The organism is Phenylobacterium deserti, assembly GCF_003254705.1.
Classification (GTDB): Bacteria; Pseudomonadota; Alphaproteobacteria; order Caulobacterales; family Caulobacteraceae; genus Phenylobacterium; species Phenylobacterium deserti.
The window spans coordinates 1-55,109 of the sequence record NZ_QFYR01000006.1; the positions used below are offsets into that span (position 1 = coordinate 1).

51 protein-coding genes, 1 tRNA gene and 1 rRNA gene (1 of these 53 running past the window's edge) are annotated in these 55,109 nt (G+C 69.2%); 29 read left to right on the forward strand and 24 right to left on the reverse strand.

The window, feature by feature from the left end; genetic code table 11:
• The 3 genes from rrf to DJ018_RS18225 form a co-directional block, all read left to right on the forward strand.
• Positions 1 to 83 (forward strand): 5S ribosomal RNA (rrf, locus tag DJ018_RS18215); the annotation flags it as partial.
• A 56-nt stretch (positions 84 to 139) separates the two neighbouring features.
• Positions 140 to 216, forward strand: a tRNA-Met gene (locus tag DJ018_RS18220).
• A gap of 63 nt (positions 217 to 279) precedes the next feature.
• Positions 280 to 792 (forward strand): hypothetical protein, encoded by a 513-nt coding sequence (locus DJ018_RS18225; RefSeq protein WP_111516418.1) that lies wholly within the window; start codon positions 280 to 282, stop codon positions 790 to 792.
• 62 nt (positions 793 to 854) lie between these two features.
• On the opposite strand, the gene DJ018_RS18230 is transcribed toward DJ018_RS18225, so the two are convergent.
• On the reverse strand, positions 855 to 1,145 hold the full coding sequence (locus tag DJ018_RS18230; protein WP_133254329.1) for a hypothetical protein: 291 nt from the start codon (positions 1,143 to 1,145) through the stop codon (positions 855 to 857).
• Positions 1,146 to 1,443: 298 nt separating this feature from the next.
• On the opposite strand from DJ018_RS18230, the gene DJ018_RS18235 reads away from it, so the two are divergent.
• Positions 1,444 to 3,447, forward strand: a complete 2,004-nt coding sequence (locus tag DJ018_RS18235) for a TonB-dependent receptor (RefSeq protein ID WP_111516420.1) — start codon at positions 1,444 to 1,446, stop codon at positions 3,445 to 3,447.
• Here the strand turns inward: DJ018_RS18235 and DJ018_RS18240 are convergent.
• Positions 3,444 to 4,544, reverse strand: coding sequence for a DNA topoisomerase IB (locus DJ018_RS18240; protein ID WP_111516421.1), 1,101 nt, complete (start codon positions 4,542 to 4,544; stop codon positions 3,444 to 3,446). The two genes, DJ018_RS18235 and DJ018_RS18240, sit on opposite strands and share 4 nt — an antisense overlap.
• A 119-nt stretch (positions 4,545 to 4,663) precedes the next feature.
• On the opposite strand from DJ018_RS18240, the gene rlmJ reads away from it, so the two are divergent.
• From rlmJ to DJ018_RS18290, 10 genes are all read left to right on the forward strand, one after another.
• The gene (gene rlmJ / locus DJ018_RS18245) at positions 4,664 to 5,494 is read left to right on the forward strand and encodes a 23S rRNA (adenine(2030)-N(6))-methyltransferase RlmJ (RefSeq protein WP_111516422.1); all 831 of its coding nucleotides are present in this window, start codon (positions 4,664 to 4,666) and stop codon (positions 5,492 to 5,494) included.
• Between the two features lie 67 nt (positions 5,495 to 5,561).
• Complete coding sequence (locus DJ018_RS18250) at positions 5,562 to 6,035, forward strand: hypothetical protein (protein ID WP_111516423.1); 474 nt, start codon at positions 5,562 to 5,564, stop codon at positions 6,033 to 6,035.
• Between the two features lie 75 nt (positions 6,036 to 6,110).
• Positions 6,111 to 6,659, forward strand: coding sequence for a sugar transferase (locus DJ018_RS18255; RefSeq protein ID WP_240609622.1), 549 nt, complete (start codon positions 6,111 to 6,113; stop codon positions 6,657 to 6,659).
• A 67-nt stretch (positions 6,660 to 6,726) separates the two neighbouring features.
• Complete coding sequence (locus tag DJ018_RS18260; RefSeq protein WP_240609608.1) at positions 6,727 to 8,868, forward strand: AsmA family protein; 2,142 nt, start codon at positions 6,727 to 6,729, stop codon at positions 8,866 to 8,868.
• Between the two features lie 59 nt (positions 8,869 to 8,927).
• The gene (locus DJ018_RS18265) at positions 8,928 to 9,416 is read left to right on the forward strand and encodes a c-type cytochrome (protein ID WP_111516425.1); all 489 of its coding nucleotides are present in this window, start codon (positions 8,928 to 8,930) and stop codon (positions 9,414 to 9,416) included.
• A gap of 2 nt (positions 9,417 to 9,418) precedes the next feature.
• Positions 9,419 to 10,102 (forward strand): cytochrome b/b6 domain-containing protein, encoded by a 684-nt coding sequence (locus DJ018_RS18270; protein WP_111516426.1) that lies wholly within the window; start codon positions 9,419 to 9,421, stop codon positions 10,100 to 10,102.
• Between the two features lie 37 nt (positions 10,103 to 10,139).
• On the forward strand, positions 10,140 to 11,282 hold the full coding sequence (locus DJ018_RS18275) for an L-lactate dehydrogenase (RefSeq protein WP_111516427.1): 1,143 nt from the start codon (positions 10,140 to 10,142) through the stop codon (positions 11,280 to 11,282).
• A 73-nt stretch (positions 11,283 to 11,355) separates the two neighbouring features.
• Entirely contained in the window at positions 11,356 to 12,534 is a 1,179-nt protein-coding gene (locus tag DJ018_RS18280; protein ID WP_111516428.1) for a glycosyltransferase family protein, read from the forward strand.
• 193 nt (positions 12,535 to 12,727) lie between these two features.
• Positions 12,728 to 13,966 carry a glycosyltransferase family 2 protein gene (locus DJ018_RS18285; RefSeq protein WP_111516429.1) on the forward strand — a complete coding sequence of 413 codons (1,239 nt, stop codon included), beginning with the start codon at positions 12,728 to 12,730 and terminating at the stop codon, positions 13,964 to 13,966.
• Positions 13,966 to 14,958 (forward strand): glycosyltransferase family 2 protein, encoded by a 993-nt coding sequence (locus DJ018_RS18290; RefSeq protein WP_111516430.1) that lies wholly within the window; start codon positions 13,966 to 13,968, stop codon positions 14,956 to 14,958. The genes DJ018_RS18285 and DJ018_RS18290 overlap by 1 nt, the downstream gene beginning before the upstream one ends.
• 77 nt (positions 14,959 to 15,035) lie before the next feature.
• Here DJ018_RS18290 and DJ018_RS18295 read toward each other — a convergent pair whose 3' ends face one another.
• The 5 genes from DJ018_RS18295 to DJ018_RS18315 form a co-directional block, all read right to left on the reverse strand.
• Positions 15,036 to 16,595 carry an oligosaccharide flippase family protein gene (locus tag DJ018_RS18295; RefSeq protein WP_111516431.1) on the reverse strand — a complete coding sequence of 520 codons (1,560 nt, stop codon included), beginning with the start codon at positions 16,593 to 16,595 and terminating at the stop codon, positions 15,036 to 15,038.
• Positions 16,592 to 18,130, reverse strand: coding sequence for an O-antigen ligase family protein (locus DJ018_RS18300; protein ID WP_111516432.1), 1,539 nt, complete (start codon positions 18,128 to 18,130; stop codon positions 16,592 to 16,594). The genes DJ018_RS18295 and DJ018_RS18300 overlap by 4 nt, the downstream gene beginning before the upstream one ends.
• Positions 18,127 to 19,080 (reverse strand): glycoside hydrolase family 16 protein, encoded by a 954-nt coding sequence (locus DJ018_RS18305; RefSeq protein WP_111516433.1) that lies wholly within the window; start codon positions 19,078 to 19,080, stop codon positions 18,127 to 18,129. The genes DJ018_RS18300 and DJ018_RS18305 overlap by 4 nt, the downstream gene beginning before the upstream one ends.
• 17 nt (positions 19,081 to 19,097) lie before the next feature.
• Positions 19,098 to 21,305, reverse strand: a complete 2,208-nt coding sequence (locus DJ018_RS18310; protein ID WP_111516434.1) for a GumC family protein — start codon at positions 21,303 to 21,305, stop codon at positions 19,098 to 19,100.
• Between the two features lie 234 nt (positions 21,306 to 21,539).
• A complete protein-coding gene (locus tag DJ018_RS18315) occupies positions 21,540 to 22,220 on the reverse strand; it encodes a polysaccharide biosynthesis/export family protein (RefSeq protein ID WP_111516435.1) in 681 nt (226 codons plus the stop codon).
• 326 nt (positions 22,221 to 22,546) lie between these two features.
• Between DJ018_RS18315 and DJ018_RS18320 the strand changes: the two genes are divergently transcribed.
• From DJ018_RS18320 to DJ018_RS18330, 3 genes are all read left to right on the forward strand, one after another.
• Complete coding sequence (locus DJ018_RS18320) at positions 22,547 to 22,735, forward strand: hypothetical protein (protein ID WP_111516436.1); 189 nt, start codon at positions 22,547 to 22,549, stop codon at positions 22,733 to 22,735.
• A 263-nt stretch (positions 22,736 to 22,998) separates the two neighbouring features.
• Positions 22,999 to 23,676, forward strand: a complete 678-nt coding sequence (locus DJ018_RS18325) for a sugar transferase (RefSeq protein WP_111516437.1) — start codon at positions 22,999 to 23,001, stop codon at positions 23,674 to 23,676.
• A 113-nt stretch (positions 23,677 to 23,789) separates the two neighbouring features.
• On the forward strand, positions 23,790 to 24,380 hold the full coding sequence (locus DJ018_RS18330) for a phosphatase PAP2 family protein (protein ID WP_111516438.1): 591 nt from the start codon (positions 23,790 to 23,792) through the stop codon (positions 24,378 to 24,380).
• Positions 24,381 to 24,387: 7 nt separating this feature from the next.
• Here DJ018_RS18330 and DJ018_RS18335 read toward each other — a convergent pair whose 3' ends face one another.
• Complete coding sequence (locus tag DJ018_RS18335; RefSeq protein WP_111516439.1) at positions 24,388 to 25,032, reverse strand: arylesterase; 645 nt, start codon at positions 25,030 to 25,032, stop codon at positions 24,388 to 24,390.
• A gap of 50 nt (positions 25,033 to 25,082) precedes the next feature.
• Here DJ018_RS18335 and DJ018_RS18340 point away from each other — a divergent pair, with 50 nt between their 5' ends.
• Positions 25,083 to 25,763: an ABC transporter ATP-binding protein gene (locus DJ018_RS18340; RefSeq protein ID WP_111516440.1), complete on the forward strand. Its 681-nt coding sequence runs from the start codon at positions 25,083 to 25,085 to the stop codon at positions 25,761 to 25,763.
• Complete coding sequence (locus tag DJ018_RS18345) at positions 25,760 to 28,276, forward strand: ABC transporter permease (RefSeq protein WP_111516441.1); 2,517 nt, start codon at positions 25,760 to 25,762, stop codon at positions 28,274 to 28,276. The genes DJ018_RS18340 and DJ018_RS18345 overlap by 4 nt, the downstream gene beginning before the upstream one ends.
• Here the strand turns inward: DJ018_RS18345 and DJ018_RS18350 are convergent.
• The gene (locus DJ018_RS18350; RefSeq protein WP_111516442.1) at positions 28,273 to 29,553 is read right to left on the reverse strand and encodes an amidase; all 1,281 of its coding nucleotides are present in this window, start codon (positions 29,551 to 29,553) and stop codon (positions 28,273 to 28,275) included. The genes DJ018_RS18345 and DJ018_RS18350 overlap by 4 nt on opposite strands.
• Positions 29,554 to 29,646: 93 nt before the next feature.
• On the opposite strand from DJ018_RS18350, the gene ppc reads away from it, so the two are divergent.
• Positions 29,647 to 32,340, forward strand: a complete 2,694-nt coding sequence (gene ppc / locus DJ018_RS18355) for a phosphoenolpyruvate carboxylase (protein WP_111516443.1) — start codon at positions 29,647 to 29,649, stop codon at positions 32,338 to 32,340.
• Positions 32,341 to 32,358: 18 nt separating this feature from the next.
• Here the strand turns inward: ppc and DJ018_RS19290 are convergent, their stop codons facing one another.
• Positions 32,359 to 33,057 carry a Crp/Fnr family transcriptional regulator gene (locus DJ018_RS19290; RefSeq protein ID WP_165842973.1) on the reverse strand — a complete coding sequence of 233 codons (699 nt, stop codon included), beginning with the start codon at positions 33,055 to 33,057 and terminating at the stop codon, positions 32,359 to 32,361.
• 514 nt (positions 33,058 to 33,571) lie between these two features.
• Between DJ018_RS19290 and DJ018_RS18365 the strand changes: the two genes are divergently transcribed.
• Positions 33,572 to 33,769 (forward strand): hypothetical protein, encoded by a 198-nt coding sequence (locus tag DJ018_RS18365; protein ID WP_111516445.1) that lies wholly within the window; start codon positions 33,572 to 33,574, stop codon positions 33,767 to 33,769.
• On the opposite strand, the gene DJ018_RS18370 is transcribed toward DJ018_RS18365, so the two are convergent.
• The 7 genes from DJ018_RS18370 to DJ018_RS18400 form a co-directional block, all read right to left on the reverse strand.
• Positions 33,766 to 35,094, reverse strand: a complete 1,329-nt coding sequence (locus tag DJ018_RS18370; RefSeq protein ID WP_111516446.1) for an anthranilate synthase component I family protein — start codon at positions 35,092 to 35,094, stop codon at positions 33,766 to 33,768. The two genes, DJ018_RS18365 and DJ018_RS18370, sit on opposite strands and share 4 nt — an antisense overlap.
• 41 nt (positions 35,095 to 35,135) lie before the next feature.
• Positions 35,136 to 35,939 carry a substrate-binding domain-containing protein gene (locus DJ018_RS18375; RefSeq protein ID WP_111516517.1) on the reverse strand — a complete coding sequence of 268 codons (804 nt, stop codon included), beginning with the start codon at positions 35,937 to 35,939 and terminating at the stop codon, positions 35,136 to 35,138.
• Complete coding sequence (locus DJ018_RS18380; RefSeq protein ID WP_111516447.1) at positions 35,939 to 36,910, reverse strand: PQQ-dependent catabolism-associated beta-propeller protein; 972 nt, start codon at positions 36,908 to 36,910, stop codon at positions 35,939 to 35,941. The genes DJ018_RS18375 and DJ018_RS18380 overlap by 1 nt, the downstream gene beginning before the upstream one ends.
• A gap of 4 nt (positions 36,911 to 36,914) precedes the next feature.
• Positions 36,915 to 38,777: a methanol/ethanol family PQQ-dependent dehydrogenase gene (locus DJ018_RS18385; protein ID WP_111516448.1), complete on the reverse strand. Its 1,863-nt coding sequence runs from the start codon at positions 38,775 to 38,777 to the stop codon at positions 36,915 to 36,917.
• An 87-nt stretch (positions 38,778 to 38,864) separates the two neighbouring features.
• The gene (locus DJ018_RS18390; protein WP_111516449.1) at positions 38,865 to 39,725 is read right to left on the reverse strand and encodes a pirin family protein; all 861 of its coding nucleotides are present in this window, start codon (positions 39,723 to 39,725) and stop codon (positions 38,865 to 38,867) included.
• An 85-nt stretch (positions 39,726 to 39,810) separates the two neighbouring features.
• A complete protein-coding gene (locus DJ018_RS18395) occupies positions 39,811 to 41,067 on the reverse strand; it encodes a cytochrome P450 (protein ID WP_111516450.1) in 1,257 nt (418 codons plus the stop codon).
• Between the two features lie 51 nt (positions 41,068 to 41,118).
• Entirely contained in the window at positions 41,119 to 42,087 is a 969-nt protein-coding gene (locus tag DJ018_RS18400; RefSeq protein ID WP_111516451.1) for a methyltransferase, read from the reverse strand.
• A gap of 104 nt (positions 42,088 to 42,191) precedes the next feature.
• On the opposite strand from DJ018_RS18400, the gene DJ018_RS18405 reads away from it, so the two are divergent.
• From DJ018_RS18405 to DJ018_RS18420, 4 genes are all read left to right on the forward strand, one after another.
• Positions 42,192 to 42,956: a histidine phosphatase family protein gene (locus DJ018_RS18405; RefSeq protein ID WP_111516452.1), complete on the forward strand. Its 765-nt coding sequence runs from the start codon at positions 42,192 to 42,194 to the stop codon at positions 42,954 to 42,956.
• A complete protein-coding gene (locus tag DJ018_RS18410) occupies positions 42,953 to 43,843 on the forward strand; it encodes an NAD(P)H-hydrate dehydratase (protein ID WP_111516453.1) in 891 nt (296 codons plus the stop codon). Before DJ018_RS18405 ends, DJ018_RS18410 begins: the two co-directional genes overlap by 4 nt.
• Before the next feature lie 96 nt (positions 43,844 to 43,939).
• On the forward strand, positions 43,940 to 46,060 hold the full coding sequence (locus tag DJ018_RS18415; protein ID WP_111516454.1) for a M13 family metallopeptidase: 2,121 nt from the start codon (positions 43,940 to 43,942) through the stop codon (positions 46,058 to 46,060).
• Between the two features lie 77 nt (positions 46,061 to 46,137).
• A complete protein-coding gene (locus DJ018_RS18420; RefSeq protein ID WP_240609609.1) occupies positions 46,138 to 46,872 on the forward strand; it encodes a TrmH family RNA methyltransferase in 735 nt (244 codons plus the stop codon).
• On the opposite strand, the gene DJ018_RS18425 is transcribed toward DJ018_RS18420, so the two are convergent.
• Positions 46,860 to 47,663: a DODA-type extradiol aromatic ring-opening family dioxygenase gene (locus tag DJ018_RS18425; RefSeq protein ID WP_240609610.1), complete on the reverse strand. Its 804-nt coding sequence runs from the start codon at positions 47,661 to 47,663 to the stop codon at positions 46,860 to 46,862. The two genes, DJ018_RS18420 and DJ018_RS18425, sit on opposite strands and share 13 nt — an antisense overlap.
• A 20-nt stretch (positions 47,664 to 47,683) precedes the next feature.
• The gene (locus tag DJ018_RS18430) at positions 47,684 to 48,265 is read right to left on the reverse strand and encodes an NADPH-dependent FMN reductase (protein WP_111516455.1); all 582 of its coding nucleotides are present in this window, start codon (positions 48,263 to 48,265) and stop codon (positions 47,684 to 47,686) included.
• A 152-nt stretch (positions 48,266 to 48,417) separates the two neighbouring features.
• Between DJ018_RS18430 and DJ018_RS18435 the strand changes: the two genes are divergently transcribed.
• On the forward strand, positions 48,418 to 49,359 hold the full coding sequence (locus DJ018_RS18435) for a LysR family transcriptional regulator (RefSeq protein WP_111516456.1): 942 nt from the start codon (positions 48,418 to 48,420) through the stop codon (positions 49,357 to 49,359).
• On the opposite strand, the gene DJ018_RS18440 is transcribed toward DJ018_RS18435, so the two are convergent.
• Both DJ018_RS18440 and DJ018_RS18445 read right to left on the reverse strand, forming a co-directional pair.
• Positions 49,356 to 49,880 (reverse strand): CinA family protein, encoded by a 525-nt coding sequence (locus DJ018_RS18440; RefSeq protein ID WP_111516457.1) that lies wholly within the window; start codon positions 49,878 to 49,880, stop codon positions 49,356 to 49,358. The two genes, DJ018_RS18435 and DJ018_RS18440, sit on opposite strands and share 4 nt — an antisense overlap.
• 11 nt (positions 49,881 to 49,891) lie before the next feature.
• Positions 49,892 to 50,458, reverse strand: coding sequence for a hemerythrin domain-containing protein (locus DJ018_RS18445; protein ID WP_111516520.1), 567 nt, complete (start codon positions 50,456 to 50,458; stop codon positions 49,892 to 49,894).
• 104 nt (positions 50,459 to 50,562) lie between these two features.
• On the opposite strand from DJ018_RS18445, the gene DJ018_RS18450 reads away from it, so the two are divergent.
• Positions 50,563 to 51,600, forward strand: coding sequence for an NAD(P)/FAD-dependent oxidoreductase (locus DJ018_RS18450; RefSeq protein WP_111516458.1), 1,038 nt, complete (start codon positions 50,563 to 50,565; stop codon positions 51,598 to 51,600).
• On the opposite strand, the gene DJ018_RS18455 is transcribed toward DJ018_RS18450, so the two are convergent.
• Positions 51,584 to 52,288: a TonB family protein gene (locus DJ018_RS18455; protein WP_111516459.1), complete on the reverse strand. Its 705-nt coding sequence runs from the start codon at positions 52,286 to 52,288 to the stop codon at positions 51,584 to 51,586. The two genes, DJ018_RS18450 and DJ018_RS18455, sit on opposite strands and share 17 nt — an antisense overlap.
• A gap of 139 nt (positions 52,289 to 52,427) precedes the next feature.
• On the opposite strand from DJ018_RS18455, the gene DJ018_RS18460 reads away from it, so the two are divergent.
• Both DJ018_RS18460 and spbR read left to right on the forward strand, forming a co-directional pair.
• Positions 52,428 to 53,261, forward strand: coding sequence for a transglycosylase SLT domain-containing protein (locus DJ018_RS18460; RefSeq protein ID WP_111516460.1), 834 nt, complete (start codon positions 52,428 to 52,430; stop codon positions 53,259 to 53,261).
• 112 nt (positions 53,262 to 53,373) lie between these two features.
• The gene (gene spbR / locus DJ018_RS18465) at positions 53,374 to 54,522 is read left to right on the forward strand and encodes a SpbR family protein (RefSeq protein WP_111516461.1); all 1,149 of its coding nucleotides are present in this window, start codon (positions 53,374 to 53,376) and stop codon (positions 54,520 to 54,522) included.
• 6 nt (positions 54,523 to 54,528) lie between these two features.
• Here spbR and DJ018_RS18470 read toward each other — a convergent pair whose 3' ends face one another.
• Entirely contained in the window at positions 54,529 to 54,993 is a 465-nt protein-coding gene (locus DJ018_RS18470) for an Hpt domain-containing protein (RefSeq protein ID WP_111516462.1), read from the reverse strand.
• Positions 54,994 to 55,106: 113 nt separating this feature from the next.
• A protein-coding gene (locus DJ018_RS18475; RefSeq protein ID WP_111516463.1) for an NAD kinase crosses the window boundary here: on the reverse strand, positions 55,107 to 55,109 show its 3' portion. 780 nt of this gene lie beyond the right edge of the window; 3 of the gene's 783 nt are visible here — the last part of the coding sequence; the start codon falls outside the window, past its right edge; its stop codon occupies positions 55,107 to 55,109.

A 55,109-nucleotide genomic window follows, 5' to 3' on the forward strand; every position in this document is an offset into this window, starting at 1 on the left:
TCCCATCCCGAACTCGGTCGTTAAGCCTCTCCGGGCCAATGGTACTTCGTCTTAAGGCGCGGGAGAGTAGGTCGCCGCCAGGTCTACAAAACGGATCATCTCAACCCTTCCAATCACGACACCAAAACACCGGCATCACCGCGGGGTGGAGCAGCCCGGTAGCTCGTCAGGCTCATAACCTGAAGGTCACAGGTTCAAATCCTGTCCCCGCACCCAAATACACAAACGCCCCCAGCTCAACGCCGGGGGCGTTCTGCTGTTTGGGCGGCCGCTCGCCACATGACCGCCGCATCGTTCGGGCACGTCGCCCTGATGAAGATCGCGCACCTGGCTCTCGCTTCTGTTCTGGCCTTGCCGTTCGCGGCTCGAGCGGAGCCTCCCCAGGAGGCTGGATCGGCCATGGGTGCATGTCTGGCGGCGGTCATCGATAAAGCCCCCGTCAGCGACGTGAAGGGACAGGACGTGGAGATCCGCCGCGAGCCGGAGACCGGCGCCTGCACAGTTCGAGTGAACGGCGGAGAGACCGTCGCGGTTCGCAAGGCGGTGCTGGGGGCGATGTCGGCGCGGCGGGAGCGCTTTACGCCGGCGAAGACGGCATGGGCGCCCGGGGCGTTCGCGTCCCGAGAGACGTTCTGCAACGCGGCCTTGGTGAGGCGTAACCTGAACGTCCTGGTGAGCACCGCCTTGCCGACGGCGCGCGGTCCGAGACTGATCGCCAGCGTCGTCGAGACCAAGGCGCGCGACGGGCGGTGTGACACGGACCAAGGGCTGCAGCGGGACGAAACCCGCTGACGGTACGCTGGGCGGCGGAGGCCCGTCGGGTCCGCCGCCCAGGTCGACCGGGTGTCGGACGGCTAGTTCATGGCCAGACGGGTGGTTGAGATCTCGCTCAGGGCCGGCAGTTTCGCCTGGGCGACGGAGTCGCGCACGGAAGCCTGGACGCAGGCGCGAACGGAGGCGTCTTCGAAGGTGGCGCCGGCGTTCGCGCGGCGGCAGACCTTCTTGGCGGCTTGGACGATGTCGACAGCCAGCTGTTCGGGCGACTTGCCAACTGTGGATACGCGGACAGTGGCCATCGAGCCGGCGCTGGCCGGAAGGGCGGCGAAAGCGGCCAAGGCGGCCGCGACACAAAGAATACGGGTCATTTTTCGGTTCCGGATTGAGGTTGCTTCCAACCCCTTTCGCGGCGTTCCTCGCAGGTCGCTGCGCCGACACGAACGCGGCCCTTAGGCGCCTGCCGGACCGGTATGGCTGGCCGGGCCGGTGTGACGCAAGGCGTTCAGCGGCGGAGCAGACGAGAATTGCTGCAGTGCAAAATTAAGCGGCGCCACGACGCGCAGTTGGGCGCCGCCTACCTCGATCTCAGGTAGCGCACTGCGCGTACGCTGCGTATGGAGGCGCCGCCCGGGCCTGTTGTCTCCCGGCCTGACAACGGAACGTACCATGCCGCCAGTCCTGCCGCCGCCGACCGTGGATGCGATCGTTGTTTATGCGCCGCGCCTTGCGCCCCTGGCCGGCGAAGCGGCCTTCGACTCCGTGCAGATCGGGGAGGATGTGCTGCGCATCACGCCACGGCTGGACGATGCGCTGAAGCGCTCGCCCGGGGTTTCCCTGTTCCGCCGCACGAGCAGCGAGGGGGCCAATCCGACAACTCAGGGCCTTTCTCTCCGCTCGATCGCGCCCTCAGGCGCCGGGCGCGCCTTGGTCACCCTGGACGGCGCGCCCCAGAACGATCCGTTCGGTGGGTGGGTGATCTGGAGCGCTCTGCCGTCGGAAGGTCTGTCGGGCGCCAACATCATCCGGGGCGCGGGCGCAGGGCCGTATGGCGCTGGCGCGCTCACCGGGGTCGTAGCCTTGCAGGAGCGCCCGGCGACCGGCGGGCTGGCGGCGCTCGACATCTCGGCCGCCCAGCGCGAAGGCTACCGCGCAGCGATCGTCGGCGGCGGGCCGGGGGTGCTGATCACAGCCGCGGGCGAAAGCAGCGCGGGCTACACGCCAGTCCGCGGCGCAGCCAGGGGCGCGGCGGATCAGCCGCTCCAACTGCAGACCTACAGCTTCGCCTTCCGCGCTCAGCGGGCGTTTGGCGGTGTGCAGGCGGCGGCCCGGCTCGGCACGTTCGAAGAGCGGCGTGGGGCCGGCTTGGTCGGAGCCCGCTCCATCGCGTCCGGCGCATCGGCCGCCGTCACGCTCGCCAAACCGGCGGCGGAAGGCGCCGGCGGCTGGCGGGCGCAGGCCTGGGTGCGCGGCAGCGACCTCGCCAACAGCTCTGTGGCGGTGGCTGCGGGGCGGGCGACCACGACGCCAGCCAACGACCAGTACGCTACGCCGGCGGTCGGCTATGGCTTCAACGCCGCGCTGCAGGGTGTTCACGGTGTCCTGTCCTGGGAAGCCGGCGCAGATGCGCGGTGGACCGAGGGCGAGGCGCGCGAACGCTTCCGCCTAATGAACGGCGGCTTCACCCGCGGCCGCGAAGCCGGCGGCCGCACCCAGGTGGCCGGCGTCTACTTCGAAGGCTCGGCCGAGCAGGGGCCTTGGCTGCTCACCGGCGGCGCGCGCGTCGACGCCTGGGAGTCCAGTCATGCCGTCAGGCGCGAGTGGGACCTGGCCACCAACCTCTTCATCCTCGACCAGACCTCTCCGGACGCATCCGGCACGACGCCGACCGCCCGCGCGGGTCTGCGCTACGACCTGGGCGGCGACATGTGGCTGCGCACGGCGGCTTACGCGGGGTTCCGGCCGCCGACGCTGAACGAGCTGCACCGGCCGTTCCGGGTCGGCAACGACATCACCGAGGCGAACCCGGGTCTGAAGCCCGAAAAGCTGCAGGGGATCGAGGCCGGCATCGGCGGAGGAACAGGCGGCGCGCTGCGTTGGAGCAGCACGCTGTTCTACAACCGCATCCAAGATCCGATCGCCAATGTAACGGTGGGCGTTGGCCCGGGCACCTTCCCCACGGCCGGCTTCGTCCCAGCAGGCGGCGTACTGCGTCAGCGCCAGAACGCAGGCGAGATCAAAGCCTGGGGCCTGGAAGGCGAAGCCAGCGGTGAACTCGCCGCCACCCTGGCCTGGCAAGCCGCCTTCGCGGCGACGCGGGCGGAAGTGGACGGCGGCGCCTCGGCCCCGCAACTCACCGGCAAGCGGCCGGCCCAGACGCCGGAACTGACCGTCACCGCCGGGCTCGACTGGCGACCGGCCAGCCGCCTCACGCTCGCCGCGGACCTGCGCTTCGAGAGCGAGCGTTATGAGGACGATCTCAACAGCCGCAAGCTCGCGGCCGGCGTCCAACTCGACCTGCGGGCCGGCTGGCGGCTGAATGCGCGCCAGGAGATCTACATCGCGGCCGAGAACCTGACGGACGAGCGGCTGGAAGTCGGTGAAACGGCAGATGGAGTGGAGAGCTACGCGGCGCCACGCACTGTGCGGATCGGTTTCGCGATCCGGGGCTAGGCCGCTTCGTCCGCGATCTGTTCGGCGGCTTTCTCCGCGGCCGCTTCATTGTGGTCGCGGGCCGCTTCCAGGAACCGCAAAACTGCGAGCTCGAAAGCCCGGTCGGTCTTTCCGGGCTTCAGGTTGAGGCCGCCCTCCGAGTAGGACTGCAGCACGACCGGATGGATGTAGGCGCTGCGGCACACGGCGGCGGTGTTGCCCAACAGGCCGGCCACCGCTTTGACGCAGGTGTTCACGTAGCGCTTGGTCTCCGCTGCGCTTGTTCCCGGCGGCTGCAACGCCAGCGCCTGTGCCGCCGCCAGGGTGCCGGCCCAGGTCCGGAAGTCTTTGGCCGAGAAGTCCTCGCCCAGGGTCTCGCGGATGTAGGCGTTCACGTCAGCCGACTCCACGACGTGCCGCTCGCCATCTTCGCCGATGTACTGGAACAGCCGCTGGCCGGGCAGGTCCTGGCAGGCCTTGACGATGCGCGCCAGCCGCCGGTCGTTGAAGCCTGTCTGGTGAACCTTGCCGCTCTTGCCGCGGAACTGGAACATCGCGCCCTTGGCGTCGATCTTGGCATGCCGGTCGCGCAGGGTCGTCAGGCCGAAGCTCTTGTTCTGCTTGACGTATTCTTCGTTGCCGACGCGGATCAGGGTCATTTCCATGACTTTGATCACGGCTGCGAGCACCTTCTCCCGCGGCAGGCCGCGGCGGGACAGGTCCGCATCGATCCGCTTACGCAAACGGGGTAGGGCGCGACCGAAGGCGATCACCCGGTCGTACTTGTGGCTGTCCCGGACCTGCCGCCAGCCGTCGTGATAGCGGTACTGCTTGCGTCCCTTCTGGTCGCGTCCGGTGGCCTGGATGTGGCCGCTCGGCTCAGGACTGATCCACACCTCGGTCCAGGCCGGCGGAATGGCCAGCTTGCGGATGCGGTCCAGGGTCGGCTCGTCGCGGATCGTCTCGCCGTTCGGACCGCGGTAATTGAAGCCGTGCCCCGCCTTGCGGCGGGTGATGCCGGGGTCTTGGTCGCTGACATAGCTCAGGCCGGCGGCCTCGACGTCGGCAAGCACCGGCGCCGAGTCGTTGGCCGCGATTTCGGGGGTGTCCCCAGCCATGTTCGACCGCTCTCCCGTTGCGCGGATGGAGCGGGTCGTGTTCTGACGAACCCCCGCCGGCTCGATGGCAACGTGGTTCGCGCCGGGCCGGTTCCTCCCGCCGCAGCAGGATCAAGTCCTTGAACTATCGTCACGCTTTTCACGCCGGCAACTTCGCGGACCTGGTCAAGCACGCCGCCGTGCTGCAGCTGCTGGCCCGGCGTGATCCGGCCGCGGGACCACTGACGGTGATCGACACCCATGCCGGCCGCGGGCTGTACGATCTCGGCGGCTCCGAAGCCCTGCGCTCCGGCGAAGCGCGCGCGGGCGTCGCTCGGCTGATGGCCGCTGACGGACCGCCGGCGGAGTTCGCCGCGCTGGTGGAGGCGGTCCGGCGCCTGAACGGGGGCGGCGAAGTGCGGCGCTATCCGGGAAGCCCCTGGCTGATCGCCGAGAACCTCCGCCCGAAAGACCACTACATCGCATGCGAGTTGCGGGCGGAGGAGCACCAGGCCCTGAAGACCGCCATGGGCGCCCGCCGCCACGTCGAGACTGTTTGCGCCGATGGCTATGGCGTCGCGGCGGCGCGCACGCCAGCCAAGGGCGATGTTCTGGTGCTTATCGATCCTCCGTTCGAGCGGCCGGACGACTACCGCCGCATCGTTGAGACGGTTTCGGCCGTGCGGGCGCGCAACGCCGGCGCCAAGCTGCTGATCTGGCTGCCCCTGAAGGACCTCGAGACGTTTGACGGCTTTCTGCGCGATCTGGAGGATGAGAGCGGCGCTGCGTGCCTCGTGGCGGAAACCCGCCTGCGCCCGCTGACCGATCCCATGAAGATGAACGGCTGCGCACTGGTGCTCGTGGATGACGCGGTCGAGATGCTTCCGGTCCTTGAGGCCATCTGCGGGTGGACAGCCGCGGCCTTGGGCGAAAATGGCGCGGCTCGCACTTATCGGCTGCCTTCACGGTGATTTTGCAACCGCGAAGCTCCGGCCGATGTTACGCTGCGGCGCAGCAATTGGCGCATGGAGATCGCCCATGTCCGAGTTCGCCTACTTTCCCCGTCCCCAAACGGCGCTGACCGCGCCTCGTCCTGAGGCCTTCCTTGGGGCCGTATCCCCGCTGTGGGGCTACTACATGGCCGCCGCGGCTGGCGGCGTCGCCTACTGGTGGATGACCCGTTGGACGCGTCCAGAGAACCTGGAAGCGTTCTTCCAGCCTGCCGCACGGGCGACTGGCGCAGCGCTCACCGTCGTCGCCGACAACACAGCCAGCCTGGCCGCCGCACGTGCGCCGCTTGAAGCGGGCGAGAGCATGCAGCAGGCGGCGCAAACGGTGTCCGAGACGGCCAGTGCGGCCGAGGCGCTGCTCGAGCCTGTCCTGCCGGAGATTCCGGTAGGCGGCGAAGCTGCGCCAATCTCTCCCTTGCTGGAGGTCGCGCCGACGCCCGCCGCCGGCAAGGAGGGGCGCAGCCGTCTACGCCCACCGGCCAGCGATCCCGACACCGTCTGAGTTGTCGGGCCCGCCGACGGCGCCTAGAACCGCCCTGCAGCGGAACTGGCGACGGACGGGGCCTTGAAGCGAGCGGTGGACATTGCAGGTGCGCTGACAGGACTGGTCCTTCTCGGGCCCGTCTTGCTGGTGATCGGCTTGGCAGTGCGCCTGGAAAGCCCCGGTCCGGCCTTGCATTGGTCGAAACGGGTGGGGCGCGGCAACAGGATCTTCCTGATGCCGAAGTTCCGGACCATGCGGGTCGGAACGCCGGACGTTGCGACCCATCTGCTCACGGACGCCGCTCGCTGGGTGACGCCGCTCGGCGCGGTGCTCCGACGGACCAGTCTCGATGAGCTTCCCCAGCTGTGGAGCGTGCTGATCGGCGACATGAGCCTGGTCGGGCCTCGTCCGGCGCTGTTCAATCAGGACGACCTCGTAGCGCTTCGAACAGAGGCCGGCGTTCATCGCCTGCGCCCGGGCGTGACCGGTTGGGCGCAGATCAACGGGCGTGACGAGCTGCCGATTCCGCAGAAGGTCGCCCTCGACGCCGAATACCTCCAGCGGCGCTCGCTCGCCTTCGACATCCGTATCCTGTTCGCCACGGTGCGGGCGGCGATGACCGCCCGTGGGATAAGCCATTAAACTTTGAGGGGAACTCGATCCGTCAGCTTGTGCGTTGATGCAGCTGGGCGCTGCGGAGCCATAGCTAGTGAGCATCGAGACCTACAAGCCTTCCGGTCCGAACGGCCGGCCTGATCCCGGCAAGCGGCCGCCCGAAGGCGGCGCTCGCCGGCCGCTCCAGCGCGCCCGTGACTGGACGCGACAACATCTGCAAGGCGCCCGCGCGAGCCTCAATCAGCCCGCGACCCGGAAGAAGGCCACGCGGGTCGGCGCGGTGTTCCTGGTCCTTGCGATCGCCATCGCGGTTTTGATCGCCATCTGGGACTGGAACTGGTTCCGTGGCCCTCTGGCGCGGTTTGCGTCCGCCAAGCTGCACCGCGAGGTCACCATCACCGGCGACCTGGATGTCCGCCTCTGGTCCTGGACGCCTGGCGCGACTGTCGAAGGCGTCCGCGTCGCCGATCCGAAGTGGGCCGGCGGCGGGCGTATGGCCGAGTTCGAAAGGATCGCCGTGCAGATCCGCCTGCTGCCGCTGCTGCGCGGCCGCGTGGACCTGCCTCTGCTGCAGCTCGACCGGCCTGTCGTGAAGCTCTACTCGGATGCTCAGGGCCGTAAGACCTGGGACTTCTCGGATGGGCGCAAGGACACCGGCGAGGGAACCCGGATCCCGCCGATCCGCAATTTCATCATCAATGACGGCAAGCTCGATTTCCGTGACGCGAAGAAGGGCCTGACCTTCGGGGGCACCATCAACGCGCGCGAGCGGCTGGGCGGCGGAAGCCGCGGTTTCGAACTCTCGGGCACGGGCGCCCTGAACCGGGCTCCGTTCACCCTGCGCGTCAGCGGCGGGCCGCTGCTGAACATCGAACGCGACAAGCCTTATCCGTTCGACGCGAATATCCGGGCGGGGGACACCGTCGTGACCGCCACGGGCGCGGTCGACAAGCCGTTCGACCTTGGCGAATTCCACATGAACACCACGGCGCGTGGTCCCGACATGGCTGACATCTACAGCCTGACCGGCGTCGCGCTGCCGAACACCCCGCCCTACAGCCTGCGCGGCCGGGTCACCCGCGACGACAAGCTGTGGCGCATCACTGGCATCAACGGCAAGGTCGGCGACAGCGACCTTGCTGGGACCATGTCTGTCGAGCTCGGCCGCGAGCGCCCGCTGATCAAGGCGAACCTCACGACCCGCAGCCTGGATTTCGACGACCTGGGCGCCTTCTTTGGCGGCGCGCCGTCCACCAAGCCGGGTGAAACCGCGTCGGCGACCCAGAAAGCGGTGGCCCAGAACCTCGCGGCTCAGCAACGGATCTTCCCGGACTCGACCCTGGCTGTGGAGCGGATCCGTGCGGTGGACGCCGACGTCACCTACAAGGCCGTGTCCATCCGCGACACCCCCGTGAACCTGACCTCGGGCTCGGCGCGCATCAAGCTGGACAACGGTCTGCTGCGCGCCGATCCGCTGACCTTTACGCTCCCGCAGGGCTCGGTTTCCGGCAACGTCCAACTCAACGCCCGCAACCGCACGCCGGTGACCGATCTCGACCTGCGGCTGGCGAACGCGCGCCTCGAGAGCCTGATGCCGATCAAGCTGATGGGCGGCCAGCCGTTCACCGGCTCTCTGGTCGGCCGGGTCAAGCTGCGCGGCGAGGGGAATTCGGTGCACAAGGCGTTCGCCAGCGCCGACGGCGAGGCCATGCTGGTGATCCCAGGCGGCGAGATCCGCGAGGCTTTCGCCGAGTTGGCCGGCGTCAACGTCACCAAAGGCCTGGGTCTTCTGCTGAAGAAGGACCAGTCGATGACGCCCATCCGCTGCGGCGTCGCCCACTTCAACGCTCGCGACGGGGTGCTCACGGCTGATCGCCTGGTGGTCGATACGGGCCCAGTGATCATCACGGGCAGCGGCACGGTCAACCTCGACACCGAGCGCATGGCGTTCCGTGCCCAAGGCCACGCCAAGGAGTTCCGACTGGTCCGGCTGCTGCTGCCGGTGACAGCGCAAGGTCCGCTGCTGAGCCCGAAGATGGGCGTCGAACCCGGCAAGGCGATCGCGCAAGGCGGGGTGGCCGTCGCCCTGGGCGCACTGGTCAGCCCATTGGCCGCGGTTCTGCCCTTCATCGATCCCGGTCTGGCCAAGGACGCTAACTGCTCGGCCTTGCTGGGCGAAGCCTCCCGCGAGGGCGCTCCCGTCCGCCAAGCTCAGGTCTCGCGCTCCGCCCGTTGACGGCGGGCGCGCCGCCGCTCCACAGTCCAGCCGTCAGGTGGGACTCAAGGAGCGGCGGAATGGGCTGGACTTCCGGCAGGCGGGTTGCGGTCGCAGCAGCGCTTTTCATCGGCGCGGCGGTGGCTGGCGGCGGCGCGCTAGCCCAGGCCGGCGGCGCGGGCGCAAAGGCCGTGGTCGCGCGGCAAAACAACTTCAAGCAGCTCGGTCAGGCCAACAAGGCGCTTAGCGACGAGCTGAAGAAGGGCTCTCCGGACAAGGGGGTCATCACCGCCAACGCGCAAAAGGTGGCGAGCCTCAGCGCGCAGGTTCCGACCTGGTTTCCCAAAGGCAGCGGCCCTGAGGCGGGCGTGAAGACCAACGCCAAGCCTGAGGTCTGGAGCGACGCCGCTGGGTTCTCCGCTGCGGCCAACCGCGCCGGCGCCGAGGCGGCCAAGCTCCGCCAAGTGTCTCTGGGCGGCGACTTCGACGCCATCCGCGCGCAGGCGCGGGCCACTGGCGCAGCCTGCAAGGGGTGTCACGACAAATACCGCGTCCCCGAGAAGCGCTAGGGATGACGCAGCCGCAGGGTACGGCCGCCGCCGTGCGAGCCCGGCTTTGGGATGGCCCCACGCGGATCGTGCACTGGGGGCTGGTCGCCTTGCTGGGCTTTTCCTGGTGGTCCGCCGAGAACGGCCAGCTGACCTGGCATCGCTGGAGCGGCTACGCCGTGCTCGGCCTGCTGCTGTTCCGCATTGTGTGGGGCTTCGTCGGATCCGGCAGCGCACGGTTCGCGAGCTTCGTGCGCGGGCCGCGGGCCATTGCCGCCTACCTCCGAACCCTGCCGAGCCGATCGCCCACCGACGTGCCCGGGCACAATCCGTTGGGCGCGCTCAGCGTTCTGGCGATCCTCGCCTTGCTTGCCGTGCAGGTGGTCACGGGCCTGTTTGCCGTCGACCTGGACGGCTTCGAGGGCGGTCCCCTGTCGGATCGCGTGGACTTCGACACCGGGCGAGTGATCGCCGGTTGGCATGACCTCAGCTTCACGGCCTTGCAGGTCCTTGTCGCCCTGCACATCGCCGCCGTGGTTCTCTATGCGGTCTACAAGCGCAACAACCTGATCTGGCCGATGATCACCGGCCGGCGCGCCTTCGGCGCCGATCCGGGGTTGAGGTTCGCTCCAGTCTGGATCGCGCTTCTGGCGGCCGCAGCGGCGGCCGCGGTCGCCTGGTGGGTTTCCAAGGGCCTGCGCTTCTAACAATAGGTCCGCGGAGCAAGCGCGGCAGGGGGAAACAATGCGGGCGGCGTCCGTCGGGGATTATCGCGAACTTGCGCGGCGGCGCCTGCCGAAAGTGCTGTTCGAATATATCGACGGCGGCTCCTATGCCGAGGTGACGCTTGGGCGGAACGTGGCCGACCTGGAGGCCATTGCCCTGCGCCAGCGAGTCATGAAGGACATGACCGAGCTCGACATGAGCACGGAGGTGTTCGGCCAGCCGTTCTCCATGCCGGTCGGCTTGGCGCCGGTCGGCATGGCCGGCATGTACGCCCGCCGCGGCGAGGTGCAGGCCGCTCGCGCCGCCGCCGCCGCCGGCGTGCCGTTCTGCCTTTCGACGGTCGGCGTCTGCACGGTGGAGGAGGTGACCCGCGCTGCGCCGGCGCCCTGGTTCCAGCTGTATATGCTCAAGGACCGGGGCTACATGAAGAGCCTGCTGGAGCGGGCCAAGGCGGCCGGCAGCCCGGTGCTGGTGTTCACCGTCGACCTTCCCACGCCCGGCGCGCGCTATCGCGACGTCCGTTCCGGCTTCAGCGGCCTTTCGGGCCTGCCGCAGTTCCTCAACCAGACCAAGGACGGGCTCGCCCATCCGGGTTGGCTCTGGGACGTCTATCTGAACGGGCGCCCGCATACCCTGGGCTCGGTGGCCGACGCGGTGCAGGGCAGCAAGCGGGTCACCGATTTCCTGTCCTGGATGGCCAAGAACTTCGACCGCTCCGTCACCTGGGCCGACCTCGATTGGGTGCGCCAGATCTGGGACGGACCCATCGTCGTGAAGGGCGTGCTGGACGTGGAGGACGCGCGCGCCGCACGCGCCGCAGGCGCCGACGGGCTGGTGGTGTCCAACCACGGCGGGCGGCAGCTGGACGGCGTCCGGTCCTCGATCAGCGCGCTGCCGCGCATCGCCGACGCGGTCGGCGGCGAGATGGAGCTGTTCCTTGATGGCGGCATCCGCTCCGGCCTGGACGTCCTGAAGGCGCTTTCGCTTGGCGCGCGCGCCTGCTTCGTCGGGCGCGCCTGGGCGTGGGCGCTGGGCGCCGGGGGAGAGGCGGCCGTGGCCCGCATGCTGCAGACCCTGCGGGCCGAGCTCGCGGTGGCCATGATCCTCACCGGCTGTACGTCCATCCGGCAGGCAGGTCCCGAGCTTCTCGACCGCGACTAGGCTTCCGATGCGTCCAAATGGGCTCACGTGCGTTTCGCTCGCGACCGCACGCTGAAGCTCTGGAGGGGCGTCCATGAAGCTCGCCTATTTCGTCCACGATCTCGCCGACCCCGCGGTGACGCGGCGCGTACGCATGCTGCAGGCGGGCGGCGCCGAACCTATCGTGCTGGGCTTTCGCCGTACGGAAACGGCGCCGGAGCAGGTCGCGGGCGCGCCGGCCGTCGATCTCGGCCGCACCTTCGATGCTCGTCTGGGGCACCGCGCCAAGGCCACTGCTCTGGGGGCCCTGACCTCCGGCCGCTGGCGCAAGCTGCTGGCGGGAACGGAAGCGGTCATGGCGCGGACGCTGGAGATGCTCGCCGTCGCTCAGGCGGCCCGTCGCACCTGCGGCCTCTCCGGCCCCCTGACCTATGAGTGCCTCGACATTCACCGGCTGATGCTGCGAGAGGGCGCCAAGAGCCGCGCCATGCGGACGGTGGAGCGCGCGCTGATGCGCCAGGCCGACCTGCTGATCGTCTCTTCGCCCGCTTTTCTGGATGCCTACTTCCGTCCCCGGCAGGGCGTCGGCGACAGCTTGCAGATCCCGACCCTGCTCATGGAGAACAAGCTCCTGGAGCTGGGCGCCGCGCCTGCAGAGCCGCCCCTTCCGCCCGCGCCCGGCCGCCCCTGGCGGATCAGCTGGATGGGTGCGATCCGCTGCCGCAAGAGCCTGGACATCCTCTCGGCTCTGGCCGCCCGCCGCCCCGACCTGTTGGAGATCGAAATCCACGGCCGCCCGGCCTACACCGAGTTCAAGGACTTCGACGGGCAGGTCGCCGCCACGCCGAACGTGAGCTTCGGCGGCGCCTACCGCGCCGAGGACCTGCCGCGGCTCTATGGCCGGACGCACTTCAGCTGGGCCATCGACTACATGGAAGAGGGCCTGAACTCGTCGTGGCTGCTCCCGAACCGGCTCTACGAGAGCCCCAGGTTCGGGGTGGTGCCGATCGCGATCGCCGATCTCCAGACGGGCCGTTTCCTCGCCGAGCACGGGTTCGGCGTTCGGCTGAGCGATCCGTCCGAGCTGGAAGCATTCCTGGAGGGGCTCAGCCCGCAGGACTACCTTGCCCTGCGGCGGCAGGTCGAAGCCGTGCCGCTGTCGACCTTTGTGGCCGAGGAGGCCGACTGCCGACTCCTCGTTCAAGCGGTGAGCAAGGGACAGGCCCTCTCATCAGACGTCGCGCCGCCGCTCAAAGCAAAGCTCGTCGCCTAGTCTGTTGGCCTACGGCGCAGCTTGCTCCCGCGCCTGCAAACCGAGCGCCCTGAGCTGGCGGAGCAACGTTCGCAATAAGCTTTACAGAAGGTGAAGGCAGGTCGGAACACAATGACGGTCTCACGGTTTTAGGTCCGTCGCGCGGAAAGCTTCGCCACGCGGCGCTGGTCGCTAGAATACGGACTTCCGAAACATGCTTAGCCCGAGACCCGGTGGCGAGCGGGGCCCCCGCAAGCCCGCCCGTGGTGACGCTGAGGCTCTTTCGCCCAAAGGCGAGGAGCGTTCCTTCGCGCCGGCCGATGAGGCCGCCCTCGAAACGCCCGGCCCTGGCGCCGGCGGCTGGGAGCCGCTGTCGATCGAATCCTTCATCCGGCTTCCGGACACTGAACTGAAGGTCGACGCGCCGGCGCGCGAGGCCTCGCTGGAGCCTGCGGCCGCCAAGCGGGCGCTGGTGGTGATCCCCGCGCTGAACGAAGCGCCGATCATCGAGAAGGTGATCGCCCGAATCCTGGACGACGACCACCTCGTGGACCCGCTGGTCCTGGTGGCTGATGGCGGCTCCACCGACGGTACGCGCGAGATCGTCCGCGACATCGCCATCCACGACCGGCGCGTTCGCCTGGTCGATAATCCCGGCCGCCTGCAGAGCGCCGGCATGAACCAGGCCGTGCGCGCCCTCGCTGGCGACCGTCCCTGGGTCGTGCGGGTGGACGCCCACGCCGACTATCCTCGCAACTACGTCTCCACCTTGGTCAGCGAAGCCTTGCGCACGGGCGCGGCCTCGGTCGTGGTCTCGATGGACACGGTGGGCGAGGACTGGTTCCAGCGTGCTGTGGCCGCCGCCCAGAACTCCGTCCTGGGCACCGGCGGCTCCGCGCACCGACTGGCCAGCGAAGGCCAATGGGTGGACCATGGCCACCACGCCCTGTTCCGCCGCGAGTCCTATGAAGCGATCGGCGGCTACGACGAGAGCTTCAGCCATAACGAAGATGCCGAACTCGACCTGCGTCTCGCCAAGCAGGGCGGCCGGATCTGGCTCACCGACAAGCTGCGCATCGGCTACCATCCGCGCAACACCCCCGGCGCCCTGGCGCGCCAGTACTTCAACTACGGCAAGGGCCGCGCCCGCACCGTGCTGAAGCACCACACGGCGCTCAAGATCCGCCAGGCGGTGCCTCTGGCGATCGCGCCGGCTGTGGCCTCGCTCCTGCTCGCGCCCTTCTTCTGGGCGTTCGCCATCCCCGCCTTGCTCTGGGCCTGTGCGGCCATTGGCTTCGGTCTCGTGCTCGGCGTGCGTCAGCGTGACAGCGCCGCCGCCTTTGCAGGCCCCGCCGCCATGATCATGCACTTGGCCTGGTCGGCCGGTTTCTGGGTCCAGCTGGTTCGCGGCGAACCGCTGCCCAAGATCGTTCCGCCAGCGCGAGGAGCGTGATGAACGACAATCAACCTGTCGTCTCGGTCATCACCGCCAACTTCAACGGCGCGGCTCATCTCGCCGCCGCCGTGCGCTCCGTTCTGGATCAGACGCTTGCGTCTCTGGAGCTGATCATCGTTGACGACGGCTCCAGCGACGACAGCCTGGCGGTGATCGGCCAGGCCGCCGCAGGCGATCCGCGCGTGCGCGTGTTCGTCCAGCCGCGCAATGGCGGGCCAGCTGTGGCGCGCAACCGCGCCTTGGACGAAGCGCGTGGCCGCTGGATCGCAGTTTTCGACAGTGACGACCTGATGGAGCCCGACCGGCTGGAGCGCCTCGTTGCACGCGCCGAAGCCGACGGCGCCGACATGGTGGTCGACAACCTGATGGTCTTCCAGGACGGCTCCTTACAGCCGGGCAAGCCGTTTCTGGCCGGCCGCGGTTTCGTCCAGCCGCGGTGGATCGATCTGGCGGAGTACATCGCCGGCGCGCGGCTTTATTCGCGTGGGCCCGTGCTGGGCTACCTGAAGCCGCTGTTCCGCGCCGCCTCTCTGCAAACGCCAAAGCTGCGTTACCGCGAGGATCTGCGCATCGGCGAAGACTACGACCTCGTCCTGCGCCTGCTGCTGCGCGGCCGCAAGCTGCGGTTGGAGCCCGCCGCGCTCTACCGCTACCGCAAGCACGGCGCCTCCATCTCCCATGTCATGCGGCGCGAGCACATCGAGCAGATGATCGCCGCCGACGGCGCGCTGGACGCTGAGTTCATGCGCCAGCCAAAGGACGTGCGGCAGGCCCAGGCGGCTCGCCGCCGCTCGCTGCGCAACGCCCTGGTCTACGATCGGGTGATCGAGCGTCTGAAGGCGCGCGACCTGCCACGCGCCATGGCCGCCAGCCTCACCAGCCCCAGCGTCTGGCCGCTGCTGACCATGCCGATAACCGCCCGGCTCAAGCGGCTCGCTGCTCGGCTGAAGCGCCCCGGCGCTCCGCCCGTACGGCCCGTAACGGCCTAGCAGCTCCCAGCCGGATCAAACGAAAAGGCCGCCGCTTCAGCCCGAAGCGGCGGCCTTTCTGCATTTGAGATCTCAGATCAGACCAGGCCGGGCGAGGTCTCGGCGATCTCGGCGGCACCGGCGGCGGCTTCCTGGGTCGGCTTGTCGGCCTGAGCCCGGGCGAACGCCCGCACGTCCCCGATCAGGCGCCGACCCGCCACCAGCCACAGCGCGCCGGCGTAGGCGAGGGCGCCCAGCACGATCATGGCCAGGAGCTCGAGCAGAGGCGGCGCCTGGGCGAGCTCGCGCCTCGCCAGCAGCACGGCGCCCGCCATGGCGGCGCAGCCGACCGCGGCCGGCACGAAGCCGCTGGCCAGACGGGCGAACGGCATCTTCAGGTCGCGGGCCAGGCAGAAGGCGTAGATCGTCATCACCGAAAGCAGGCCAAGGCTCAGGGTCGCCGAGACGATGCCCAGGCCGAAGCGCGCCGAGCCGGCGACGGTCAGCACGGTAGTCGTGGCCAGCAGCAGGGATAGCCGGAACTGCAGGCCAGCGCGCCCGCGACCCATGAGGTTGGTCGCCATCATCGCGCACATGCCGATGGCGAAACCGGCCCCGCCCAGCAGCTGCAGCGAGGGGATGGCGCCCAGCCACTTGGACCCCAGCACGACGCTCACCGCCAGGTCAGCGACCAGCGCGAGTCCGACGAACAGCGGCATGAGGCCGGCGGCGCTCAGGCGCACGCTCGCCAGGGCCAGCTCGTGGATGGCCTCGGGCCGTCCGCCGCTGCCGGTCCGCGATACGGCGGTGAAGATGTAGAGGTAGAGCGGTCCGACGATCAGCATGTCCGGCACCCGGATGATCTGGTAGGCCATCGAATAGAAGCCGAGGCTCGTCGCGCCCAGCACCCCGCCGATGATCAGCGTGTCGAGGTTGCGCGCCGCGAAGTCGGAAAGCATCGCACCGATGGTGCTGAAGCCGAAGATCAGCAGCGGCTTGGCTTCCGCGAAGTGGAAGTCACGGCGGATGGTGGCGCCGCCCTTCCAGGTGACCCAAACGAACTTGGTGATCCACAGCGCCAGCTGCTGGGCGACCAGGCTCCATGCGCCCGCGCCGTTCATGGCGGCGGTCAGCGCGGTGGCGGCAGCGACCACGGCGGACAGGCAGTCGCCGGCCGCAAAGACCGCAAAGCGGCCCTCCCGGATGATGCGGCCGTTCGAGACGGGCGTGAGGCTGTTCAGCAGCAGCACCGGGCTGAGCGCGATCAGCAGACCGGGCAGCCGGGGCTGGTCGAGCAGGGCGCTCAACGGATAGGCGATCGCGCAGCAGATCAGGGCCAGGGTCAGGCCGATCGCCCCGCCCAGCCAGAAGACGGTCGACTCCAGCGTCGGGCTGGCTTCTCGCCGCCGGCCGAGCGCATAGCTCATGCCCCCGTCCGCCACGACGTTGGCCAGCAGGATGAACGGCATGGCCAGCGCCACCAGACCGTATTCGGTCGGGCCGACCAGGCGGGCCAGCACCGGCAGCATGGCGAACTGAAGCGTCAGTCGCAGGGCGCTGGACGCGCTGAGCGCCAAGGCGCCGAGCGAGGTCCGTTGCGCGCGAGTGCGTGCGGGCTTGGCCGCGGCGCCCGGGGCGCTATGTCCGGCGGCGGTCATCGCGGATCTCCGCTGCCTTGCTGGCGGATCCGCAGCGATCCCCGGACGGCCGACAGTGTGGGGTTAGCCCAGGTCGTCGTGGCGTAGAGGATCGGCCGCACTTCGACGACCTGCGGCTGGTGGCGATAAGCGCCGCGCGGGACCCGCGCCGGCTTCACTCCGTTGAAGCCGGAGCCGAGGGCCGCGAAGATCAAGGCGGTGGAGAAGTAGAACGGCAGGATCGCGATGCTCTCGATGGGCATCCGCGTCATCTCGTACAGCAGCAGGCTGATCCAGAAGACCAGCGGCAGCGTCGGCCGCGTGACAAACTTGCGGATCAGGAAGAAGGCGCCGATCACCAGACAGGCGATGCAGATCACCGCCCCCGCCCAGCCCATGGTCACCAGGATCTCGACCAGAGTGTTGTGGAACGTGAAGCCGCTGCGATTGGTGATGCCGCCGAACTGCCAGAGGCCCTCGGCGTCGACATTGCCCTGCAGCCAGAAGGCGTTGTAGCCCATGCCTAGCGCGGGCTTCTCCTTGATGAGCTCGCTTGCGCGGTACCAGATGTAGGTCCGGCCGGTGAAGGTGGCGTCCTTGCCGAAGGCCGAAGCGCCGACTTCGATCACCGTCTGGATCAGCCACTTGTGGGTGACTGCCGCGGCCAGCAAGACGACGGTGACGGTGGCCGTCAGCCATCCCCGCACCGCCTTGCCCGCCCACACCAGCGGGGCCAGCGTCAGCATCGGCAGGGCGCCCATCATCAGGCCGAGCAGGGCGCCGGCCGAACGCGCCGCGAGCACGACGTAGAAGTCGAGCACGACGGCCAGGCCGGCCACGCCCATCCAGAACCAGCTGCGGCTCCGGAACGCGATGATGCCGACCGCCAGCGAGACAATGAGGCCCGTGGCCGTGATGTCGGCCAGGAGGTTCTTGCTGTAGGTCAGGCCCGAGAAGGCGGTGCCGCCGTTCGCGCCCACGGCCACTCGTCCACCGAGCGCCACCGAGGCGACCACGTAGATCAGGAACGCCAAAGCCAGCGACTTGAGGACCGCTTCCTGGTTCCGCGCTGTGGCGATCAACAGGCCGATGGCGACCGTGATGCCAAACTCGATGGCGTACTTCAGCGTCTCGCCCGGCGCTTCGGACCACACGGTCGTCACCAGGGCGTAGATCGGCACCGACAGCAGGAACAGGCGCGGGATCAGCACCTGGATCAGTTGCCGCCGACGGGCGAAGACATAGAGCGGCGTCAGGCCGGCGAGGGCCGCGGCGCTGAGGCTGCCGGCGTTGGCCGCGAACAGCATCGGTATGATCAGCGCGAAGGTGAACACCGCGTCGATGTCCAGCCGCAGGCGACCAATCCGGATCTCGTTGTAGGACGGCGCGGCCGCTTCGGTCTGCTCGGTCTCGGCGCGCTCCCGCGCCGCCTTCTGTGCTTCGAGGATCATGCGCCGCTGCTGACGCCAGCTCAGGGCGCCGGGGGCGGGGATCTCCCCACCGCGGATCCGCCGCGGACGCGCCGAGCCGCGGAAGCTGTCCCAGGACGCGGTCATCGGGCGAACCTGTAGGCGCGGATGTAGTCGATGGTCATGCCGGCCGGGAAGCGCGTGCTGGCGTCCGGCTGACCGGCCCAGTCGCCGCCGACCGCCACGTTGGCCAGCATGTACATAGGCTTGTGCATGTCGCCCGGGGTGGGGCGGCGATCGACCTGCCGACCATCAATGAAGAACGTCAGGTTCTGACGGTCCCACGCGACGGCATAGGTGTGGAAGTCGTCCGGCGAGACCTTCACTTCCTTGGTCTGGGCCTTGATCACCTTGCTGTGGGCGTTGACGAACACCGTGGACGGATCGCCGATGCTCTCCATCACGTCGATCTCGGGCGGCCAGCTCAGGTCGAGGGGAAGCAGCCAGAACGCCGGCCATATCCCTTTGCCGCGGGGCAGCTTGGCCCGCATCTCGAAGTAGCCGTACTGCTGGTGGAAGGACGGCTGGGTGGTGATCAGGCCAGAGATGTAGCGAAAGCCGCCGAGCTGGCTTTCCAGCGCCGCCGGCGTGCGGTCGACGCTGATGGTCAGCGTACCGCCGCCCACCTTGAACGGATCCAGGCCCAGCGGCCGGTGCATCATGGGCGCCATGGTTTCATGGTCGCCATGCGGTCCAGCGTGACCCGGCATGTCCGGATCCACGTAGAGCTGCAGCTCCTTGTTCCACTTGAGAGTGCGCAGCTCGAAGTCGTCCTTGCCGGACTTGCTGAACACGTCGTTCCCGTCACGGAAGGTCGTGCGCCACACGCCCTGGCCGTTGCGGAACCGGCGGAAGCTGTCGAACTCATCCGCAAAGGTGAGCTGCAGCGGCCGCCCGTCCGGGGCCTTGGTCAGCGGCGGGGTGGCTGCGGCGGCGGGCTCGCCTGCCCGGAGGCATGCGGCCAGAGCGAGGGCGAGAACCGCTGCGCCGGCTCCCGCGGTGCGGGAGCGGCCAGTTACTGTACGCTTGGTCTGCATCGCGCGTCCGCCGAGCCTCACGCTGCGGCGATGTAGTAGTTCTTGAAGTAGCCGTAGTAGTCGCTGCTGTCGCCGTAGCCGTAGCGAGCCTGACCCTTGACGTTGACCTTGGTCAGCAGGGCGCCGGCGACGTTGGCTCCGCACTCCTGCAGGATGTCCACGGCCGACTGGGCGGCGCGCAGCGGGGTCTTGTTCCACTGCACCAGGTAGAGGACCCGGTCGGCCTTGCCCGCCAGGATGCGGGCGTCGGCCACGCCCAGGATCGGCGGCGCGTCCAGGATGACGTAGTCGAACTGGTTGGACAGCTCGCGGAAGACCTCGTCCGTGTCCGGGTTCGAGAACAGGTCGTAGGGAACCGAGTTGCCGGCCGGCAGGATGAAGCAGTTGCTTTTGGCGTCGTGCACCAGGGCTTCGGTGAGCGGGACCTTGTCCTGCACCACTTCCACCAGACCCACTTCCTTCTTGCCGATCAGCTTGGTGACCCCCTGCTGACGCAGGTCGCAGTCCACCAGCACCACGCGCGAGCCGGACAGCGCCAGGGTGCGGGCCAGGCAGAAGGAGGTGAGGCTCTTGCCTTCGCGCGGCACCGCCGAGGTGATGGCGAGCAGCTTGGAGTCGCCCGTCGGATCGCTGACCATCAGGAAGGCGCGCAGGTTGCGGAACGCCTCCGCGAACCCCGAGAACGGATGGCTGACCAGGTACTCGGACGGTTCGGCCTGCGGGCCGCGCAGGCCCTTGGGCTTGATCGAGCGGAAGTCGGGCAGGACGCCGGCGAACGGCACGCCGAGCTCACGCTCAACGTCCACCCGGCTGCGCAGGTGCTTGTCCCAGAACTCGGCGATCAGGACCGACAGGCCGCCCGCCACCAGAGCCGCCAGGAAGGCGAGGGCGCCGGCGATCTTCATGTTCGGCGAGTAGGGCGAGGTCGGGACCGAGGCGCGCGAGTTGATGCTGCCGTCGGCCTGCTGAAGGCTGCCTTCGGCGGCCACCGTCTTGGCGCGGTTCAGATAGGCTTCGTAGATCTGCTTGGCGGCGTCGGCGCGCTGTTGCAGGGCCACCAGGCCGACCTGCGCCTGACCATTCGCAGCCAGACCGCCTTGCGCCTGACCGCGGCTCGACAGCAGGGAGGCCTCGCGGCCGGCGGCGGCCGTGGCTTCCGCCCGCAGGTTGGACATGATGCGGTTGATCTCGGATTGGATCTGGCCGCGGATGTCGCGCAGCTGGGCTTGGGTGCGCTTCACTTCCGGATAGTCGTTGGTGAAGTCCGTCTGCAACTGGGCCAGGCGCACCGAAAGCTCGGCCTCGCGCTTGCGCAGCTCCATGATCGTCTCGGAGCCCAGGGCCGCGCCGACATCGGCGCCGCCGTTGCCGTTGCGCAGCTGCTGCTGGGCGGCCGCCAGGCGGGCGCGCTTCTCGGCGGTCTCGGCCTTGGCGATGGCCAGCTGCTGGTTGATCGTCGAGACTTCCTGCTCGGCCATGGTCGCGCCTTCGGCGCTGAACAGGCCGTTGGCGTTCTTGTATTGCTGCACCCGGGCTTCAGCGACCTCGGCGTCGCGGCGCATGCGCTCCAGGCTTTGGCCCAGTTCGCTGTTGGCCCGCGTCACCGCGTTCAGCTTCTCGTCCAGCTGGAGCTGAAGGTAGCTGTCCATCACCGTGTTGGCTGCCAGAGCGGCCTTTTCCGGCGAGGTGGAGTTGAAGCCGACCTGGACCACGTAGGTCAGGCCCGCGCGGCGGACCCACATCCGCGACAGCACCGCTTCAGTGGTGCGTTCCACCAGTTCCTTGCTGGGGTTGGCGATCGGCGGCTTGGCCGGCGTCAGGCCGAACATGCCGGGCGCCATGGCCGAGTTGAATTCTGGATCGTTCCAGAGCTGCAGCTTGCGCACCACGCGCTCAGCAACGGCTCGAGAGCGCAGGATCTCCACCTGAGTGTCCACCGCGCTGGTGTCGGCGGGCGCGCCGTTCGGCTGCTGCACGCTGGCGAGGTTCTGCTGCTTGGGGTCGATCACCACCGAGCCCCAGGCGCTGTAGACCGGCGTCTTCGTGGCGAAGGCGATCAGCACCAGCACGAACACCAGGCCGGCGACGCCCAGCCCGAGCTTGGCCCGCTGCAGGAGGATGCCGAACAGCTGACGCAGGTGCATGCGTTCCGGTTCGATCGGCCGGAACGCTTGCCCGGGGTGCGCCACGGGCAGCTCGTGCGAGATCGGGATAAGGTTGTTCATCTTGGACCTGCGATCAGACGTGCGGCAGGGTGGAGGTCCGGAGGCCGATATGGCCCCGGTCCGGCGTCGGCGCGCAGGGGCTTGGAAACCCTCTCATTGCGCGCTCTCCAACACGGGCCCCCAGGCCCCACCCACAAACGGAAACTAGCTTCGCCAATAATCCCTTCGCAGGGGCCGGGTTCCGCCATGGAACCGGGCCGCCGACGAAGGGACCGCAAAACGCGACGGGCGCCCTTAGAACGGGCGGATCAGCATCCCCACCAGGCCGGAGACGCCCTGGAAGTTCTGGATGAAGGACTTCCCGCCGGAGGTGTCGACGACGATGATGTCGTTGCCATAGACCTGCGGGTCCTGAGCCTTGCCCGAGCGGATCTGGCTGAGGTCGTAGAAGGCGCTGCGGCGCTCGCCTCCGACCTGCCGGAAGACCGCCACGCGCTTGACGTTGGCGAGCTTGGGATCGGGGCCCTTCGCCAGCGACACCGCCTGGATCAGGGTGGTCGGGCCGGTCAGGGGGTACACGCCCGGTGCGTTGACCGCGCCGTCGATGGTCACCCGCTGGCTTTGGGCCTCCTTGACGGTGACCACCACCTGCGGGTCCTTCATGTACTTGGCCTTGAGCGCCGTTGCGATGTCGTCGGACAGCTCGGCGGGCGTGCGGCCAGCAGCGGGCATCTGGCCCACCATGGGCAGCAGCACGCGGCCGCTGGTGTCGACCTGAACCGTGCGGGTCAGGTCGGGCACCTGCGAGACGTTGATGTCCAGGGTGTCCTGGGGCCCGATCCGGTAGTCGACGGCGGCGAGCGAGGCTCGCGTCACCGTGTCCGGCGGTGGCAAGGGCGGACCGCCGGCGAACGCCGGCGAAGCCGCAGACGCGATAAGCGCCGCGGCGACGAGCGAGGGCAGACGCCTACGCATGTGGTTGACTCCAAAATCGCGACCAGACGATTGCGGCTGGCTTGAAACCTTCTGCCGCGGCCAACCAACTCCCTCATGGTGGAAGCTGTTCCCGCGCTGCAGCGGAATTCAGTCAAGCTGCACGGCAGATCATCGGTTTGTGACTGGCCGACGCCCTGACGGCCGCTGTAGCGATGCAACGGCGCCTGACAATTGACCTACCCGCCTGCGGCTGGCGGGACTGGCGCTCGCCTCGGCATCTCGCACTTGCGAAAAACATTTGGCGCCGCGAAACTCCGACTACGCGTCGCTTGTTGGTGTGCTCGTAAGTACCCGGAGTTGTCGTCATGCAGGAGCCGTTGTTCGCCTATTCGCTCAGCCAGGCTGAGAACGGTTGGCGCTGGAGCGTCTACGATGAGGACGGCGTCACGGTTGGCCGAGGCGCCGACCAGAGCCGTGACCTGGCAAAGGCCGCTATCGATCGGCTGCTGCGCGAGAGCCGTTCCTTCGCCTCTCCCGACGCAAAGATTTTCTAGCTTCTCTGTAGAAGGCAGGCCTTGCGAAATGACGCACTCACGGCGTGCGTCGTTTCATGATTTCCACTGAAAAATCAGCAGAATACCTCCACCCGTGGCTGCAAGCGTAGCCTCGGCGCAGGCGCTTGCGCCCACTTCTGAGGCGCCATCTGCGCCAAGCGAGATTTTGTTGTTTTCGGGGCGGAACCGTAGGCTTGGCCACTGGTTGATGGCCCGTCTCGGCAAGGACAGGCCTTGCCAAGCGTGCTTCCGATTGAGCCCCGATGTCAGAACTCACCTACGCACCGCGGGCAGTCGCGCGTCCTTCAGGGCCGCCGACGAGCCTGTCCCTCGACCAGGCGCTGACCTCGTCGATGAACATACTGGTCGCTCTGGCCGCCCTCATCTTCCTTGCGCCCCTGATGATCGCCGTTGCGATCGCAGTCTATGCGCAGGACGGCGGCCCCGTGCTGTTCGCCCACCGACGCATCGGGCGGAATGGTCGCTACTTCTATTGCTTCAAGTTCCGCAGCATGGCGGCGGACGCCGAAGAGCGGCTCGCCAAGCTGCTTTCCACCGACCCCGTCGCTCGCGCGGAGTGGGAGAAGGACCACAAGCTGCGCAACGATCCTCGCGTGACGCGTCTCGGCGCCTTCCTGCGCAAGTCCAGCCTCGATGAGCTGCCGCAGCTGTTCAACGTGCTGCGCGGTGAAATGAGCCTGGTCGGCCCCCGTCCCATCGTGGAGGCGGAGATCGCCAAGTACGGCCGCCGCTTCCGCCAGTACTGCACCGTCAAGCCGGGCATCACCGGCCTTTGGCAGGTGAGCGGGCGCAACGACACCACCTACACCCAGCGCGTCGCTATGGACTGCGTCTACGCCAAGCGTCGCAACTTCCTGCTCGACGCCTACGTTCTGGCGGCGACTGTTCCTGCGGTTCTCTCCCGTCGAGGTTCCTACTGAAGATCCCAGCGCCCGGCCTCATCGGCCTGCTCCGCCGCATCGAGAGCCGGGCCCTCCTTCTGCTGCTGGTCTTCGCGACGGCGGTTTGGGCCTTCCTGAACGTCGCATCTGAAGTGAGCGAGGGCGATACGGACGCCCTCGATCGGCAGATCCTGCTGTCCTTGCGCAATCCGGCCGATCCCAACGACCCGATCGGCTCGCGCACCTTCGAAGAGTCCATGCGCGACGTGACCGCCATTGGCGGCTTCACCGTTCTGACGCTGGTCACGGTGCTGGCCGTGTTGATCTTCCTGTTTCACCGCAGGCCCCGGCATGCCGCAGTGATGGCCGGCACGGTGCTGCTGGCTCAGTTCTGCAGCGAGGCGTTGAAGCTCGTCTACGCCCGTCCCCGGCCCGACCTTGTGTCCCACGGCAGCTACGTCTACTCGGGCAGCTTTCCCAGCGGCCACTCGATGCTCGCTGCGGCGACCTACCTGACGCTGGCCGTGCTGATCGCCAGCCTCGAAGCGCGGCGCGCCACCAAGATCATGATCTTCATCACCGCGGGTTTGGTGGTGGTCGGCGTGGGCTTCAGCCGCGTCTATCTCGGCGTCCACTGGCCCACGGACGTCCTCGGCGGCTGGTGTGTCGGCGCCGCCTGGGCGATCGCCGCCTGGTTCGTCCTGGCCCGCTCGGGCGCCCGGCTGAGAGGCCCGCCGAGCTGAGCCTGCCCTACGGGCGCGCCGCCAGAGCTTTCGCAACGACGGGCGCAAGCCCGCGCGCGATGATCTTCACCCCCTCGGCGTTGGGATGGATCCCGTCCGGCTGGTTCAGCGCCCGCCTGCGGCCCACGCCCGCCAGAAGATCCGGATAGAGCGCCGCGCCGTACTGCCGAGCCAGGGCGGGGAAGATGGCGTTGAAGTCCCGCGCATAGTTTCGGCCGATCTCCGGCGGCGCCGCGATGCCGGCCAGCACGATGCCCATGCGCCGCGCCCGGAGGCGGGTCAGGATGCGCTCGAGGTTGGCGCGGCTGGTCCGCGGATCGATGCCGCGCAGCAGGTCATTGCCGCCCAGAGCCACCACGCACACGCTGGTGTCCGGCTGGACGCTGAAGTTGACCCGCGAGGCGCCGCCGGCCGTGGTGTCGCCGCTTACGCCCGCGCCCCGCACGACGTTCGCAACGCCCATTCGCTCGAGCGCCAGGTGCAGCTGGTTCGGCAGAGCCGCCGCCGCCGGCAGGCCCAGGCCCGCGGTGATGGAGTCACCCAGCATGGTCACCACCTTGCCGCGGGCGGCGAGGGCGGTCACCGGCCAGACGGCCAGGCCCGCCGCCAGCAAGGTCCGTCGTGTGGTGGAGAAGTCGGATGTTTCAGCCATTCGGCTTCCTATCTAGGGTGACCTGAACTTCCCACAACGCAGAGGTCCGCTTGCCAGACGCGCCCGTCGATCCGCTCGTCCTGGAACAGGTCGGCCTCACCTTGCCTTCGCCAGCAGGCCCGGTGGAAATCCTCCGCGGCCTGGACCTGAACGTGGCGACCGGCGAGCAACTGGCCCTGCTGGGCCCCTCCGGTTCCGGCAAGTCGTCGCTGATCTCCCTGGCTGCCGGCCTGGAGCGGCCGACCCAAGGCCGCGTGCGGCTCTTCGGACAAGATCTCGCCAGCCTCGACGAGGACGGCCGCGCGCGCCTGCGGCGTGGACGCGTGTCCCTTGTCTTCCAGAGCTTCCACCTCCTGCCGAACATGACGGCGGTGGAGAACGTCGCGGCGCCGCTGGAGATCGCCGGCGTGCGGCAGGCGGATCGAACCGCGCGCGACTGGCTGGACCGCGTCGGCCTTTCGGCCCGGATGCACCACTATCCCCACCAGCTCTCCGGCGGCGAGCAGCAGCGCGTGGCCCTGGCGCGGGCGCTGGCCGGTCGACCGGCGCTGCTGTTCGCGGACGAGCCGACAGGCAACCTCGACGCGGCCAACGCCGCGCGGGTGGCGGATCTGATGTTCGAGCTCGTCAGCCAGACGGGCGCCGCCCTTGTGCTGGTCACCCACGACGAAGCCCTGGCCCGCCGGGCTGGACGGACGGTGCGACTGGCCGCGGGAGCCGTGGCTGCATGACCCCTCTTTCGCTGCGGTTCGCCGTGCGCGAGCTGCGGGCCGGCGTTCGCGGGTTCCGGATCTTCCTGGCCTGCCTCGCGCTCGGCGTCGCCGCGATCGCATCCGCCGGCTCGACGGCCGAGGCGTTCCGGCAGGGCCTGGCGGTTCACGCCCGGGAGATCCTCGGCGGCGATCTCGCCGTCAGCCTGCGCGAGCGGGGCTTCACGGCCGCCGAGCGCGCCGGCCTCCAACGCCAGGGCGAGGTCTCCTACGCCGTCGTCACCCGGGCGATGGCCGAAGCGCCGTCCGGAGAGCGACGCCTGGTCGAGCTGCGCGGCGTTGGCTCCAATTACCCCCTGGCCGGCCAGGTTGAGATCTCTGGCGCCGCCTCTCTGGCCGAGGCGCTGGCCTTCCGCGACGGAGCCGCAGGTGTGGCCGTGGAACAGGCTGTCCTGGACCGCCTCGGCCTCAAGCTGGGCGACCGGTTCATAGTGGGCAACCTTCCGGTGAGCGCCCGCGCCATCCTTCTTGAGGAGCCCGACCGCCTGTCCCGCGGGTTCGCGCTGGGCCTGCGGGTCCTCGCCAGCCGGCAGGCGGTGGAGCAGGGCGGCTTCCTTGCGCCGGGCCTCCCGTTCGGGGAGACCGCCCGGATCTCCCTGGCTGCCGGAACGGACGTCCCGCAGGCGCGCAGCGCGATCACTCGGGTCATGAGCGGCTCCTACCGGGTGCGGGATCGCCAGGACGCGACGCCCGGCCTGGGCCGGATGATCGATCGCCTGGAGTACTTCCTGGGTTTCATCGGTCTGGCGTCGCTTGTCGCCGGCGGGCTTGGCGTGTTCGGGGCCGTCAGCGCCTATCTGGAGCAGCGAAAGCCTTCCATCGCCGCCTTGAAGGCGCTGGGCGCCGACGGAGCTCTCGTCCGCAACCTGTACCTGATCCAGATCGGCGTGCTGGCGGGTTTGGGCGTGGCCATCGGCCTGGCGGTCGGCGCCCTGGCGCCCCTGCTTGTGGGGCGGCTTGTCCAGGATCAACTGCCCGTGCCGGCCCTGTTCCGCGTTTATCCCGCACCCTTGCTCAAGGCGGCCGCCTTCGGCCTGCTCGCAGCGTCGGCCTTCTCCCTGGCTCCGCTGGGGAGAGCCCGTGCGACGCCGCCCGCCAGCCTCTTCCGTCGCGAACTCGCCGGCGGCTTGCGTTTTGGGCCGGAGCTGGTGGGCGCGATCCTGGCGGGCGCAGGCTTGGCCGCCCTGGCCGTGATCGGCGCGCCCACGCCCCTCGCGGCGGCCGGGATGATCGGCGGCGTCGCCATCGCCTTCGCCTTGCTGTGGCTCATGGGCTGGGGTGCGGCAGCTGTCGCCGGCCGTGCGCGGGGCTTCGCGCGCGGCGCCCTGCGGATCGGTCTCGCCAACCTGGCGGGCCCCAGGTCCGCCGCCCGAACCGCCGCGCCGGCGATCGGTCTGGGTGTCGCTTTGCTGGCCGCGGTGGTGCTGATCCAGTCCAGCCTCCTGCATCAGGTCGGAGACGTCGCCCCGCGCACCGCGCCCGCGCTGGTCTTCACCGATATCCCTGGCGAGCGGGCCGAGGCCTTCGACGCCGCCGTGCGGCAGGCGGTGGGAGCGCCTCTGCGTGAGGACACGTACCTCCGCGCGCCCATGGTCACCGGCCGGATCGCGGCCATCCGTGGGGCGCCTGTGAATCCAGCGCGCATCGCGCCGGGCGAGCGCTGGGCCTACGACGCGGACGTCACGCTCTCAGCGATCGGTCCCGAACCCGCCGCAGCGGCGGTCACCGAGGGGCGCTGGTGGCCGGCTGACTACCGGGGTCCGCCGCTCGTTGCTCTGGAAGAGGACATGGCCCGCGGCGGCGGCGTGCGGGTCGGCGACACCATCACCTTGTCGGTGCTCGGGCGCGACATCGAAGCTCGGGTTGCGGCTCTGAGGAAGGTGGAGTTCGGATCCTTCGGCCCAAGCTTTCCTGTGATCCTCACCCCGTCCGCGTTCGAGGGGGCGGAGCTTCGGCACGTCGCCATCGCCAAGGCGTCTCGGGCCCAGGAAAGCGCCATCATCCGCGCGCTCGGGCGCGACTTCCCGGAGGTGGACGTCATCTCGGTGCGCGAACAGCTCGAGGCTGCGGTGGAGCTGTTCGACCGGCTGGCGCTCGCGATCCGGTCCGCCGCTGCGGTGGCCGCTCTGGCGGGCCTGTTGGTGCTGGCCGGGGCCATCGCGGCCCGTGCGCGCGAGCGAACGCGAGAGGCGGCCATCCTCAAGGTGCTGGGCGCTTCCCGAGGACAGATCCTCACAGCCTATGTCTTCGAGTACGGCGCGGTGGGGCTACTGGCAGGCGCTGCCGGCGTGGGGCTTGGGTATGCGGCGGCCTGGCCGGTGGTGGTCAAGGTGTTCGAGGCGGAGTGGAGCGTGGACTGGTCGGGTGTCGCCGCGCTTCTGGGCGCGGCGGCGCTGGCGGCGAGCCTCGGGGGGCTGCTGGCCGCATTTCAGGCGCTATCGCGGCGGCCTGCGCCGGCCCTGCGCACCGACTAGGCTTCGAACCCTGACAGATCGGGCGAGCGTCCGTCCCAGCCGGACACGGCTTCGAACGCGGCCGCCAGGGTCACCACGCCGGCCTCGTCTCGCGGCCGCCCCAGGATCTGCAGTCCCACCGGCAGCCCTTGGCTGGTCAGTCCGCAGGGCACGCTGACCCCGGGCAGATCCAGATAGTTGGCGGCGCGGGTCAGGCGGCTCAGCGGCGAGATGGTCTCGTCCACCTCGTCGAGCGGGGGCGCCGGGATCGGGCAGGTGGGGCTGAGCAATCCATCGAACTGCCCCATCCAGGCGTGGAACTCGTCCTGGTCTTCCGCCCGCCGAGCGTGCGCGGCCTCGATCTGCCGGTCGCTGAAGCTGCGTCCCGCGCGGAACCTGCGTACGATCCAGGGGTCCATGACGTCCGAATGGCGCTCGATACGATCACGCCAGATGCGCCAACCCTCGCCGGCCATCAGCATGCCGTTGGGTCCGAAAGACTGCTCCAGCGACCGCGCCGGAGTGACCATGTCGATCTCCACGCCTGTGCTGCGAAAGCGGTCGATGGCCGCTTCGTAGAGACGGGCCACCTCCGGATCGACGTCGCCCAGATCCGCCAGCGGAATGGCGGCCAGTCTGCGGCCGCGCGCGTCCGCCGAAAGGGCGGCTTCCGCGTCGAACGGGCCGCGCTCGGCCGCCGCGTCATCCGGCCCGGAAATGATCGCCAGCATGCGCGCCGCTGTCGCCACCGAACGGGCAAGTGCGCCCACCGTATCCAGCGCGGGGCTCAAGGGGTGGACGCCGCGCAGGCTGACCAGCCCGCGTCCTGGCTTCAGTCCCACCACGCCGCACAAGGCGGCGGGGATGCGCACCGAACCGCCGGTGTCGGACCCGAGCGCGGCATCGCAAAGCCCGGCCGCCACTGCGACGGCCGAACCGGAGGACGATCCCCCGGGCGCCCGGTGCGTCGCCGCGTCCCACGGATTCCACGGCGCGCCGACTGCTCGGTTGGTGCCCCATCCGCCGTAGGCGAGCTCAACGGTGTGGGTCTTGCCGATGGCGCTCCAGCCCGCCTGCAGCAGGCGTGTGACCACCGCCGCATGGCAGGGCGGGTTGGGCTCCACCGGCACCTGGGCGCCGCCTCCGGTGGGGACGCCCTCCACATCCATCAGGTCCTTGACGGCGAAGGTCGGGCCGTCGCCGTCCTCGCCCGCCAGCGGCGGGTCGAAGACTCGCACGAAGGCCTTCAGCCGTCCGTCATAGCGTCGGATCCGGGCCAGGGCCTCGTCGGGCGTCATGCGTGACCTCCAAGCTGCGCCGGCGAACTATCGCCGACCGAGGTTCTCGAAACCAGATGACGCAGCTTTCGCTTCGTGGCTTGTGCGTGCGCCATGACTCAGTCGCTCCCCGATCAGCTCCGCTCCACCGTCCGCTTCCTGGGCCGCGTGCTCGGCGACGTCATTCGCGTGCAGGACGGCGAGGCGGTGTTCAACCAGATCGAGGACATCCGCCAGGCCTCCGTCGCCTTCCACCGCGAGGGTACGGAAGAAGCGGCCCGACTGATGGCGGAACGGCTCGGCTCGCTGAGCCTGGAGGAAACTGTCCGGTTCGCCCACTCCTTCGCCTGCTTCCTGCAGATCACCAATGTCGCCGAGGACCAGATCCAGCGTCGGCGGGGGAGGGCAGGGGACGCAAGGTTCGACACCCTGGCCGGTGCCCTGCGCAGCCTGAAGGCGGACGGGGTCGAGCCCGCTGAGGTTCGGGCGCTCCTGGAAAACGCGTTGATCGCGCCGGTGATCACCGCCCACCCCAGCGAGGTGCGCCGCAAGAGCGTGCTGGACCGTCAAAGCGCCATCGCCCGTCACCTGGACTCGTTCGATCACGCGCGCACCGACTCCGACCGCGCGGCGATCGAGAAGGAGCTGGTGCGTGAGGTGTCGATCTTCTGGCGCACCCGCCTGCTGCGCAGCGTCAAGATCGCCGTGGCTGACGAGATCGAGAACGCCGTCTCTTACTTCGAGCGCAGCTTCCTGGCCGAACTGCCGAAGCTGTACGGCCACTGGGGCGAGGTGCTCGAAGGCACGGACGACCTGCCGAGCTTCCTGCGCATCGGCTCCTGGGTCGGCGGCGACCGCGACGGCAACCCGTTCGTCACCGCCGAGGTGATGCGCCGGGCTCTCTCACGGCAGTCAAGGGCGGCGCTGCGCATGTACCTGAATCAGGTGCATGCCCTCGGCGCAGAACTGTCGATCTCGCAGGGGCTGGCCGAGGTCACGCCGGAGCTGAAGGCGCTGGCCGAGAAGGCCAACGACGACTCGCCTCATCGTACCGACGAGCCCTACCGCCGCGCTCTGACCGGCATCTACGCCCGCCTCGCGGCGACCTATCCGCGCCTGACCGGCGAGGCGCCGCCGCGCCCGACCAGCACCTCCGCGGAGCCCTACGCCGGGCCCGAGGAGCTGAAGGCCGAACTGCAGGTGGTGCTGGACTCGCTCCTGCGGGAGCATGGGCCGGCCTTCGCCCAAGGCCCGCTGCCCGACCTGATCCGCGCCATCGACATCTTCGGCTTCCATCTGGCCACCCTCGACATGCGCCAGAACTCGGCCGTCCACGCCCGCGTCGTCGCCGAGCTGCTGAAGACGGCCGGCGTCGCCGGGGACTACGAGTCCCTGGATGAGGGCCAGCGCTGCGAGCTGCTGACGCGCGAGCTCAGCCACGGCCGCCTGCTGTCGACGCCCTTCGCTGCCTACACGGAAGAGACGGCGCGCGAGCTCGAGACCCTGAAAACGGCAGCCGAGGTCAAGCGTAACTACGGGCCCGACGCCATCCGCGCCTACATCGTCTCCAACACCACTTCGGTGTCGGACCTGCTGGAAGTCTACATCCTGCTCAAGGAAGTGGGCCTGTTCACGCCGGGCGATCCGCCGCGCGCCGAGATCTTCGCCGAGCCGTTGTTCGAGACCATCGGCGACCTGCGCGATGCGCCCAAGACCATGGCGCGCTACCTGTCCATGCCGCTGATCCGCAAGCTGCTCGCCGCCCCTGGGCTGCAGGAAGTGATGATCGGCTACTCCGACTCCAACAAGGACGGCAGCTATCTCACCTCCACGTGGGAACTGCACAAGGCGTCCCGCGCCCTGGCGTCGGTGGTGCGCGGCGAGAACCTGCGCCTGCAGCTGTTCCATGGCCGTGGCGGCGCGGTGGGCCGCGGCGGCGGTTCCAGCTTCGAGGCCTTGCTCGCCCAGCCGCAAGGGACAATCGGCGGCCGCATCCGCGTGACCGAGCAGGGCGAGGTGGTCGCCAACAAGTACGCCGATCCGGAACTGGCGCGCCAAAGTCTCGAGACGCTGACCGCCGGCGTGGTGCTGGCTTCCTTCCGCAAGGACGCTGGCGATCTGGCCGCGCCGCACAGCAAGGCCATGGACGCCCTGGCCCGCGAGGCGATGGGCGCCTATCGCGCGCTGGTCTACGACACCCCGGGCTTCGTGGATTACTTCTTCGCGGCCACTCCGATCAGCGAAATCGCCGACCTGAACATCGGCAGCCGCCCGACCTCCCGCCAGGCGAGCCGCAGCATCCAGGGACTGCGGGCGATCCCGTGGGTTTTCTCCTGGTCCCAGTCGCGCGCCATGCTGCCGGGCTGGTTCGGCTTTGGCTCGGCGGTGAACGCCTCCGGCGCGCCCATGTCTCAGCTGAAGGAGCTCTACGAGAGCTGGCCCTTCTTCCGGACCACCCTGGCCAACATGGAGATGGTTCTCGCCAAGGGCGACCTCGCTATCGCGGGCCGCTACGCGGGGCTGGTGGAGGACCGCGCCCTGGCCGAGCACGTGTTCGGGCAAATCCGCGCGGAATGGGGCCGCACGCTCGACGCCCTGCTGGAAATCACCGGCCAGTCCAGTCTGCTGGAGAAGAACCCCGATCTGGCCGAGATCATCCGCTCGCGGCTGCCCTACATCGATCCGCTGAACCACCTGCAGATCGAGCTGATCCGCCGGCGCCGTCGCGGCGATGACGCCGCTGCGGTGCGCGAAGGCATCCACCTGACCATCAACGGCGTCGCCGCCGGCCTGCGCAACACGGGCTAGGCAGGCGAGGGGCCCCGATCAGGCCGGCCGGCGCAGGGCGTTGGTCGGCGTGGTGGGGCGGAAATCGGAGATGCTGGCCAGCAGATCGGGCTGCAGCAGGATGGCCACGCCCGACCGAAGCTCGATCAGCCGTTCGCGCCGCAGCTGCTGCAGGGTGCGATTGACGTGCACGATGCTGAGGCCCAGCGCGTCGGCCAGGATCTCCTGGGTCAGCGGCAGCGGGAAGCGCTGGCTGTCGCCCAGGCCGGCGATCTCCAGGCGGCGCTGCAGCTCGAGCAGGAAGTGAGCGACCCGCTCGTAAGCCGTCTGCCGGCCCAGGCGGACCATGTGATCGAGCAGAAGGGCCTGTTCGACCTGCCGCGCAACCGCGAGGGCGCGGGCCAGGCTCGGCGCTTCACCGCGATTGGCCGCCTCGAGCAGAGGTTCGGCGTCCACCGTCTCCAGGGCCGTCAGCGCCACCGTGCTGCACAGGGCGGGCGGGGCGGGGCGTTCGCAGACGTTGAAGCAGTCGCCGGGCAAGAGGAAGCCGAAGATCTGGCGGCGGCCGTCGGGCAGGACCCGCTGGTTGCACGCCCATCCGGAAACCACGAAGCGCGCCCGCCGACCGGTCTGGCCTTCGCCGACCAGCTCTTCGCCGGCCATGTGGCGCTCGCGTCGGTCGCTGAGGTTGCGGACGAGGTCCTGTTCCTGTTCCGACAGCAGTGCGAGAGTTCGCATACGGCGCACCACCGCATCCAGCGGCCTTGGCGCGATGCGAGGTTTGAACCGGCCCGTCATCCGGTGTCCCCCCAAACTGGTTGTGCGGTTGTTCCCGGCAACCGCGCCCTTATGGACCCAGCCTAGCCCCGTCAGCGACAGACGCAACTCGGAGTTTAGCAGAATCGCGGCGCCTGGACTGGCGCGCGAATGACAAACACCAATGATCGGCGAAGGTTCCAACATTCGCGAAAGAATTGGGCTTGTCGCTGCGTACGAGGGCAATCTCCGCAACGCCCGGAGAGAATTCGAAATGAACCGATCGGTTAATCCGTAGACTGAAGCGCAGCTCTGGGCAGGTGTTCGCAATGTCGGCCGGGCGACATCGCAAGTGTGAGTTCTTGAAGCGCCGGATGCGCCGCTGTCTCTGCGCCTGGAAGGCGAGTTCCTGGCCAGGATTCCGCCGGGTTCCGCCCGCCGGAACGAATTCACGGCCATGCCGTTGAAGAGGCTCGTGTTTGCCTGGAGTTTGGACATGAGCGCCCAGAACGACGCCGCTTTTGGCTACCGCATCCGGTGGACGGAGGAAGGCTGGAACTGGACGACGTTCGACCTCGCGGGCCAGGTCCAGGACACCGGCCGCGCGCCGACCAAGGCGGTGGCCGCCGCCTACGTGATCCGGGCGCTGGCCCGGGCCGCAGCGCCCGACGTTCCCCTGCGGAGCGCCGCCTAGCCTTTCACGGCCCGGGCAAGGGCCGACACCTTGGCCTCCGTCTCCACGCGCTCCGCTGAGGGCTGACTGTCGGCCACAATGCCGGCGCCGGCGCGCACCTCCACGTGCCAGCCGCCTTGCCTGCGAAGAAGGCCGGCTGTCCGGATCAGGACGCTTGAGTCCAAGGCGCCGTCGACGCCCAGGTGGAACAGCGATCCAAAGAACGGACCGCGCGGGGCTTCCAGATCGCGGATGACCTTCATCGCCTGAACCTTGGGCGCCCCGGTGATGGAGCCTGGCGGAAACGCCGCCTGCAGAAGGTCGATGGCGTCGCGATTGGGCGAAAGGCGGCCTTCCACCCTCGACACCAGATGATGGACGTTGGCGAAGCTGGCGAGCCGGAACAGCTCCGGCGTCGTCACCGTGCCCGGCTCGCAGACCCGCGCCAGATCGTTGCGCATCAGGTCCACGATCATCAGGTTTTCGGCCCGATCCTTGATCGACGCCAACAGCGCATCAGCCAGCTGACGGTCCTGCTCGGCGTCAGCGCCCCGCGGCGCGGTGCCCTTGATCGGCTCGGTGCCCGCGAGCAGCCGTCCCTCCACCGGCCGCACCTGCACGAACCGCTCGGGAGAGTTGGACACCAAAGCCGCCTCGGGCAGGCGAAGGAAAGCGGCGAACGGGGAGGGGCTCGCCGCCGCAAGTCTCATCAGAAGCTCGGCTGGCGCGTCGGCGCTCTCCATGCCGCCCAGCCACCGCCGGGCGATGTTGGCCTGGAAGATCTCCCCCGCCCGGATGCGCTCCACCACCTCGGCCACCGCGCGCTCGTAGGCGGGCCCGTTGTCGGAGCTCAGGTTTGCGCTGAAACTGGCAAGAACCGGCGGCTCCAGATCGAGCCACGCCCGGGCGGCCGCCGCGTTGCTCGACGCCTCGGCCGCCGTCTCGCCTCGGCCGATCGCCTGCACCCGCCCCGTTTCGTGGTCGAAGGCGAGCAGGCGGGCGTACCTGGCGCAGGCAAGATCCGGCCAGCCGGGCAGCCGCGGCAGGTCCAGCACCTCGATCCGGTCCGCCAGGTCGTAGCTGAGAAGGCCCGCGACGCCTCCCTGGAAGGGCGGCCCGCCCTCCGCCAGTTCACCCTCCCGCGCCAAGCCCCGCAGCGCGGCGAAGGCGTCCGTCGCATCCTGCGGCTCGACCACGAGCACCGCTTCCGGCTCACTGGCCACATAGGACCATCGCGCGCCCGGCCCGCCGGACAGGAAGCCGATCGTCCACGGCCGGTCCGCCAGGGCCGACAGCACCGCCGCAGGCTCCCGCCACGGCGCCTCCAGGAGGATGGTCCGGTTCATGGCGCCGCCATAGCCTGCGCAGGCGGAGGGATGAAGCGCTCTTACCGCCCGACGGGGTCCTGCATGACCGGCACGTGGTAGGCCTGCAGCAGTCGGGAGATCTCGCCGGCCCGCCGCTCCAGCACCCGGTCGAGGGCCTCACGCAGCTCGGCGTCTTCCCGCCGTACGCCCATGGAGACGTCGAACATCATCGGCCACTGCGGCCCGTCCAGCCACGGCGTCACCGGCTCCAGCCGCATCGGATGGGCCGCCTTGCTCGCGAAGTACCCAGCCAGCGGGCCCCAGACCACGGCCACGTCGATGTCGCCACGGTCCACCGCCTGCACGATGGCGGCCGGCGGGTTCGGCTGGCTGTAGTCGCCATAGAGCATGTAGCCGCGGACATTGCCGATGATCCCGCGCCGCGCCAGCGCATGGGCCGGCGGCGTGTTGGCGGCGTCGTCGCCGATCATCTGCACGCCGACCGTCAGGGTCTTCAGCCGCGGATCATCGAACGAGCGGATGTCCAGGCTCCGGTCCGCTCGGCTGAGAAACACATAGCTGGAGCGGTAGTACGGCCGCGTGGTGGCGAGCATCTCCACCTGAGTGGCCACGCCCGGCCACACGTCGCAGCGGTCGTCCTTCAGCGTGTTGCGGACATAGCCGCGGCGCTGCGCCCACCAGGTGTACTCGACCTTGCGGCCAAGCTCCTTGGCGGCGAGCTCCACCAGCTTGTTCTCGAACCCTTCGCCGGCCCGGTTGGAAAAGGGCAGGTTGTTGGGATCGGCGCAGACCCGCAGCGCCTTCGGCTCGCGCGCACAGCCGGCGAGCGTGGTCAGGCATAGCAGGACGGTCAGCAAGCGCATCACGGCGCCACCGCGACGCCCCACGGCCGGCCGTCGAGCTTGACCCGCTTGATGGTCTTGCCGCTCGTCAGGTCCACAACCGTCAGGTCGCCCGACAGGCCGCTCGCCGCATAAAGCCGCCGGTCATCCGGCGACAGGCCAAGGCCCCAGTTGCGGAAGCCCGTCTTGAAGCGGCGAAGGATTTCGAAGGTGCGGGTGTCGATCTCGATGGCATGATTGCCGCGGCCCAAGGCGGCGTAGACCTTGCCGCCGTCCCGGGCCATGGCCAGGCCGACAGCCTGGACGTTCGGCGGCGGGTCGGCCTTCTTCAGGTCGATGGTGTGCAGGATGCGCCGGCTCGCCACATCGAACACCGCCACGCTGGCCCGCGATTCCGATGTCACCCAGAGCCGCGTCCCATCGGGGCTGAACACCGCATCCCGGGGGCGCGCGCCCACGAGGACGCTGTCCAGCAGCTTGCCCGTCGCCGCGTCGATGAAGTGGACGAGGCTCGCGGCCTCGGACGTGCAGATCACCAGCCGGCCATCGGGGCTTACCGCCATGCCCTCGGGCTCGGGGCCCACCTGGGTCTTGTTGACGATCCGGTTGGCCGCGACCTGCAGGAAGCTGACCTCCCCGTCGTCTTCGTTGGCGACATAGAGCATGCCGCCGTCGGGGCTGATGGCGAACCGCTCGGGGTCGGGGCCGGAGTCGAGGGTCCCGCGCACCTGCCGCGTCGCCACGTCGATCATGGCGATGCGGTTGTCGTCGCTGACCGCCACGAACAGCGTCTTGCCATCGGGCGAAAGGCCCAGGCCCCTTGGCCGGTCTCCAACCGGGATGCGTCCGACGGGCGCCAGCGTCTTGCCGTCGACCACGTGGATCACGTCGGCCTGCTCATCCGAGACGTAGATGGTGTGCGGCGTCGTCGGCGCGGGACGGCTGCAGGCGCATGCGGCCAGGGCTAGTGCGCAGATCAGGATGCGGCGCATGGCGTCAGTGCGGCAGCGAGAAGACGTAGAGCGACCCGCCCGCCGTGGTCTTCTGCTTCAGGTCGGCCATGGCGCCGACAAAGCCCAGGCCCGCCGTCGGATCTCGCGGATCCAGGTCGTTGGACACGATCGCCCCGGCCCATCCGCCGACCCCTGAGAGGATCGCCACGTACTGGTGTCCGTCCGGCCCGCGATAGACGACCGGCTGGCCGATGATCCCGGACTCCGTCTTGAACTGCCACAGGGGCTTGCCGCTGCGGGCGTCCACGGCTTTGAACCAGCCGTCCATGGTCCCGTAGAACACCACGTCGCCGGCGGTCGCGACCGCGCCGGACCACAGCGGCAGGTCTTCCTTGATCTGCCAGGCCACCGCCTTCTTGACCGGGTCCCAGGCCGTGAACAGGCCGCGGTTGCCGCCCGGGCGAGGCTTGAAGCGCACCTCCGCGCCCACATAGGGCGTCCCGGCGATGTAGTTCGCCTCGACGTTCTCCCAGTCCATGCAGAGGTTGGCGTGCGGGATGTAGATGAGGCCCGTCCGCGGGGAGAAGGCCGACGGGTTCCAGTCCTTGGCGCCGGAGGCCACAGGGCAGATGTCGCGGATCACCTTGCCCTGCTGCGGGACCTTCTCGTGGTTGACCTTCAGCCGGCCGGTCTTCAGGTCGACGCCATAGCTGGAGTTGATGTGCGAAAACGGCTCCGCCGACAGCACTTCGCCTGTCGCACGGTCCAGGATGTAGAGATAGCCGTTGCGCTCGGGCCGGGCGATCACCTTGCGCGTCTGGCCGCCGATCGGCAGCTCCAGCAGCAGGTTCTCGTTGATCCCGTCGTAGTCGTGCGCGTCGTGCGGGGAGGTCTGGTAGAACCACTTCGCCTGGCCGGTGTCGGGATCGCGGGCGAAGACGCCGCTGGTCCACTTGTTGTCGCCTGGCCGCTGTTCGGCGTTCCACGGACCAGGGTTGCCCGTGCCGTAGAAGATCAGGTCGAGCTCGGGGTCGTAGGAGATCCAGCCCCAGACCGTCCCGCCGCCCGTCCGCCAGGCGTCCGCGGGCCAGCTGGTCAGCCCCAGGTCCTTGCCCCGATCCATGTCGTAGAACGGCTTGAAGTCCGGCCCGATCAGCACGTCCCGATCCGGACCGGTGTGATAGGCGCGCCAGGCGATGCGGCCCGTGTCGGCGTTCAGGGCCGTGATCCATCCGCGAACCCCGAACTCGCCGCCGGAGTTGCCGACCAGGACTTTGCCCTTCACCACGAGCGGGGCCATCGTGATGGTCTCGCCGCGGTTGATGTCCCCCAGCTTGGTCCGCCACAGCTCCTGGCCCGAGGCGGCGTCCACCCCGATGGTGTAGCCGTCCAGGGTGTTCATGATCACCTTGCCGTTCCAGAACACGGCGCCGCGGTTGACCACGTCGCAGCAGGCGACGCCCTGGCTGGCCGGTGACGGCTTGGGCGAGAACTTCCACTTCACTGGCGCGCCAGGCTTGGTGAGATCCAGCGCATAGAGGTCGTTGGGGTAGGGGGTGACGATGTACATCGTGCCGCCGACCACGATGGGCGCGGCTTCCTGCCCTTTGTTGACGCCCGTGGAGAAGGTGAAGGCCACCTTCAGGTTCTGCACATTTCCGGCGTTGATCTCGGAAAGGCCGGAAAACCGGGTGGAGGCGTAGTCCTTGGCCGGCATGGTCCACTGGCCGTCCTCGGCCGGGATGGACGCCGTCGCGCCCGTCGCGCTGGCCGGCTGGGCCGCTGTCTGCTTGGCCGCCAGAGGCGCCGGGGACTTGCGGTCGCAAGCGGCGATCGAAAGCGCCAGAACGGATGCGAGCGCCACCTGACCCGCGGCCGTCCAGCCCCGCCATCCACGCGACGTCATGCATGTCCTCATGGAACGCCCCAGCACTCGAGCTTAACGCCCGGTTTCGCCGGATGGATCATTCCGGCGGCGGAGCTTCATCAAAGGTTAGACGGCGACGCCTTCGAACAGCCCGGCCTGGTAGTCGCGGATCGCCTGGACGATCTCCTCGCGGGTGTTCATCACGAACGGGCCGTGGGCCACGACCGGCTCATCGATGGGCTCGGCATGGCCGAACAGCACCACGGCGTCGGTCTGGGCGACGATCTCCACCATGTCGCCTTCGAGGTCGAGCCGGACGAGGTTCCACTCCGGCGCCACCGTGCCGTTCACCGTCACCTGTCCGGAAACGACGTAGAGCAGCACGCTCCGACCGCCCAGGGAGCCGAAGCCGGCGCGTCCGCGCGCCTGCAGTTCGATCCAGCTCATGAACACGCCGGTGAGCGAAGGCACGGGCCCGGTCTGGCCACTCCAGCTGCCGGAGATCAGGTGCACCATCGCCTTGCCGCCGTCAGCGCTCAGCGTCGGGATCTCGGGCGCCTGGACGCCGATGTAGCGCGGCGTCGTCATCTTCAGGCGGGAGGGCAGGTTCACCCACAGCTGCAGGATTTCCATCGGCCCGCCTTGGCGCTTGAAGTCGTCAGGCGAGATCTCCGCGTGCACCAGGCCGGAACCGGCCGTCATCCACTGCACGCCGCCCTTGCGGATGATGCTCTCGTGACCTGCGCTGTCGCGGTGCGCCAGCTCTCCGTGCAGGATGAAGGTCACCGTCTCGAAGCCGCGGTGCGGGTGCGGCCCGAATGGCAGGCCGCGGTTGTTCGGCGGATAGGTCTGCGGCCCGTGGTGGTTCAGGAACAGGAACGGATCCACCTGCTCCAGGCCGGGGCCAGGCACCGGACGCCGTGTGACCAGGTCACCGATGTCGTCGCGGTAGGCGGCGTGCTGGGCGATCACGGTCTTGGCGGGCATCGGTCTCTCCTGGTGCTGGCCATGCCTATAGGCCAGCCCGGCGTTCCGATCATCTCACGCGCGGCGTGAGGTCTGGTTCCGCACGTCAATGCCGGCGGGGGATCACCACCGGCAGACTCTCGTAGCCCTTCACGAAGGTGGAATAGACCCGCTTCGGCGGGCCGGTGACCTCGATCACCGGGAAGCGCTTCAGGATCTCCTCCCAGACGATCTGCAGCTGCAGTTCGGCCAGCCGATTGCCGATGCAGCGGTGAATGCCGAAGCCGAAGGAGATGTGGGTGCGCGGCCGGGTGCGATCGATGATGTAGGCGCCGGGGTTCTCGATCACCTCGTCGTCTCGGTTGCCCGAGACGTACCACATCACGACCTTGTCGCCCTTGCGGATGGTCTTGCCGCCGAATTCGATGTCCTGCTTGGCCGTGCGACGCATGTGGGCCAGCGGCGTCTGCCAGCGGATGGTCTCCGACACCATCGAGGGGATCAGGCCCGGATTGTCGCGTAGCTTGGCATATTGGTCGGGGTTCTGGTTCAGCGCCAAGACGCTGCCCGTGATAGTGTTGCGGGTGGTGTCGTTTCCCCCGACCGTCAGCAGGACCACGTTCCCGAAGTACTCCCACGGGCTCATGTTCCGGGTCGCTTCGCCGTGCGCCAGCATGGAGATCAGGTCCCCTGCTGGCGGCGCGTTCACCCGCTGGTTCCAGAGCTCGGTGAAGTAGGCGTGGTACTCGCCGAAGATCTGCATCTTGTGCTCGTGGCTCTCCACGAGCCCCTGGCCGGGCACGGCCGTGGCGACGTCAGACCAGTAGGTCAGCTGACGGCGGTGCTCCTGGGGCATGTCGAACAGCGTCGCCAGGGTCATGGCGGTGAGCTCCATCGACACCTTGTCGACCCAGTCGAACTCCTGGCCGATCGGCAGGTCGTCCAGGATCTTGGCTGCGCGCTCACGGATCAGGGGACCCAGCACCTGCAGGTTCGACGGCGAGACCGCGGGGCTGACCGTCTTTCGTTGCACGTCGTGCTTAGGCGGGTCCATGGCGATGAACATCGGCAGGGGACCCTGCTCGAATTCCGGATCGACGATGGTGATGGCTGGCTCGGACGAGAACACCTGGTGGTTCGTGTCCACCGCCATGATGTCGTTGTACTTCGTGATCGACCAGTACGGCCCGTAGGCGCTGTCCGCCGTGAAGTGGACGGGCGACTCCTTCCGCAGCCGTTCGAAGTACGGCCACATGGTGTCCGATTGGAAAAGTCGCTGCTGCGCCGGGTTGATGGCTTCTAGCGGCAGGGCGTAGGCCTCCGCGCGCGCGTCCCTCAGATGCACGATCTCGCCGTCCGCCATGGCGTGTCCTCCGGCTTTTCTTTGGACGGTAGGCCGAAGGTGACGGGAGCGTCAATTTTCTGGAGGCGTCCTGCGCGGCTTTGTGATGACCGCCCCGACCACCGCGATCCGCTCCACGTCCTGATAAGGCGGCTTGTCCAGCTCTTCGCCAAACACGTCGGGGTCCAGTTCGCGGTAGCTCAGCCGTGCGCCGATCTCTTCGGTGAAGACGTTCAGCGCCTGCCGCAGCTCGTCCTGGCCGCCGTCAACGATGGCGCTGCCCGTATAGAGAAGGAACCGGCCGCCTGGAGCGAGCTTCGCATAGGCGGTCTTGGCCCACTCCAGCGACAGCGCCGCGCCGTGCATGTCTCCGCCGTCGCGATAGGCGCGGGCCTTGCCGTCCACCATGTACGGCGGGTTGGCCAGGATCAGGTCGGCGCCTTCCGGCACGTCCTCCAGCCCGGCAGTCTCCCGCGTCTCAACGCGCAGTCGGGCGTGATAGGCGTTGATGCGGGCGAGCCTCAGCGCCTTGGCGTTCACGTCGGTGATCAGCACCTGCACCCCGCCACGGCCTGCAGCCGCGGTGAGCGCGCCGACGCCGGCGCCGCCGCCCACGTCCACCAGCCGTCCGACCCAGCTGCGACCGGCAAGTTCGGCCGCGATGAAGCTCGCGAACCGGTAGCTGTCAGGCCCCAGGAAGACCGCGTCCTCCTCGTCGGTCGGGTAGGCCGAATGGAGGAACAGCAGGCCGCGCACGCGCGAGACGCGCACCTCGCTCTTCAGCAACTCGCCCTCTTGCGCCAGCACGCCGGCCGCATCGAGCAGTTCGATCAGCTGGGCCGGGATGTGCTCGCGGCGGAACGGCAGGCTCCAGCCCAGAACATCCCGCACGTCGCGCGCCAAGGCCTTGCCGGGGCGGCGCAGCACGCGCGCATGGGTGGCTGGTGTCGCGGTGACGAAGTCGTAGCCCTGTGCGTCGAGCTGCTCCAGCAGGCGAAGAAGGGGCTCGTCAGCTGACGAAAGGGGGGCTTCAAGCGGCATCAGCTGTGAAAAGCCCCGCAAGCCTGCTGGTTGCCGCATCCCATCGGCTCGCCTGGCGTTCAGAGCCCGCGGCCAGCGTCGCCGTGTGTTCTGGGAGGTGCGCCTTGGCCTCACGTTGGCCCGAACGGCTCTGGATCGTCCGGCATGGCGAAAGCGCCGGCAATGTCGCGCGCGACCGCGCGGACGCGGCGGGTCTCGGCCGCATCGATATCGCCGAGCGCGACGTGGATGTCCCGCTCTCGCCGTTGGGCGAAGAGCAGTCCTGCGCGCTGGGCCGGTGGTTCGCCGACCTGCCGGAACATGAGCGGCCGGAGGTCATCCTCACCTCACCCTACCTGCGCGCCCGCCGCACGGCCGACATCGTCCGCGAGTGCGGCGGCTTCTCGCCGGAAGCCCATCGGCCGACGCCGGACGAGCGGCTGCGCGAGAAGGAGTTCGGCGTCCTCGACCGGCTGACCCGGCACGGCATCGCCGAACTACATCCGGATCAGGCCGAGTTCCGGCGCCTGCTCGGCAAGTTCTATCATCGGCCGCCTGGCGGCGAGAGCTGGTGCGACGTGATCCTGCGCCTGCGCAGCGCCCTGGATACCCTGTCCCTGCACTATGCGGAGCGGCGGGTGATGATCGTCAGCCACCAGGTCGTGGTGCTGTGCCTGCGCTACCTGCTCGAACAGATGACCGAGGAGGAGATCCTCGCCATCGACGCGCAGGCGGACGTGGCCAACTGCGCGGTGACCGAATACCGGCTCGACCGCACCTGCGGCCCTAACGGCGAGATGAAGCTGTTCCGCTACAACTTCACCGCTCCGCTGGAGCGGGCCGGCGCGCCGGTCACGGCCGAGCCGGACGTGCCGGTCGCCGCTCGATGACCGCGCCGGTTGAGGTTACGCCGGACCTGCTGCAGGGCTGGCCGCTGCCGACCATCCCGGACGACGGCGACAAGGAGGACCGCGGCCGCGTGCTTGTGCTGGCCGCCGGCGCGGAAGTGGCGGGCGCCACCTTGCTTACCGCCGTGGCAGCCCTGCGCGCCGGCGCCGGCAAGCTTCAGGTGGGCGCGCCGCGCAGCCTGGCCCAGCCGCTGGCCTTCGCCATTCCCGAAGCCCGCATCCTGCCGGCCGCCGAGACCGACAAGGGCGAGCTGTCTCCGGACGCCGCCGACGAACTGAAGTCCGCGCTGGCGCGCTCCGACGCGGCGGTGATCGGGCCAGGCATGCTGGACGAGGACGCGGCCGGGGAACTCACCCTTCGGCTGCTGGACGGGGAGGGGCCGCCGCTGGTCCTCGACGCCGCCGCCATGCAGGGCCTTCCGGCCGACCCGGGCCGCGCCCGCGCCCTGGCCGGCCGCATGGTGCTGACGCCCCACGCCGGCGAGATGGCCGCGCTCACCGGGCGCAGCAAGGAAGACATCGCCGCCGATCCCTTGAGCGCCGCCCGCCGTCTGGCCGCCGACCTCAAGGCGGTGGTGATCGCTAAGGGCGCCTGCAGCTACATCGTCAGCCCGGACGGCTCGGCTTGGCGCCACGAAAGCCCGACGGTGGGCTTGGCCACCTCCGGCTCGGGCGACGTGCTGGCGGGGATCATCGCGGGCCTGCTGGCGCGCGGTGCCTCCCCCGCCCAGGCGGCGGTGTTCGGCGTCTACGCCCACGCCCAGGCCGGCTTGCGCCTCAGCAAGCGGGTCGGCCGCATGGGCTTCTTGGCCCGCGAACTGCTCGACGAGATCGCCCCGGTGCTCTGCGGGCTGGAGGCTGGGACCTGACAAAGCTGTAATGTTCGCCTGTGCCGGCAGGGTGTAAGACACCCTCAAACCGCGTGGCGCTGGAAACCGGCGCCCTGCTCAGGGAGCATTCGAAGCATGATCGTTCGATCCGCATGGCTGGCCGCGGCCTCCACCGCCGTCCTGCTCAGCGCCTGCGCCACTCCGGCCTCCGCCCCGACCGAGGGCGCCGCCGCCCCGACGCCGGTGGCCGAAGCGCCGGCTCGGCCCAAGCCGCAGTACGGGACGTTCGGGATCGACACGGCCGGCATGGACACTTCCGTCGCGCCCGGCAGCGACTTCTACCGCTATGTGAACGGGCGCTGGACGGACACCACCGAGATCCCGGCCGACCGTTCGAACCTCACCAGTTTCGCGATCATCGCCGAGAACGCCGCCGCCCGGACCCGCGCGATCATCGAGGACGCCGCCCGCTCGGACGCCCCCGCCGGTTCCGAAGCCCGCAAGATCGGCGACTTCTACCAGAGCTTCATGGACGAGGCGGCCATCGAGGCGAAGGGCGCCGCGCCCCTGAAGCCCGAACTCGACCGGGTCAACGCCATCCGCACCCGCCGCGATCTGTCGCGTGAGATCGGCGCCACCGTGCGCGCCGACGTGGACGCGCTGAACGCCACCAACTTCTACACGCCCAACCTGTTCGGCCTGTGGGTGGCGGAAGACCTCGACGACACCAGCAAGTACCGCCCCTACCTGATGCAGGGCGGCCTCGGCCTTCCGGACCGGGAATACTATCTGGGCTCCAGCGCCCGCTTCACCGAACTTCGGGGCAAGTACAAGACCCACGTGGCCAACATGCTGCGCCTGGCCGGCTACGACCAGCCGGAAGCGCGCGCCCAGCGGGTGCTCGACCTCGAGACCAAGATCGCCCGCGCCCACTGGACCGTGGACGACACCGCCAACGTCGCCAAGGCCAACACCGTCTGGACCCGCCAGGACCTCGCCCGCCGCGCGCCCGGCCTCGACTGGAACGCCTTCCTGGACAGCGCCGGCCTTGCCGACCAGCAGCGCTTCGGCGCCTGGCAGGACACCGCCATCGCCGGCATCGCCAGGCTCGTCGGCTCCGAGCCGATCCAGGCCTGGCGCGACTACATGGCCTTCCACGCGGTGGAGCGCGGCGCGCCCTACCTGTCCAAGGCCTTCGTCGACGAGCACTTCGCCTTTAACGGCCAGGCCCTGTCCGGCACGCCTCAGCAGCGCGAGCGCTGGAAGCGCGCCGTCGACAACACCAACGGCGCCCTGGGCGAAGCGGTCGGCAAGATCTACGTCCAGCGCCACTTCTCGCCCGAAGCCAAGGCCAAGGTGCAGGAGATGGTCCGCAACATCCTCGCCGCCTTCGGCCAGCGGATCGACCGCGTCGACTGGATGACCCCGGCGACCAAGGCCGAAGCCCGCAAGAAGCTGGCGAACTTCCGCGTCGCCGTCGGCTATCCGGACAAGTGGCGGGACTACTCCGCGCTGGAGGTCGTGCGTGGCGACGCCTACGGCAACTGGTACCGCGGCAGCCTGTTCGAGTACCGCCGCAACCTTGCCAAGCTGGGTGCGCCGGTGGACCGCGACGAGTGGTTCATGACGCCTCAGACGGTGAACGCCCTGTTCGCCCCCAGCCAGAACTCGATCATCTTCCCGGCGGCCATCCTCGAGCCGACCTTCTTCGATCCCAACGCCGATCCGGCGGTGAACTACGGCGCGATCGGCGGCGTCATCGGCCACGAGATCAGCCACGGCTTCGACGACACCGGCGCCCAGTTCGACGCCCAGGGCAATCTGCGCAACTGGTGGACCGCCCAGGACATGGCGCAGTTCAAGGCCCGGACCGCCAAGCTCGCCGCCCAGTACAGCACCTACAAGCCGTTCCCCGACCTGTCGCTGAACGGGGAGCAGGTGCTAGGCGAGAACATCGCCGACCTGGCCGGTCTCGCCTCGGCCTATGACGCCTATCACCTGTCCCTGAACGGGCAGCCCGCGCCGGTGATCGACGGCTTCAACGCCGACCAGCGGATCTTCATGGGTTGGGCGCAGAACTATCGCACCAAGTACCGTGAGGCGGCCTTCCGCCGGGCGGTGATCACCGGCGTGCACGCGCCGGGCATGTACCGCGCCCTCACCGTCCGCAACCTGGATCCCTGGTACTCGGCCTTCCAGGTCCAGCCTGGCCAGGACCTCTACCTCGCGCCCGAAGGCCGGGTGCGCATCTGGTAGAGCCGCACGTCTCGCGGATCTCCGACCCGGACGATCCGCGCATCGAGCCCTACAGGGCGGTCCGCGAGCGCGATCTCGTGGGCCGCCAGGGGCTGTTCATCGCCGAAGGCCGGGTGGTGCTGGAGAAGCTGGCGGCGGCCGGTCGCCATCCGGTCCGCTCCGTCTTGCTTGCCGAAGCGCGCGTCGAGGGGCTCGCCGATGTGCTCGCCCATCTGCCTGCGGGCGTGCCGGTCTATGCGGCCAGCCAGGCGGTGATGGACGCCATTGTCGGCTTCCCGATCCACCGCGGCATCCTGGCGGTGGGCGAGCGCACGCCGCAGAACCCGCAGGCCCTGCTCGCCGCGCTGCCGGCCGCCTCGACGGTGGTGGCGCTCTCAGCCATCGCCAACCACGACAACATGGGCGGCATCTTCCGCAACGCGGCCGCGTTCGGCGCGGATGCCGTGCTGCTGGACGCCGACTGCTGCGATCCACTCTATCGCAAGGCCATCCGCGTCTCGGTCGGCGCGGCGCTCACCATCCCATTCGCCGTGCTGCCGCGCGGGCATGACCTGGTGCAAACCCTGGCCGGGGCTGGGTTCGAGACCATCGCCCTGTCCCCGCGCGGGGAGGTGGAACTGCACGACCTCGTTCCTGCGCCCCGCACCGCGGCTCTGTTCGGAGCGGAAGGCCCGGGCCTTGCGGGCGAGCTTCTGGCGCGCACCCGCTCAGTGCGGATCGCCATGGCCGGCGGCTTCGACAGCCTGAACGTCGCCACCACCAGCGGCATCGTTCTCCACCACCTCGCCGCCGCCCGCCGTCAGCCCTTATGACCGCCGAACTCGAAGGCGGAGATCGCCACGTCCATGGCGATGTCGCGGAAGGCTTCGCGGCCCGGCTCGCCCGGCGCGGCGCCGGCCGCCACGAACAGCGGCGCGAAGTGCTCCTCGCGAGGATGGGCTTCGCGGGCGAAGGGCGCGTCGGCCCAGCGAGCGAGGGCCGCCTCGCGCTTCCTGGGCTCCCGCACCGCCTCGTCCAGCCAGTCCGCGAACGCTTCCGACTTGTCCGTGAAGGCCGGGCTGAACCCGCGCATGTTGTGCCAGCTCATGCCGGAGCCGACGATCAGCACGCCTTCGTCGCGCAGGGGCGCCAGGGCTCGCCCCGCCGCCAGGTGCAGCGCCGGATCCAGGCTCGCCTGCAGCGACAGCTGCACCACCGGGCTCTCGGCGTCCGGCGTGACCAGCTTCAGCGGGATGAACACCCCGTGGTCCCAGCCTCGCCGGCTGTCCTGCGCGGCGGGCAGTCCCGCCCCTTCCAGCAGAGCCCGAACCCGCGCGGCCAGCGCCGGCGCGCCCGGCGCCGGGAAGGTCAGCTGATAGGTGTGCTCAGGAAAGCCGTAGTAGTCGAAGATCAGCTCCGGCCGCTCGGCGCTCCCGACCGTGAACGCCTGCTCTTCCCAGTGGCCGGAGACCACCAGAATGGCCTTGGGCCGCTCCGGCAGGCCGGCGATCAGCCCTTTCAGGAACCCGGCGGTGCTGTCCCAGGTGTGCGCGCCGCCCCGGCTCCAATCCATGAAGAAGCAGGGGCCCGCGCCGTGAGGGATGAAGTAGGTGGGCAGGGTCACGCGAGGGGCTCCTTTGGGGCTCAGGCGGCTTGCCGCTGGTCGCGGGCGGGCGCGTGCTGCGCGATCCAGGCGGCGAACGTCGTCGCAAAGGCGCGCAGGAACTCGGCCGTGCTCTCGTTCACCAGTTCGCCGTGCTCGTCGAACAGCGCGAGGGAGTTGCCGACGTAGGCTTCCGGCTGGTTCAGCGTCGGCATGTTCAGGAACGCCAGCGATTGGCGCAGGTGGTGGTTGGCTCCGAACCCGCCCAGCGCGCCCGCGGAGGTGCTGATCACCGCCGCCGGCTTGCCGTTGAAGACGCTCTGGCCATAGGGCCGCGAGCCCACGTCGATGGCGTTCTTCAGCACGCCGGGGACCGAGCGGTTGTATTCGGGGGTGACGAACAGGACGGCGTCGGTCGCCTTCACCTGCTCACGGAAGTCGGTCCACGCCTGCGGCGGCGCAGCTTCGAGATCCTGGTCAAAGTGCGGCAGGGCGCCGATCTCAATGAAGCGGAAGGCCACGCCCGGCGGGCTCAAGGCTTCGACCGCCTTGGCGATCTTGCGACTGGCGGAGTCCTTGCGAAGGCTCCCGACGATGACGGCGACGGTCTGGGTTTGCGACATCTGAATTCTCCATTCGGGGACGGCTCGTCCTCGGGTTGGAGAGGTCCGCGTCGGCGGCCCTCATCCGATGCCTTCAAGGTGGCGCTAAGCGTGTCTGTTGATAATCCCGCGCATCTGGACGACAGTGTTGCTCAAACGGAAAAGGTGCCGGCATGGACCGCCTGGACGAGATCAACGCTTTCACCGCGGTGGCCGAGGCTCGCAGCTTCACGCAGGGCGCCCGCAAGCTGGGCGTCTCCAGCGCTCAGGCCTCCAAGCTCGTGGCGCGCCTGGAGAACCGACTGGGCGCGCGCCTTCTGAACCGGACCACCCGCGACGTGTCCTTGACCGACACCGGCCGCGCCTACCTTGAACGCGCCCGCCAGCTGCTGGAAGACTTCGAGGTCCTGGAGACCTCCGTCCGGGATCAGAGCGGTCCGCGCGGCCTTCTGAAGATCTCGGCGCCCGTGTCCTTCGGCGCAAGGCAGCTGGTGCCGGCCCTCCTCGAGTTCGCCTGCGCCTATCCGGACGTCTCGCTCGACGTCTCGTCCACCGACCGCATGGTGAACCTGGTGGAAGAGGGGTTCGACGTGGCCGTGCGCATTGGCAAGCTGGGGGACTCATCCCTGGTCGCCCGCAAGCTGGCGGCCGTTCGCCTGGTGACCTGCGCCTCGCCGGAGTACCTTGCGCGCGCCGGGACGCCCCGCAGCCTCGATGAACTGCCGAACCACCTGGCCATCATCGACACCAACGCGGTCGACCCCCAGATCTGGCGCTTCGGCGGCCCCAGCGACCCGCGCGACGTGCGCGTGCACGGACGCCTTCGGTTCAATGGGGCCGAGGCCTGCGTGGCCGCGGCCAAGGCCGGCCTTGGGATCGTTCGAACGCCGGCCTTCGCCGCGGCCGACGACTTGCGTGCGGGCCGCCTGGTGCCCGTGCTCTGCAACTACGAGCCTGAGCTGATCCACGTGCACGCGGTCTACCCGCATGCACGTCACCTGGCCTCGAAGGTGCGGGCGTTCGTCGACTTCCTGGCCAAGCGCTATGCGGGCGAGCCGGAATGGCACCAGGGCTGGGGCTCGCGCCACGAGGCGCGGGTGGAAGCCGTGGCCTAGGCGGCCGCCTTCCGCGATTGGGCCAGTTGGTCCCGCAGCAGCATCAGGGCCGTCTCAAGCGCGCAGACCCGCAGTTGGGCGCGGCCGATGTCGCCGAACCGCTTCTCCACGTGATGGGTCGCGCCGTCCTTGCTTGCGCAGGCGAAGTGAACCAGGCCCGCGGGCTGTCCAGGGCCGCCTTCGGCGAAACCGGTGATCGACACAGCCAAGTCCGCGCGCGAATGGGCGAGGGCGCCTTCCGCCATCGCGACCGCCGCTCGCTCAGAGACGGCGCCGTCGTTGTCCAGGATCTCCATGGACACGCCCAGCATCTCGTTCTTGGCTTCGTTGGTGTAGGTGACGAAGCCGCGTTCGAAGGCGTGCGACTGGCCGGGGATGTCCGTCAGCAGCGACGCCAGCAGGCCGCCCGTGCAGCTTTCGGCGGCGCTGATCATCAGCTCGCGCTCGCACGCCTCGCGCAGGACTTCCTGCGCGAGGTCGTCGATCTGGCGGGGGATCGCCGGGTCGAGGGCTTCGGCCATGCGCGCCGGCCCTAGTGGGTCGCGCGGCCCTGATCGCCGCCCATCTCGTCCATCAACTGGTTCTTGCGAACTTTGAGCTGCTCGCCGATGGCCTTGAGGTCGAGGTCGGTCTTCTGCACCTCGGGGAAGTATTCCTTCTCTTCCTCTTCGACGTGGTGGTCGATCTGCTCGCACAGCACGGTGACCTTGGCGTCGTAGAGGTCGTCGCCGGGCTCCATCGACTCGATCTGCTCGATCAGGTCCTTGGCGGCCTGGTGCTCCACCACCGCCTCGTCGACCATGTCCTCGTCCTTCAGCACCTCGCGGGACGCCGGATAGAAGATCTCTTCTTCGATCTGGGTGTGGACGCGCAGCTCGAGGCAGATCTGCAGGGCGAGCTGCTTCTTGCGCTCGTCGTCCTTGGCCTTCTGGAACTGGCTGAACAGCTTCTCGACCGACCGGTGGTCGGCCTTCAGCAGGGCGATCGCATCAGGGCCCTTGCTGCTGGTCGTCGACTTGGCGGTGGTCGTCTTCTTGGCGCTCGTCTTGGAGGACGCGCTCTTCTTGGCGCCGCCCGACGTGCTGGTGCCCGTGGCCATGCTGGTCTCCATTTTCGGTGGGCTTCTGGCCCGTCGTGAGTTGAACCCGTCCGACGGAGCGCGGTTCCTCTTGCTTTTCCCCGGCTGGGCCGTTCGTTAGGCGCATGAACCGAGGTGCGAAGGTGAAGGTGGCCGGGGCGGGCGCGATGGGCCTGTCCTGCGCTTTGGCGCTGGCGGACGCCGGCTGCCGGGTGGAAGTTTTCGATCCCGCCGACCCCTTTTTCGCCAACGCCTCGGGGGTGGCCGCGGGCATGCTGGCGCCCGGCTTCGAAGCCGTGCTCGATGCCGCTGCGAGGCCACACTTCGATCTGCTGATGGCCAGCCGCAACGCCTGGCCTAGCCTGGCGCAGCGCGCCGGCCTGACGCTGGAGCGCAGCGGCGCGCTTGCGGCGGGGCGGACCGAGTGGATCGCGCAGCTTGCCGGCCGGTTCACCACCCTGGGGCTTCACGCCACCGACCTGCCTCGCAACACCGCCGAAGCCCTGGCTCCGGGCCTTTCGCCCGACATCGAGGCCATTCTCATGACGCGGGAGGACTGGCGCCTCGACGCCCGTCAGGCCTTGGCCGATCTGCGGCGTGCGGCGGATGCTGCGGGCGTGCAGTTCCGTCAGGAGGTCGCCGACGGGCGGGGCGACGCTGACGTGCTCGTCGTCGCCACGGGCGCGGCCGGCGGATTGGCGCACGAGGCGCCCGAGCTGACGGGACTGGAGCCCATCAAGGGTCACATCCTGCAGGCCGCCTGCACGGACCTGACGGCGGTCACCGTGCGGGGCGAGGGGATCTACGTGACGCCCACCGCCGCGGGCCTCGCCATCGGCGCCACCATGGAGACCGGCGTGGACGATCCCGCCGTCGACCCGGCCCGGACTGGACCGCTTTTGGCTGCGGGCGCCCGGGTGTTTCCCGCGCTCGCCCAGGCGCCGCACCAGGCGTTTGCCGGCGTCCGCGCCGCCACGCCCGACGGCCTGCCGCTTGTCGGTCCCAGTCAGGCGGAGGGTGTCTTCCTGGCCGTGGGCGCCCGCCGGAACGGTTGGCTGCTCGCGCCTCTCGCCGCCCAGGTGATCGCGGCCCAGGTCACGGGCCGCGATCCTGGCGCTTATTCAGGTCGGCTGGACCCTCGCCGGTTCACTCGCCCAGGCTGAAGCGGATCGGAATGCTCACCGTGGCGCCGTCCACCGGCCGGCCGTCCAGGGTTTGCGGGCTCATCCGGAAGAAGCGCGACAGCTTCAGGGCCGCTGCGCCGAAGCCTTCGCCCGTAGGCGTTTCGCTCACCACCCGGCAGCCGTTGACCGCGCCTTCAGCCGTGACGTTGCAGCCGATCACCGCCAGGCCGGACGTGCCGCGCCTAAGAGCGCCTTCCGGATAGAAGCGGGCCATTTCCGCCCCGCTCGGCTTCCGCACCCAGTTCGGCCGGATCACCACCGGCTCAGGCGCCAGCGCGGGCTCCGCCTGGACAGGCGTCACCGATCCGACAGGCGGAATGGTCGCCACCGGGCCGATCACGGTGGTGGCGCGTTCCTCCGGCGGCTGGGCGGGGAGGGGTTCGACCGTGGGCGTCTCTATCGCCCGCGGCGTATGAAGCGGCGGCGTAAGCTTGGGTGTGGGCGCCGGCTCGTCCAGCTTGGGCGGCGTCCAGTCGATGATCGGCACCTCGATGATCCGCTCGGCGGGCTCTGGCGCGGCGGCCGGCGGATTGAAGCGCATGTAGAGCAACGACGCTCCCACAGCCGCGTGGACGGCGACGGACAAGCCGATCGCCAGCCGTAGCCGCGGCGGCAGGACGCGCCGGGGCAGGTCGAAACGGAAGGGGAAGGTCTGACGGATAACCACGAGCGCACTCCCTATTGTTTCACAGGCGCAAACTTGTTGCGCATCTGCGATGGAGCGCTTGGCGCCGAGCCCCGGCAATTCAACTTTCGGTGGTTTCTATGGTTAGCACGCCGTTAACCATGTCGAGCGAGTTTGGGGCATGGCGGTCGAGGGAATCCGAGGCGTAGTTGAGGCGGCGATCCAGCGCGCCAGCCAGGCGACGGGCGTCGACTTCGCGTTCCTGATCAAGACCGCCCGGCGCGAAAGCGGTTTCGATCCTCGCGCCCGGGCCAGCTCGTCTTCGGCGGCCGGCCTCTTCCAGTTCGTCGAGCAGACCTGGCTCTCCACCCTGAAGCAGCATGGGTCCAAGTACGGCTACGCCCGCTACGCCGACCTGATCAGCCGCGGCTCGGACGGCCGCTATCGGGTCCAGGGCGATGAGGCGCGTCGCGCGGTAATGGACCTGCGACTCGATCCGCACGCCTCGTCCCTGATGGCCGGCGAGCTCGCCTCCGACCACGCCGCCTATCTGAAGGGTCGGGTAGGGCGCCCGCCCACCGCCGGCGAGCTCTACGCCGCCCATTTCCTGGGCCCGCAAGGCTCCGCGCGCCTGATCGAGGCGGTGCAGAACAACCCCGACGCCGCCGCCGCCCGCTACTTCCCGGACGCCGCCCGCGCCAACAAGTCGATCTTCTACCGCGACGGCCGCGCCGCCTCCGTGGCCGAGGTCTACGCCAACCTCACTCGCCAGGGCGGCGGCTCGGGCGCAGGCCAGATCAAGCCCGACGCCCAGCCGGTCAGCGAGGATGGCGGCTTCATCCAGTACGCCTCGGCCCGCCGCGCTGACCGTCAGCGGCAGCAGGACGCCGTGGTGGCCCTGATCCTGCGTGGCTCCCAGCCTTCCGACCAGGCGGGCGTCGGCTCGCGCCTAGCGGGCTCGATCTTCACCACCGAGATGCTCAAGGTTCTGTCCGACGCCCGCAGCGACAGCTAGCCGCACGCCCGCCGGTCATCCACAAGCTTTGCCTTAAAGGTCTCGTTAAGCTTAACGCGACAAGGTCGACTCGTGGGATTCCAAATCCCGCTGGGGTGGGGACCTTAGGGCTATGGTGACGACGCGAACCGCGTTGACGGAAGAAGACATCCGCACGCTGGTGAAGGGTGCGACGCCCGATGAGCGCGCTGCGGCCGCCCAGAAGCTTTGCAAGAACATCCAGGGCGAGCCTCTGACCGCCGAGGACCGCGCAACCGCGGCCGAGATCCTGCGCATCATGGCCGCCGACGCCGCCGAGATGGTGCGCCGCGCCCTGGCGGTGAGCCTGAACAGCTCGCCCCTTTTGCCGCGCGATGTGGCCGTGAAGCTGGCCCGGGACGTCGAGGGCGTCGCCCTGCCGATCCTCAGCGCCTCGCCGGCTTTCCAGGACGAAGACCTCATCGAGATCGTGCGACTGGGCGGGCCCGTCAGGCAGCTCGCCGTCGCCAAGCGGCCGGTGCTGTCGCGCAAGGTCACCAACGCCCTGGCCGAGACCGGGGCGGAGCGCGCCGTCGCCGCCGCCTGCGCCAACCCGGGCGCCGAGTTCTCCGAAGGCGGCCTGCAGCTGATCGTCGACCGCTTCGAGGCGTCCGAGCGCGTGCTGGCCGCCGTCGCCTATCGCTCCGTCCTGCCCTTGTCGGTCACCGAGCGGCTGATCGGCCTTGTGGGCGAACACCTGCAGGAACACCTGGTCAGCCACCACGCCCTGTCGCCCGAGACGGCGCTGAAGATCGTCACCGGCTCCACCGAGCGGGCGACCATCGATCTGGTGGACCAGGCGGGCCGCACCGCCGACGTGAAGGGCTTTGTCGCCCACCTCAGCCGGGAAGGGCGTCTGACGCCGTCCCTGCTGCTGCGCGCCGCGGCCCAGGGCCACATGACGTTTCTGGAGTGGAGCATCGCCGAACTCGCCGGCGTGCCGCACCACCGCACCTGGCTGATGATCCATGACGCCGGGCCCCTGGGCCTGCGGGCGATCTACGAGCGCGCCGGCCTGCCTGCGCGCCTGTTCCCGGCCTTCCGCGCGGCGGCGGACACCTTCCATTCCATGGAGTTCGACGGCGGTCCGCGGGACCGTGAGCGCTTCCAGCAGCGCATGATCGAGCGCTTCCTCACCCAGGCGCCGTCGGCCGCCCGGGAGGACGTGGACTATCTGCTCGACAAGATGGACCGCCTCTCGGAAGAGACCGTCGAAAGCGGCGCCCTCGTCGAGAGCGCCTGAGGCCGCTTAGGCCAGCGCCTCGCCGACGCGGGCTTCCAGCTCCTGGACCAGCACGCGGCCGACCGGGTGGTCTTCTTCCTTGATGTCGTCGCGCACCGCCGCCTTGATGGCGTCGATGTGGGCGTCCACCAGGTGGATCGGCGCTTCCAGGCGCTTGTCGCCGTCGTCGATCAGCCGGCAAAGCGAGGCGGCCAGGCGGGTGATCAGCGGAAAGCCGTAGGTGGTCCCCAGGCCCTTCAGGTCGTGCGAGCGCAGGTACAGGGCTTCCATGGTGGCGGCCGTCATGCCTTCGGCGCGCACCGTCTGGCGCGCGGCCTCGAGCTTGCCGATCTCGTCGTTCAGCCACTGCGCGAAATTGCCGGACAGGCTCTTCAGCGCCGCTTCCGCCTTGGCGATCGCCGCCGGGTCGATGGCGCCCATGCGTCCGCCGCCCCCTACCTTCAACCGCAGGGTGTTCGGCACCTGGATCATCTGACCGGTATTCTGCTGGCTCACGAGCGGGACTCCTGCCTCACAGAAGGCAACTTAGGTCCGCTGCGTTAACAAGCCGTATGGGCGAAAAATCAGTGCGTTCCGTAGGCGCCTCA

What these genes read in the sequence shown, in the direction of transcription:
- DJ018_RS18225 (WP_111516418.1), top strand. Translation starts at nt 280, where the DNA reads ATGACCGCCGCATCGTTCGGGCACGTCGCCCTGATGAAGATCGCGCAC.
- DJ018_RS18230 (WP_133254329.1), bottom strand. Translation starts at nt 1,145, where the DNA reads ATGACCCGTATTCTTTGTGTCGCGGCCGCCTTGGCCGCTTTCGCCGCC.
- DJ018_RS18235 (WP_111516420.1), top strand. Translation starts at nt 1,444, where the DNA reads ATGCCGCCAGTCCTGCCGCCGCCGACCGTGGATGCGATCGTTGTTTAT.
- DJ018_RS18240 (WP_111516421.1), bottom strand. Translation starts at nt 4,544, where the DNA reads ATGGCTGGGGACACCCCCGAAATCGCGGCCAACGACTCGGCGCCGGTG.
- DJ018_RS18250 (WP_111516423.1), top strand. Translation starts at nt 5,562, where the DNA reads ATGTCCGAGTTCGCCTACTTTCCCCGTCCCCAAACGGCGCTGACCGCG.
- DJ018_RS18265 (WP_111516425.1), top strand. Translation starts at nt 8,928, where the DNA reads ATGGGCTGGACTTCCGGCAGGCGGGTTGCGGTCGCAGCAGCGCTTTTC.
- DJ018_RS18270 (WP_111516426.1), top strand. Translation starts at nt 9,419, where the DNA reads ATGACGCAGCCGCAGGGTACGGCCGCCGCCGTGCGAGCCCGGCTTTGG.
- DJ018_RS18275 (WP_111516427.1), top strand. Translation starts at nt 10,140, where the DNA reads ATGCGGGCGGCGTCCGTCGGGGATTATCGCGAACTTGCGCGGCGGCGC.
- DJ018_RS18280 (WP_111516428.1), top strand. Translation starts at nt 11,356, where the DNA reads ATGAAGCTCGCCTATTTCGTCCACGATCTCGCCGACCCCGCGGTGACG.
- DJ018_RS18285 (WP_111516429.1), top strand. Translation starts at nt 12,728, where the DNA reads ATGCTTAGCCCGAGACCCGGTGGCGAGCGGGGCCCCCGCAAGCCCGCC.
- DJ018_RS18290 (WP_111516430.1), top strand. Translation starts at nt 13,966, where the DNA reads ATGAACGACAATCAACCTGTCGTCTCGGTCATCACCGCCAACTTCAAC.
- DJ018_RS18295 (WP_111516431.1), bottom strand. Translation starts at nt 16,595, where the DNA reads ATGACCGCCGCCGGACATAGCGCCCCGGGCGCCGCGGCCAAGCCCGCA.
- DJ018_RS18300 (WP_111516432.1), bottom strand. Translation starts at nt 18,130, where the DNA reads ATGACCGCGTCCTGGGACAGCTTCCGCGGCTCGGCGCGTCCGCGGCGG.
- DJ018_RS18305 (WP_111516433.1), bottom strand. Translation starts at nt 19,080, where the DNA reads ATGCAGACCAAGCGTACAGTAACTGGCCGCTCCCGCACCGCGGGAGCC.
- DJ018_RS18310 (WP_111516434.1), bottom strand. Translation starts at nt 21,305, where the DNA reads ATGAACAACCTTATCCCGATCTCGCACGAGCTGCCCGTGGCGCACCCC.
- DJ018_RS18315 (WP_111516435.1), bottom strand. Translation starts at nt 22,220, where the DNA reads ATGCGTAGGCGTCTGCCCTCGCTCGTCGCCGCGGCGCTTATCGCGTCT.
- DJ018_RS18320 (WP_111516436.1), top strand. Translation starts at nt 22,547, where the DNA reads ATGCAGGAGCCGTTGTTCGCCTATTCGCTCAGCCAGGCTGAGAACGGT.
- DJ018_RS18325 (WP_111516437.1), top strand. Translation starts at nt 22,999, where the DNA reads ATGTCAGAACTCACCTACGCACCGCGGGCAGTCGCGCGTCCTTCAGGG.
- DJ018_RS18335 (WP_111516439.1), bottom strand. Translation starts at nt 25,032, where the DNA reads ATGGCTGAAACATCCGACTTCTCCACCACACGACGGACCTTGCTGGCG.
- DJ018_RS18345 (WP_111516441.1), top strand. Translation starts at nt 25,760, where the DNA reads ATGACCCCTCTTTCGCTGCGGTTCGCCGTGCGCGAGCTGCGGGCCGGC.
- DJ018_RS18350 (WP_111516442.1), bottom strand. Translation starts at nt 29,553, where the DNA reads ATGACGCCCGACGAGGCCCTGGCCCGGATCCGACGCTATGACGGACGG.
- ppc (WP_111516443.1), top strand. Translation starts at nt 29,647, where the DNA reads ATGACTCAGTCGCTCCCCGATCAGCTCCGCTCCACCGTCCGCTTCCTG.
- DJ018_RS19290 (WP_165842973.1), bottom strand. Translation starts at nt 33,057, where the DNA reads ATGCGAACTCTCGCACTGCTGTCGGAACAGGAACAGGACCTCGTCCGC.
- DJ018_RS18365 (WP_111516445.1), top strand. Translation starts at nt 33,572, where the DNA reads ATGAGCGCCCAGAACGACGCCGCTTTTGGCTACCGCATCCGGTGGACG.
- DJ018_RS18370 (WP_111516446.1), bottom strand. Translation starts at nt 35,094, where the DNA reads ATGAACCGGACCATCCTCCTGGAGGCGCCGTGGCGGGAGCCTGCGGCG.
- DJ018_RS18375 (WP_111516517.1), bottom strand. Translation starts at nt 35,939, where the DNA reads ATGCGCTTGCTGACCGTCCTGCTATGCCTGACCACGCTCGCCGGCTGT.
- DJ018_RS18380 (WP_111516447.1), bottom strand. Translation starts at nt 36,910, where the DNA reads ATGCGCCGCATCCTGATCTGCGCACTAGCCCTGGCCGCATGCGCCTGC.
- DJ018_RS18385 (WP_111516448.1), bottom strand. Translation starts at nt 38,777, where the DNA reads ATGACGTCGCGTGGATGGCGGGGCTGGACGGCCGCGGGTCAGGTGGCG.
- DJ018_RS18390 (WP_111516449.1), bottom strand. Translation starts at nt 39,725, where the DNA reads ATGCCCGCCAAGACCGTGATCGCCCAGCACGCCGCCTACCGCGACGAC.
- DJ018_RS18395 (WP_111516450.1), bottom strand. Translation starts at nt 41,067, where the DNA reads ATGGCGGACGGCGAGATCGTGCATCTGAGGGACGCGCGCGCGGAGGCC.
- DJ018_RS18400 (WP_111516451.1), bottom strand. Translation starts at nt 42,087, where the DNA reads ATGCCGCTTGAAGCCCCCCTTTCGTCAGCTGACGAGCCCCTTCTTCGC.
- DJ018_RS18410 (WP_111516453.1), top strand. Translation starts at nt 42,953, where the DNA reads ATGACCGCGCCGGTTGAGGTTACGCCGGACCTGCTGCAGGGCTGGCCG.
- DJ018_RS18415 (WP_111516454.1), top strand. Translation starts at nt 43,940, where the DNA reads ATGATCGTTCGATCCGCATGGCTGGCCGCGGCCTCCACCGCCGTCCTG.
- DJ018_RS18430 (WP_111516455.1), bottom strand. Translation starts at nt 48,265, where the DNA reads ATGTCGCAAACCCAGACCGTCGCCGTCATCGTCGGGAGCCTTCGCAAG.
- DJ018_RS18435 (WP_111516456.1), top strand. Translation starts at nt 48,418, where the DNA reads ATGGACCGCCTGGACGAGATCAACGCTTTCACCGCGGTGGCCGAGGCT.
- DJ018_RS18440 (WP_111516457.1), bottom strand. Translation starts at nt 49,880, where the DNA reads ATGGCCGAAGCCCTCGACCCGGCGATCCCCCGCCAGATCGACGACCTC.
- DJ018_RS18445 (WP_111516520.1), bottom strand. Translation starts at nt 50,458, where the DNA reads ATGGCCACGGGCACCAGCACGTCGGGCGGCGCCAAGAAGAGCGCGTCC.
- DJ018_RS18450 (WP_111516458.1), top strand. Translation starts at nt 50,563, where the DNA reads ATGAACCGAGGTGCGAAGGTGAAGGTGGCCGGGGCGGGCGCGATGGGC.
- DJ018_RS18460 (WP_111516460.1), top strand. Translation starts at nt 52,428, where the DNA reads ATGGCGGTCGAGGGAATCCGAGGCGTAGTTGAGGCGGCGATCCAGCGC.
- spbR (WP_111516461.1), top strand. Translation starts at nt 53,374, where the DNA reads ATGGTGACGACGCGAACCGCGTTGACGGAAGAAGACATCCGCACGCTG.
- DJ018_RS18470 (WP_111516462.1), bottom strand. Translation starts at nt 54,993, where the DNA reads ATGATCCAGGTGCCGAACACCCTGCGGTTGAAGGTAGGGGGCGGCGGA.